The organism is Luteimonas yanweni, from assembly GCF_039548475.1.
In the GTDB taxonomy this organism is placed as follows: Bacteria; Pseudomonadota; Gammaproteobacteria; order Xanthomonadales; family Xanthomonadaceae; genus Luteimonas.
Genome location: NZ_JBCLVC010000004.1, coordinates 1 through 55,862, shown reverse-complemented (window position 1 = coordinate 55,862; position 55,862 = coordinate 1). Strand labels below are relative to the sequence as shown.

The 55,862-nt window shown below is 69.4% G+C and carries 54 protein-coding genes and 1 pseudogene (1 of these 55 running past the window's edge); 35 read left to right on the top strand and 20 right to left on the bottom strand.

The genetic code is table 11. The features are described from left to right. The 12 genes and pseudogenes from ftsH to WCE39_RS01310 all read left to right on the top strand — a co-directional run. A protein-coding gene (gene ftsH / locus WCE39_RS01365; RefSeq protein WP_343274920.1) for an ATP-dependent zinc metalloprotease FtsH crosses the window boundary here: on the top strand, nt 1-1,046 show its 3' portion. Its footprint begins 868 nt before the window's first position; only the last 1,046 of its 1,914 coding nucleotides appear in the window; its start codon lies beyond the left edge, outside the window; it ends in the stop codon at nt 1,044-1,046. 122 nt (nt 1,047-1,168) lie between these two features. Then, entirely contained in the window at nt 1,169-2,068 is a 900-nt protein-coding gene (gene folP, locus WCE39_RS01360; protein WP_343274919.1) for a dihydropteroate synthase, read from the top strand. A 145-nt stretch (nt 2,069-2,213) separates the two neighbouring features. After that, nucleotides 2,214-3,719, top strand: a complete 1,506-nt coding sequence (gene putP / locus WCE39_RS01355; RefSeq protein ID WP_343274918.1) for a sodium/proline symporter PutP — start codon at nt 2,214-2,216, stop codon at nt 3,717-3,719. 69 nt (nt 3,720-3,788) lie between these two features. Continuing rightward, nucleotides 3,789-4,736, top strand: a complete 948-nt coding sequence (gene miaA / locus WCE39_RS01350; protein ID WP_343274917.1) for a tRNA (adenosine(37)-N6)-dimethylallyltransferase MiaA — start codon at nt 3,789-3,791, stop codon at nt 4,734-4,736. 191 nt (nt 4,737-4,927) lie between these two features. Beyond that, nucleotides 4,928-5,212, top strand: coding sequence for an RNA chaperone Hfq (hfq, locus tag WCE39_RS01345; RefSeq protein WP_343274916.1), 285 nt, complete (start codon nt 4,928-4,930; stop codon nt 5,210-5,212). Nucleotides 5,213-5,272: 60 nt separating this feature from the next. Further along, on the top strand, nt 5,273-6,592 hold the full coding sequence (gene hflX / locus WCE39_RS01340; protein ID WP_343274915.1) for a ribosome rescue GTPase HflX: 1,320 nt from the start codon (nt 5,273-5,275) through the stop codon (nt 6,590-6,592). Nucleotides 6,593-6,691: 99 nt separating this feature from the next. Further along, nucleotides 6,692-7,846 (top strand): FtsH protease activity modulator HflK, encoded by a 1,155-nt coding sequence (hflK, locus tag WCE39_RS01335; RefSeq protein ID WP_343274914.1) that lies wholly within the window; start codon nt 6,692-6,694, stop codon nt 7,844-7,846. After that, complete coding sequence (gene hflC / locus WCE39_RS01330; RefSeq protein ID WP_343274913.1) at nt 7,843-8,706, top strand: protease modulator HflC; 864 nt, start codon at nt 7,843-7,845, stop codon at nt 8,704-8,706. The genes hflK and hflC overlap by 4 nt, the downstream gene beginning before the upstream one ends. 16 nt (nt 8,707-8,722) lie before the next feature. Next, nucleotides 8,723-8,911, top strand: a complete 189-nt coding sequence (locus WCE39_RS01325; protein ID WP_343274912.1) for a DUF2065 domain-containing protein — start codon at nt 8,723-8,725, stop codon at nt 8,909-8,911. A gap of 22 nt (nt 8,912-8,933) precedes the next feature. After that, nucleotides 8,934-10,226 (top strand): adenylosuccinate synthase, encoded by a 1,293-nt coding sequence (locus WCE39_RS01320; protein WP_343274911.1) that lies wholly within the window; start codon nt 8,934-8,936, stop codon nt 10,224-10,226. Between the two features lie 52 nt (nt 10,227-10,278). Beyond that, the gene (locus WCE39_RS01315) at nt 10,279-10,803 is read left to right on the top strand and encodes a M48 family metallopeptidase (protein ID WP_343274910.1); all 525 of its coding nucleotides are present in this window, start codon (nt 10,279-10,281) and stop codon (nt 10,801-10,803) included. A gap of 25 nt (nt 10,804-10,828) precedes the next feature. Next, a pseudogene (locus tag WCE39_RS01310) lies at nt 10,829-10,984 on the top strand (type I restriction enzyme subunit R domain-containing protein); the annotation flags it as partial. Nucleotides 10,985-10,987: 3 nt separating this feature from the next. Here the strand turns inward: WCE39_RS01310 and WCE39_RS01305 are convergent. The 3 genes from WCE39_RS01305 to WCE39_RS01295 are packed head-to-tail and all read right to left on the bottom strand — an operon-like array spanning nt 10,988 to nt 12,728. Then, nucleotides 10,988-11,437 (bottom strand): YeeE/YedE family protein, encoded by a 450-nt coding sequence (locus WCE39_RS01305; RefSeq protein ID WP_343274909.1) that lies wholly within the window; start codon nt 11,435-11,437, stop codon nt 10,988-10,990. Continuing rightward, entirely contained in the window at nt 11,434-11,859 is a 426-nt protein-coding gene (locus WCE39_RS01300) for a YeeE/YedE family protein (RefSeq protein WP_343274908.1), read from the bottom strand. The genes WCE39_RS01305 and WCE39_RS01300 overlap by 4 nt, the downstream gene beginning before the upstream one ends. Beyond that, the gene (locus tag WCE39_RS01295) at nt 11,856-12,728 is read right to left on the bottom strand and encodes an MBL fold metallo-hydrolase (RefSeq protein WP_449283955.1); all 873 of its coding nucleotides are present in this window, start codon (nt 12,726-12,728) and stop codon (nt 11,856-11,858) included. The genes WCE39_RS01300 and WCE39_RS01295 overlap by 4 nt, the downstream gene beginning before the upstream one ends. Nucleotides 12,729-12,802: 74 nt before the next feature. Between WCE39_RS01295 and WCE39_RS01290 the strand changes: the two genes are divergently transcribed. The 4 genes from WCE39_RS01290 (at nt 12,803) to WCE39_RS01275 (ending at nt 16,596) form a co-directional block, all read left to right on the top strand. Then, nucleotides 12,803-13,165, top strand: a complete 363-nt coding sequence (locus tag WCE39_RS01290; protein WP_343274907.1) for an ArsR/SmtB family transcription factor — start codon at nt 12,803-12,805, stop codon at nt 13,163-13,165. Continuing rightward, nucleotides 13,162-13,773, top strand: a complete 612-nt coding sequence (locus tag WCE39_RS01285) for a beta-lactamase hydrolase domain-containing protein (RefSeq protein WP_343274906.1) — start codon at nt 13,162-13,164, stop codon at nt 13,771-13,773. The genes WCE39_RS01290 and WCE39_RS01285 overlap by 4 nt, the downstream gene beginning before the upstream one ends. Nucleotides 13,774-14,149: 376 nt before the next feature. After that, the gene (gene proB / locus WCE39_RS01280; protein ID WP_343274905.1) at nt 14,150-15,310 is read left to right on the top strand and encodes a glutamate 5-kinase; all 1,161 of its coding nucleotides are present in this window, start codon (nt 14,150-14,152) and stop codon (nt 15,308-15,310) included. Between the two features lie 17 nt (nt 15,311-15,327). Next, nucleotides 15,328-16,596 (top strand): glutamate-5-semialdehyde dehydrogenase, encoded by a 1,269-nt coding sequence (locus WCE39_RS01275; protein ID WP_343274904.1) that lies wholly within the window; start codon nt 15,328-15,330, stop codon nt 16,594-16,596. 341 nt (nt 16,597-16,937) lie between these two features. Here WCE39_RS01275 and WCE39_RS01270 read toward each other — a convergent pair whose 3' ends face one another. Both WCE39_RS01270 and WCE39_RS01265 read right to left on the bottom strand, forming a co-directional pair. Continuing rightward, on the bottom strand, nt 16,938-17,615 hold the full coding sequence (locus tag WCE39_RS01270) for a hypothetical protein (RefSeq protein ID WP_449283956.1): 678 nt from the start codon (nt 17,613-17,615) through the stop codon (nt 16,938-16,940). 158 nt (nt 17,616-17,773) lie between these two features. Continuing rightward, nucleotides 17,774-18,043, bottom strand: a complete 270-nt coding sequence (locus tag WCE39_RS01265) for a hypothetical protein (protein WP_343274903.1) — start codon at nt 18,041-18,043, stop codon at nt 17,774-17,776. A 406-nt stretch (nt 18,044-18,449) separates the two neighbouring features. Here WCE39_RS01265 and WCE39_RS01260 point away from each other — a divergent pair, with 406 nt between their 5' ends. From WCE39_RS01260 to WCE39_RS01210, 11 genes are all read left to right on the top strand, one after another. Then, entirely contained in the window at nt 18,450-18,647 is a 198-nt protein-coding gene (locus WCE39_RS01260; RefSeq protein WP_343274902.1) for a hypothetical protein, read from the top strand. Nucleotides 18,648-19,275: 628 nt separating this feature from the next. Continuing rightward, nucleotides 19,276-21,417 carry a TonB-dependent siderophore receptor gene (locus WCE39_RS01255; RefSeq protein WP_343274946.1) on the top strand — a complete coding sequence of 714 codons (2,142 nt, stop codon included), beginning with the start codon at nt 19,276-19,278 and terminating at the stop codon, nt 21,415-21,417. Beyond that, the gene (locus tag WCE39_RS01250) at nt 21,417-21,758 is read left to right on the top strand and encodes an iron uptake protein (protein ID WP_343274901.1); all 342 of its coding nucleotides are present in this window, start codon (nt 21,417-21,419) and stop codon (nt 21,756-21,758) included. The genes WCE39_RS01255 and WCE39_RS01250 overlap by 1 nt, the downstream gene beginning before the upstream one ends. 14 nt (nt 21,759-21,772) lie before the next feature. After that, nucleotides 21,773-23,494, top strand: coding sequence for a PepSY-associated TM helix domain-containing protein (locus WCE39_RS01245; protein ID WP_343274900.1), 1,722 nt, complete (start codon nt 21,773-21,775; stop codon nt 23,492-23,494). Then, nucleotides 23,487-23,888: a DUF3325 domain-containing protein gene (locus WCE39_RS01240; RefSeq protein WP_343274899.1), complete on the top strand. Its 402-nt coding sequence runs from the start codon at nt 23,487-23,489 to the stop codon at nt 23,886-23,888. Before WCE39_RS01245 ends, WCE39_RS01240 begins: the two co-directional genes overlap by 8 nt. A 175-nt stretch (nt 23,889-24,063) precedes the next feature. After that, entirely contained in the window at nt 24,064-24,258 is a 195-nt protein-coding gene (locus WCE39_RS01235; protein WP_343274898.1) for a hypothetical protein, read from the top strand. A 37-nt stretch (nt 24,259-24,295) separates the two neighbouring features. Next, on the top strand, nt 24,296-25,159 hold the full coding sequence (ygiD, locus tag WCE39_RS01230; RefSeq protein WP_343274897.1) for a 4,5-DOPA-extradiol-dioxygenase: 864 nt from the start codon (nt 24,296-24,298) through the stop codon (nt 25,157-25,159). Between the two features lie 44 nt (nt 25,160-25,203). Continuing rightward, entirely contained in the window at nt 25,204-26,511 is a 1,308-nt protein-coding gene (locus tag WCE39_RS01225) for an MATE family efflux transporter (RefSeq protein ID WP_343274896.1), read from the top strand. Between the two features lie 80 nt (nt 26,512-26,591). Further along, nucleotides 26,592-27,710 carry an efflux RND transporter periplasmic adaptor subunit gene (locus WCE39_RS01220; RefSeq protein WP_343274895.1) on the top strand — a complete coding sequence of 373 codons (1,119 nt, stop codon included), beginning with the start codon at nt 26,592-26,594 and terminating at the stop codon, nt 27,708-27,710. Further along, nucleotides 27,707-30,772 (top strand): efflux RND transporter permease subunit, encoded by a 3,066-nt coding sequence (locus WCE39_RS01215; protein WP_343274894.1) that lies wholly within the window; start codon nt 27,707-27,709, stop codon nt 30,770-30,772. The genes WCE39_RS01220 and WCE39_RS01215 overlap by 4 nt, the downstream gene beginning before the upstream one ends. A 73-nt stretch (nt 30,773-30,845) precedes the next feature. Further along, a complete protein-coding gene (locus tag WCE39_RS01210; protein WP_343274893.1) occupies nt 30,846-31,154 on the top strand; it encodes a hypothetical protein in 309 nt (102 codons plus the stop codon). A 12-nt stretch (nt 31,155-31,166) separates the two neighbouring features. Here the strand turns inward: WCE39_RS01210 and WCE39_RS01205 are convergent, their stop codons facing one another. From WCE39_RS01205 to WCE39_RS01180, 6 genes are all read right to left on the bottom strand, one after another. Beyond that, nucleotides 31,167-31,556, bottom strand: a complete 390-nt coding sequence (locus WCE39_RS01205; protein ID WP_343274892.1) for a hypothetical protein — start codon at nt 31,554-31,556, stop codon at nt 31,167-31,169. Between the two features lie 59 nt (nt 31,557-31,615). Next, nucleotides 31,616-32,389: a LytR/AlgR family response regulator transcription factor gene (locus WCE39_RS01200; protein ID WP_343274891.1), complete on the bottom strand. Its 774-nt coding sequence runs from the start codon at nt 32,387-32,389 to the stop codon at nt 31,616-31,618. After that, nucleotides 32,382-33,635 (bottom strand): histidine kinase, encoded by a 1,254-nt coding sequence (locus tag WCE39_RS01195; RefSeq protein ID WP_343274890.1) that lies wholly within the window; start codon nt 33,633-33,635, stop codon nt 32,382-32,384. The genes WCE39_RS01200 and WCE39_RS01195 overlap by 8 nt, the downstream gene beginning before the upstream one ends. A 193-nt stretch (nt 33,636-33,828) precedes the next feature. After that, the gene (locus WCE39_RS01190; RefSeq protein WP_343274889.1) at nt 33,829-35,622 is read right to left on the bottom strand and encodes a diguanylate cyclase domain-containing protein; all 1,794 of its coding nucleotides are present in this window, start codon (nt 35,620-35,622) and stop codon (nt 33,829-33,831) included. A gap of 52 nt (nt 35,623-35,674) precedes the next feature. After that, on the bottom strand, nt 35,675-36,793 hold the full coding sequence (locus WCE39_RS01185; RefSeq protein ID WP_343274888.1) for a sensor histidine kinase: 1,119 nt from the start codon (nt 36,791-36,793) through the stop codon (nt 35,675-35,677). A 78-nt stretch (nt 36,794-36,871) separates the two neighbouring features. After that, entirely contained in the window at nt 36,872-37,996 is a 1,125-nt protein-coding gene (locus tag WCE39_RS01180; protein WP_343274887.1) for a zinc-binding dehydrogenase, read from the bottom strand. Between the two features lie 279 nt (nt 37,997-38,275). Between WCE39_RS01180 and WCE39_RS01175 the strand changes: the two genes are divergently transcribed. Continuing rightward, the gene (locus WCE39_RS01175; RefSeq protein ID WP_343274886.1) at nt 38,276-38,458 is read left to right on the top strand and encodes a hypothetical protein; all 183 of its coding nucleotides are present in this window, start codon (nt 38,276-38,278) and stop codon (nt 38,456-38,458) included. Between the two features lie 68 nt (nt 38,459-38,526). Here WCE39_RS01175 and WCE39_RS01170 read toward each other — a convergent pair whose 3' ends face one another. Beyond that, entirely contained in the window at nt 38,527-38,877 is a 351-nt protein-coding gene (locus tag WCE39_RS01170; RefSeq protein ID WP_343274885.1) for a response regulator, read from the bottom strand. Further along, entirely contained in the window at nt 38,877-40,028 is a 1,152-nt protein-coding gene (locus WCE39_RS01165) for a PAS domain-containing sensor histidine kinase (RefSeq protein ID WP_343274884.1), read from the bottom strand. Before WCE39_RS01165 ends, WCE39_RS01170 begins: the two co-directional genes overlap by 1 nt. Before the next feature lie 136 nt (nt 40,029-40,164). Between WCE39_RS01165 and WCE39_RS01160 the strand changes: the two genes are divergently transcribed. After that, a complete protein-coding gene (locus tag WCE39_RS01160) occupies nt 40,165-40,569 on the top strand; it encodes a host attachment family protein (RefSeq protein WP_343274883.1) in 405 nt (134 codons plus the stop codon). Then, nucleotides 40,566-40,895 carry a thioredoxin family protein gene (locus WCE39_RS01155; protein WP_343274882.1) on the top strand — a complete coding sequence of 110 codons (330 nt, stop codon included), beginning with the start codon at nt 40,566-40,568 and terminating at the stop codon, nt 40,893-40,895. The genes WCE39_RS01160 and WCE39_RS01155 overlap by 4 nt, the downstream gene beginning before the upstream one ends. 50 nt (nt 40,896-40,945) lie before the next feature. On the opposite strand, the gene WCE39_RS01150 is transcribed toward WCE39_RS01155, so the two are convergent. Both WCE39_RS01150 and nirK read right to left on the bottom strand, forming a co-directional pair. After that, on the bottom strand, nt 40,946-41,581 hold the full coding sequence (locus WCE39_RS01150; RefSeq protein ID WP_343274881.1) for a hypothetical protein: 636 nt from the start codon (nt 41,579-41,581) through the stop codon (nt 40,946-40,948). 145 nt (nt 41,582-41,726) lie between these two features. Beyond that, nucleotides 41,727-43,103 (bottom strand): copper-containing nitrite reductase, encoded by a 1,377-nt coding sequence (nirK, locus tag WCE39_RS01145; protein ID WP_343274880.1) that lies wholly within the window; start codon nt 43,101-43,103, stop codon nt 41,727-41,729. 202 nt (nt 43,104-43,305) lie between these two features. Here nirK and WCE39_RS01140 point away from each other — a divergent pair, with 202 nt between their 5' ends. Together WCE39_RS01140 and WCE39_RS01135 are read left to right on the top strand one after the other, a co-directional pair. Beyond that, nucleotides 43,306-43,686, top strand: a complete 381-nt coding sequence (locus WCE39_RS01140) for a DUF2946 family protein (RefSeq protein ID WP_343274879.1) — start codon at nt 43,306-43,308, stop codon at nt 43,684-43,686. 66 nt (nt 43,687-43,752) lie between these two features. Beyond that, nucleotides 43,753-45,849, top strand: coding sequence for a TonB-dependent copper receptor (locus tag WCE39_RS01135; protein WP_343274878.1), 2,097 nt, complete (start codon nt 43,753-43,755; stop codon nt 45,847-45,849). Nucleotides 45,850-45,882: 33 nt separating this feature from the next. Here the strand turns inward: WCE39_RS01135 and arsC are convergent, their stop codons facing one another. Continuing rightward, nucleotides 45,883-46,284: an arsenate reductase (glutaredoxin) gene (gene arsC, locus WCE39_RS01130; protein ID WP_343274877.1), complete on the bottom strand. Its 402-nt coding sequence runs from the start codon at nt 46,282-46,284 to the stop codon at nt 45,883-45,885. A gap of 55 nt (nt 46,285-46,339) precedes the next feature. Between arsC and WCE39_RS01125 the strand changes: the two genes are divergently transcribed. Further along, on the top strand, nt 46,340-48,235 hold the full coding sequence (locus WCE39_RS01125; protein WP_343274876.1) for an FUSC family protein: 1,896 nt from the start codon (nt 46,340-46,342) through the stop codon (nt 48,233-48,235). Between the two features lie 34 nt (nt 48,236-48,269). On the opposite strand, the gene WCE39_RS01120 is transcribed toward WCE39_RS01125, so the two are convergent. Next, a complete protein-coding gene (locus tag WCE39_RS01120; protein WP_343274875.1) occupies nt 48,270-49,751 on the bottom strand; it encodes a SulP family inorganic anion transporter in 1,482 nt (493 codons plus the stop codon). A 217-nt stretch (nt 49,752-49,968) separates the two neighbouring features. On the opposite strand from WCE39_RS01120, the gene WCE39_RS01115 reads away from it, so the two are divergent. Next, nucleotides 49,969-50,499, top strand: a complete 531-nt coding sequence (locus tag WCE39_RS01115) for a hypothetical protein (RefSeq protein ID WP_343274874.1) — start codon at nt 49,969-49,971, stop codon at nt 50,497-50,499. Between the two features lie 98 nt (nt 50,500-50,597). Next, on the top strand, nt 50,598-51,212 hold the full coding sequence (locus WCE39_RS01110) for a hypothetical protein (RefSeq protein WP_343274873.1): 615 nt from the start codon (nt 50,598-50,600) through the stop codon (nt 51,210-51,212). Between the two features lie 92 nt (nt 51,213-51,304). On the opposite strand, the gene egtD is transcribed toward WCE39_RS01110, so the two are convergent. The 3 genes from egtD to WCE39_RS01095 are packed head-to-tail and all read right to left on the bottom strand — an operon-like array spanning nt 51,305 to nt 55,719. Next, complete coding sequence (egtD, locus tag WCE39_RS01105) at nt 51,305-52,267, bottom strand: L-histidine N(alpha)-methyltransferase (RefSeq protein WP_343274872.1); 963 nt, start codon at nt 52,265-52,267, stop codon at nt 51,305-51,307. Continuing rightward, entirely contained in the window at nt 52,264-53,487 is a 1,224-nt protein-coding gene (egtB, locus tag WCE39_RS01100; protein ID WP_343274871.1) for an ergothioneine biosynthesis protein EgtB, read from the bottom strand. The genes egtD and egtB overlap by 4 nt, the downstream gene beginning before the upstream one ends. A 60-nt stretch (nt 53,488-53,547) precedes the next feature. Next, the gene (locus tag WCE39_RS01095) at nt 53,548-55,719 is read right to left on the bottom strand and encodes a catalase (protein WP_343274870.1); all 2,172 of its coding nucleotides are present in this window, start codon (nt 55,717-55,719) and stop codon (nt 53,548-53,550) included. Nucleotides 55,720-55,862: the final 143 nt, after the last annotated feature.

Below are 55,862 nucleotides of genomic sequence, written 5' to 3'. Positions count from 1 at the left end.
TCGAGGGTGGCGAGGGCGTGATCGTGGTCGCCGCGACCAACCGCCCCGACGTGCTCGACCCTGCGCTGCTGCGCCCTGGCCGCTTCGACCGCCAGGTCGTGGTGGGCCTGCCCGACGTCAAGGGCCGCGAGCAGATCCTCAAGGTACACATGCGCAAGGTGCCGCTGGCCGACGACGTCGAGCCGATGGTGGTCGCGCGCGGTACCCCCGGCTTCTCCGGCGCCGATCTCGCCAACCTCGTCAACGAGGCGGCGCTGTTCGCCGCGCGCGAGAACGCGAAGGACGTCCGCATGGACCACTTCGACAAGGCGCGCGACAAGATCCTGATGGGCGCCGAGCGCCGCTCGATGGCCATGAGCGAGGAGGAGAAGACCAACACCGCCTACCACGAGGCCGGCCACGCCATCATCGGCCGCCTGGTGCCGGATCATGACCCGGTCTACAAGGTCACGATCATCCCGCGCGGCCGCGCGCTGGGCGTGACCCAGTTCCTGCCCGAGGGCGACCGCTACAGCTCCACCCGCGAGAGCCTGCACAGCCGCCTGGCCACGCTGTATGGCGGCCGCGTGGCGGAAGAGCTGATCTTCGGCACGGACAAGGTCACCACCGGCGCCTCGAACGACATCGAGCGCGCCACCAAGATGGCCCGCAGCATGGTCACCAAGTGGGGCCTGTCGACCGAACTCGGCCCGATCGCCTACGGCGAGGAAGAGGATGAAGTGTTCCTGGGTCGCTCGGTCACGCAGCACAAGAGCGTCTCCGACGAGACCGCGCGCAGGATCGACGAAGAGGTGCGCGATATCCTCGACAAGGCCTACAACCGCGCCAGGACCATCCTCACCGAGAACCTGGACAAGCTGCACACGATGGCCAAGCTGCTCCTGGAGTATGAGACCATCGACGTGCCGCAGATCGACGCGATCATGGAAGGCCGCGACCCGCCGGCGCCAATCGGCTGGAACAAGCCGGAGCCCAAGGGCGACGACGACGATTCCGACGGCAAGCGCCCGCTGCCGCCGATCACGGATCCCGCCCCACAGGCGTGAGCAAAAGGGGGCGGGCAACCGCCCCCTTTCCTTTCGGTGCGAGCTGTAGCCGTTCCCACACATGGGGCGGCTTCATTGTTTGCGGCGGGTGATAATCGGGCTCTGCCCGCCGGAGCCCGCCCATGTTCGACACCGTCCCCACCCTCGATTGCGCCGGACGCCTCCTGCGCCTTGACCGCCCGCGGGTCATGGGCATCGTCAACGTCACGCCGGATTCGTTCTCCGACGGCGGCGAGCATTTCGACCTCGACGCCGCCGTCGCGCACGGCCTCCGGCTGGCAGCCGAGGGCGCCGACATCCTCGATGTCGGCGGCGAATCCACCCGCCCCGGATCCGACAGCGTCGGCGCGCAGGAAGAAATCCGCCGCGTGGTGCCGGTGATCGAACGCCTTTCGCGTGAGACATCGCTTCCGATCAGCATCGATACCTGGCGCCCTGAGGTGATGCGCGCCGCGGTCGACGCAGGCGCCGGGATGATCAACGACATCCGCGCGCTGCGGGCCGAGGGCGCGCTGGACACGGCCGCCGCGCTCGGCGTGCCGGTGGTGCTGATGCACATGCTGGGCGAGCCGCACTCGATGCAGGATGCGCCGGAGTACGACGACGTGGTCGGCGAGGTCCACCGCTTCCTGGCCGAGCGCATCTTCGCCGCAGAAATGGCCGGCATCCCCCGCAAGCACATCGTCGCCGATCCGGGCTTCGGCTTCGGCAAGACCACCGCCCACAACATCACGTTGCTTGCGCGCTTCGAACGCTTCATCGAACTCGGCGTGCCGGTGCTCGCGGGGCTGTCGCGCAAGCGCAGCATTGGCGAGCTCACAGGGCGCGAGGATGCGAAAGCACGCGTGCACGGTTCGGTGGCCGCGCACCTCATCGCCGCCCAGCGCGGCGCGATGCTGCTGCGCGTGCACGACGTCGCCGCCACCCTCGATGCGCTGAAGGTGTGGGCGGCGGTGGATGCCGTGCCTGCGCCGCGAGCGGCGACGCCCGCGCCCGCGATTTCCTGGCCCGACGACGCCTGATCCCGGGCCGCCTGGCCGCTGACGCCACGCGTCCGGCCCGGCAATGCCACCGGCCACTGCGGTGTGCATCGCAGAGTGCCTGCGTTAGGCTGTGCCACCGCTGGCGCCGGAGGGGCGGCGGCATCGACCGGGGATTCCTGCGCCCATGCTCCAGACCAGCACGCCGCTCATCATCACGTTTCTCGTCTATCTCGCCGGCATGGTGCTGATCGGCTTCTACGCCTGGCGCCGGACCAAGAACTTCGACGACTACATCCTGGGCGGCCGCAAGCTCGGCCCGATCGTGACCGCGCTGTCGGCCGGTGCCTCGGACATGAGCGGCTGGCTGATGATGGGCCTGCCAGGCGCGCTGTATGCCAGCGGCCTGGCCGAAGCCTGGATCGCGATCGGCCTGACCCTGGGCGCCTGGCTCAACTGGCGCTTCGTCGCCGGGCCGCTGCGCGTGTACACCGAGCGCACGGGCAACGCGCTGACCCTGCCCGACTACCTCACCAACCGCTTCCACGACCGCAACCGCTCGCTGCGGGTGCTGGCGGCGGTGATCATCCTGGTGTTCTTCGCGGTGTACTGCGCCTCGGGCGTGGTCGCCGGTGCGCGGCTGTTCGAAAGCGTGTTCGCGCTGCCGTATGCGCAGGCGATCTGGTGGGGCGCGGCGGTGACCATCCTCTACACCCTGGTGGGCGGCTTCCTGGCGGTGAGCTGGACCGACGTCGCACAGGGCTGGCTGATGCTGTTCGCGCTGGTGCTCACCCCGGTGCTGGTGCTGGTGGCCAATGGCGGCCTGGACGGCAGCATGGATCTGATCCGCGAGGTCGATCCCGCGCGCCTGGAGTGGGTCGGCGCGGGAGGAGTCCTGGCGATCGTATCGGCGATCGCATGGGGCCTGGGCTATTTCGGCCAGCCGCACATCCTGGCGCGCTTCATGGCCGCCGAAAGCGTGCAGTCGATCCCGAAGGCGCGGAAGATCGGCATGGCGTGGATGATCCTGTGCATGATCGGGTCGCTGATGGTCGGCTTCTTCGGCATCGCCTTCTTCTCGCTCAATCCCGAGGCGGCCGGCCCCGTGGACGCCAATCCCGAGCGCGTGTTCATCGCCGCCGTGGAGCTGCTGTTCAATCCCTGGATCGCCGGCATCATCCTGTCGGCGATCCTGGCCGCGGTCATGAGCACGCTGTCGAGCCAGCTGCTGGTGTGCTCCAGCGTGCTGTCGGAGGATTTCTACCGCGGCTTCCTGCGCAAGCAGGCCAGCCAGCGCGAGCTGGTGTGGGTCGGGCGCGCGAGCGTGTTGCTGGTCGCGCTGGTGGCGCTGTGGCTGGCGCGCGATCCGGAAAGCCGGGTGCTGGGCCTCGTGTCCTATGCCTGGGCGGGCTTCGGTGCCGCGTTCGGGCCGGTGCTGGTGCTGTCGCTGTTCTGGGGCAGGATGACGCGCGACGGCGCGCTGGCCGGCATGGTGAGCGGCGCGATCGTGGTGATCGCCTGGAAGCAGGTGGCAGTGGAGCGGATGGGCTTTGAGCTGTACGAGATCGTGCCCGGTTTCCTGGTGGCGACCGTCGCGATCATCGCGGTCAGCCTGCTCGGGCGCGAGCCGGCGCAGGACATCCGCAGTACGCACGACGAGGTGCGCGCCTCGCTGCGCGAAACCGGGTACTGAGCAGGCGGGCGGCTTGACCGTGGCCAGGGGCGCCCGGTCCCGTGCCACGCCGTGCGGGATAATCCGCGCATGATCGACACCCGCCCGCCTGTCATCGCCCTGATGGGCCCGACCGCATCGGGCAAGACCGCGTTCGCGATCGACTGCGCGCAGCGCCTGGGCGGCGAGATCGTCAGTGTCGATTCGGCGCTGGTGTACCGCGGCCTGGACATCGGTGCAGCCAAGCCCACGCTGCAGGAGCGGGCAGGCGCGCCGCACCACCTGCTCGACATCCGCGACCCGTGGCAACCGTATTCCGCGGCTGCGTTCGCCGCCGACGCCCGCGTCGCGATCGATGCCATCGCCGCGCGCGGCCGACTGCCGATCCTGGCTGGCGGCACCGGACTGTATTTCCGCGCCCTGTTGCAGGGGCTGTCGGCCATGCCTCCGGCCGATGCGGCGCTGCGTTCGCGGCTGGCGGATGAGGCGGGCGAGCGTGGCTGGGCGGCGCTGCACGCGGAGCTGGCGCAGGTCGATCCGCTGGCCGCGCGGCGCATCCACGCCACCGACGCGCAGCGGATCCAGCGCGCGCTCGAGATCCATCGCCTGACCGGCCGCGGGATCAGCGAATGGAACGCGGATCCGCCGCCGCCCAGGCTGCCGTACCGGGTACTCAAGCTGGTGCTGGCGCCGCGAGATCGCGCGGCGCTGCACGGGCGCATCGCGGGTCGCTTCGATGCCATGCTCCGGGCCGGCTTCCTGGCCGAGGTCGCCGCCCTGCGCGCGCTGCCGCAGCTGCGCGACCATCCCGCGCCGCTGGACCTGCCCGCGCTGCGCGCAGTGGGCTATCGGCAGGCATGGGAGCACCTGGAAGGCGCGACCGGTGCCGATGCGTTCCGGGAACGGGCGATCGCCGCCACCCGGCAGCTCGGCAAGCGGCAGATGACCTGGCTGCGCGGCGAGCTCGACGCCCGCTGGTTCGATCCCGCCACCGACACGGACCGGCTGGCGCGCGCGCTCGCTGGATTCCTCGGCTGAACGCGTTTCCCCGCGGCGCGCCTCGCGGGCTTCCGCGCGCCCGGGCCGTGCCGGCGGTCACGCGACCGCGCCATCCGCCGGCCACGGGGGCCCGGGTCGTATAAGATCGGCGCGTCGCCGCCGGGGAGTGGTCGGGCGGCGCGGCATCTCCGCCATTCCATAACAACAATAAATCAGCTGGGGAACACCGAATGTCCAAGGGACAGTCCTTGCAGGATCCTTTCCTGAACGCCCTGCGCCGTGAGCGGGTGCCGGTTTCCGTGTATCTCGTCAACGGCATCAAACTGCAGGGAACGATCGAATCGTTCGATCAGTTCGTGGTGCTGCTGCGCAATACCGTCAGCCAGATGGTGTACAAGCACGCGATTTCCACCGTGGTGCCGGCGCGCAACGTACGCGTGGGTCCGGGCGGCGGGGTGGTGCAGGCCGCCGACGAGGGCGACGCGCCGGACGCGGGCGCCGACGAGGCCGAATGATGCTTGCGTCGGCGGCATCAGGCCCCATGTCTGGGAGCATGACAGCCAGCCGACGACCGAATGCCCACTGAGCTCTTCGAGCGCTCCCGCGGGGGCGAAAACGCCCTCCTGGTCCAGCCGCACTCCGGCGGGCCGCCCGACGAGGGCGTGCTCGAGGAGTTCGCCGAGCTTGCGCGCTCGGCCGGCGCCAAGGTGGTTCACGTCATGCCCGCGCGCATGGCGCGTCCGAATCCCGCGACCCTGCTGGGCAGCGGCAAGCTCGACGAGATCAAGGCCGCGGCCGAAGCCACCGGCGCCGACCTGGTGCTGGTGAACCATCCGCTGAGCCCGGGCCAGGAGCGCAACCTCGAGAAACTCCTGGAGCGGCGCGTGGTCGACCGCACCGGGCTGATCCTCGACATCTTCGCGCAGCGCGCGCGCAGCCATGAAGGAAAGCTGCAGGTGGAGCTGGCCCAGCTCCGGCACATGGCCACGCGCCTGGTGCGCGGCTGGAGCCACCTGGACAGCCTGCGCGGCGGCTCCATCGGCCTGCGCGGCCCGGGCGAGACCCAGCTCGAGACCGACCGCCGGCTGCTGCAGAAGCGCGTCGAACAGCTGCAGGCGCGGCTGGACAAGGTGGACGTCCAGCGCACCCAGATGCGCCGCTCGCGCGTGCGCAGCGAGCTGCCGCGCGTGGCCCTGGTCGGCTATACCAACGCCGGCAAGTCGACCCTGTTCAACGCCCTGACCGGCGCCGATGCGTATGCCGCCGACCAGCTGTTCGCGACCCTGGACCCGACGGTGCGCAAGATCACCCTGCCGGGCGGCCACGTGGTGCTGGCCGACACCGTGGGCTTCGTCCGCGACCTGCCGCACGAGCTGGTGGCGGCCTTCCGCTCCACCCTGAGCGAGGCCCGCGAAGCCGACCTGCTGCTGCACCTGATCGACGCATCCGACCCGCTGCGCGACGAACGCGTGGCCCAGGTGGACGCGGTCCTGGCCGACATCGGTGCCGGCGACATCCCGCAGCTGCTGGTCTACAACAAGATCGACCGGCTGGGCGTGCCGCCGCGCCACGACCAGCCGCACGCCGGCGACCATGCCGACGAAGCCGCGGTCCGCGAGCGCGTCTGGATCTCGGCCCGCGACCGCGACGGCATGGACCTGCTGCGCGCCGCGCTGGGCCGCCGCCTGGGCCTGCGCCGGCTGCACGGCGAGGTGCGCCTGCCGCCCGGTGCCGGCCGCCTGCGCGCGCACCTGCACGAGATCGACGCCATCCGCGCCGAGGCCCACGACGAGCACGGCTGGACGCTCGACATCGACCTGCCGCTGAGCGACGCGCGGCGGCTGGCGGCGCAGGCCGACGGCGCGCCCCTGCGGCCGCTGCTGCCCGCGGCCTGAGGGCGAAAACACGCGCGTGGCGGACCTGCCGCGCGCGCACCTTGTAGAATGTCCCTTCGCTGCCGGTCCCGGTGGCGGGATCCCCAGACTGGAGCCAGCATGGCCTGGAACATCCCCGGCAAGAACAACGACGACCGCGGTTCGGGCCGCAACGACGACAACGGTCGCCGCCAGAATCCCTGGCCGCCGCGCCGCAGCAGCGGCGGTGGCCGCGGCCGTGGTCCCTTCGACGGCATCCTCGACCAGCTTCGCGGCGTGTTCGGCGGCAGCGGCGGCGGCAATCCGCTGCGCTGGATCGGCATCGCGCTGGCGCTGTGGCTCGCGTTCAACTGTTTCGTGCTGGTGGGCGAGCAGGACCGCGGCGTGGTGCTGCGCTTCGGCAAGTTCGCCCGCGTCATGCAGCCGGGCCCCAACTTCAAGCTGCCGTGGCCGATCGAAAGCGTCACCAAGCTCAACACCACCGGCGTGCGCACCTTCAGCAACAGCCTGCCGGTGCTGACCCGCGACGAGAACATCGTCACCGTGTCGTTCAACGTGCAGTACCGCATCAGCGACCCGCAGATGTACCTGTTCGGCTCGCGCGATGCCGACAACGTGCTCGAGCAGGTCTCGCAGAGCGCGGTGCGCGAGCAGATCGGTCGCGCCAACCTGGACTCCGCGCTCAACGCGCGTGGCCCGCTGTCGGCCGCCGCGGCGACGTCCCTGCAGGCGTCCCTGGACACCTACCGCACCGGCCTGATCGTGACCGAGCTCAGCCTGCAGGACGCGCGCCCGCCGGAGGCGGTCAAGCCGGCCTTCGACGAGGTCAACAGCGCCCAGCAGATGAACGAGCGCCTGGTGAACGAGGCCCGCGCCTACGCCGCGCGCATCGTGCCCGAGGCCCGCGGCCAGGCGCAGCGCGTGCGCACCACGGCCGAGGGTTACAAGACCGCCGAGGTTGCCCGCGCCACCGGTGACGCCCAGCGCTTCACGCTGCTGGTGGACGAGTACGCCAAGGCGCCCGAAGTCACCCGCAAGCGCCTGTGGCTGGAGACGGTCGAAGACGTGCTGGCCGACAACCGCAAGGTGGTCGGTGGCGACGGCCAACAGCTGATCTACGTGCCCATGGGCGGGCAGGGCGGCACGCCGCAGCAGCCGTTGCTGACGCCCGACATGGTCTCGCCGACCGTCAACGCCGCGCCTGAACTGGATCCGAGGCCCGCGGCCGCGCCTGCCAACCTGCCGCGCCCGCCGCGCGAGGGAGCCACCCGATGAAGCCGCAATTCCTCGTCCCCGTCGTCCTGGTCGTGATCCTCGGCCTGCTCGGCTCGATGTTCATCGTCCGCGAAGGCCAGGTCGGCCTGGTGCTGAACCTCGGCCGCGTCGCGCGCACCGACCTCGGGCCCGGCCTGCACTTCAAGATCCCGATGGTGGAAAGCGCGCGCGTGTTCGACCGCCGCTTCACCGCCAACGAGTTCCCGCCCGAGCGCTCGCTGACCTCGGAGCGCAAGGACGTCAGCGTCGATTTCGTCGCCATCGGCTTCATCGTCGACGTCGCCGACTTCTACCGCGCCACCGGCGGCAACGAAGAGCTGGTGACCGACCGCCTGGCGCCGATCATCAAGGACTCGCTGCGTAACGAGATCAACTCGCAGACCCTGACCCAGCTGGTGTCGGGTGATCGCTCCGAGCTGATCGACCGCCAGCTGCCGGGCATCAACGAGGGTGCCCGCACACTCGGCATGCAGGTGGTCGACATCCGCTTCAAGCAGATCGACCTGCCCACCGACAGCGAAGTGATCGGCCAGGTCTACGACCGCATGCGCGCCGAACGCCGCCAGGTGGCCAGCGCACTGCGCGCCGAGGGCGAGGAGCAGGCGCGCATCGTCCGCGCCGAGGCCGACCGCGAACAGACCGTGCTGCTGGCCGAGGCCGAGCGTGACGCGCAGGTGCTGCGAGGCGAGGGCGACGCCGAGGCCGCGAGCATCTACGCGCAGGCTGCGAACCGCGATCCCTCGTTCTTTGCATTCCAGCGCAGCCTGGACGCCTACCGGCGTGCCTTCTCGTCCGGCGAGGCGGTGATGGTGCTGGAGCGCGACGACCCGTTCCTGCAGTACATGCGCAGCGACCGCTGACGCGTGGGCGCCGGGCGTGAGTGACCTGTGGGCCGCCCTGTGCCTGGTGGCCGTGTTCGAGGGGCTGCTGCTGTTTGCAGCCCCGGGGGCCTGGAAGCGGGCGATGGCGCAGATGCTGGCCGCTCCCGAGCGCCAGCTGCGGATGATTGGCGGCATGGTGCTTGCGGCCGGTCTGGCGGCGCTGTGGTGGATCCGCCAGGGCTGAATTTCAATCTAGGAGCAGTGTCATGGGTCAGTCGGTGGTGGTGCTTGGCGCCCAGTGGGGCGACGAGGGCAAGGGCAAGATCGTCGACCTGCTGACGCAGGACATCGGCGCGGTGGTGCGCTTCCAGGGCGGCCACAACGCCGGTCATACGCTGGTGATCGGCGGCAAGAAGACCGTGCTGCACCTGATCCCGTCGGGCGTGCTGCGCGATGACGCGCTGTGCCTGATCGGCAACGGCGTGGTGCTCTCGCCGGCGGCGCTGATGAAGGAAATCGGCGAGCTTGAAGAGGCCGGCGTCGAAGTGCGCTCGCGGCTGAAGATCAGCCCCGCCACGCCCCTGATCATGCCGTACCACATCGCCCTCGACCAGGCGCGCGAGAAGGCCGCCGGCGGCAAGGCCATCGGCACCACCGGCCGCGGCATCGGCCCGGCCTACGAGGACAAGGTGGCCCGCCGCGGCATCCGCGTGGCCGACCTGCATTACCCCGCTCAGCTGGAGGAACTGCTGCGCACGGCGCTGGATTACCACAACTTCGTGCTCACCCGGTACCTGGGCGTGGACGCGGTGGACTTCCAGCAGACCTATGACGAGGCGCTGGCCTTCGGCGAGTACGTCGAGCCTATGAAGTCCGACGTTGCCGGCATCCTCCACGACCTGCGCAGACAGGGGAAGAAAGTGCTGTACGAAGGCGCGCAGGGCTCGTTGCTCGACATCGACCACGGCACCTATCCCTACGTCACCAGCTCCAACACCACCGTTGGCGGCGCGCTCGCCGGCACCGGCGTGGGTGCGGACTCGATCGACTACGTGCTGGGCATCTGCAAGGCCTACGCCACCCGCGTCGGCGGCGGCCCGTTTCCGACCGAGCTCGACGACGAAGACGGCCAGCGCCTTCGCGACCGCGGCCAGGAATACGGCGCCACCACCGGCCGCCCGCGCCGCTGCGGCTGGATCGACATCGTCGCGCTGAAGCGCGCGGTGGCGATCAACGGCATCAGCGGCCTGTGCATCACCAAGCTCGACGTGCTGGACGGCCTGGACAAGCTGAAGATGTGCATCGCCTACCGCTACCGCGGCAAGGAAACCGAGTACGCCCCGCTGGACGCCCAGGGCTGGGCCGAGTGCGAGCCGGTGTACCTGGAGTTCCCCGGCTGGACCGAGGACACCCACGGCATCACCGAGTGGGACAAGCTGCCGCCGGCCGCGCGTGCCTACCTGCGCGCGCTGGAGGAGCTGGCTGGCTGCCCGCTGTCGATCGTGAGCACCGGCCCCGACCGCGAGCACACGATGGTGCTGCAGGATCCGTTTGCTTGATCGAGCGGTTCGCCCGATATGAAAAAACCCCGCTGATGCGGGGTTTTCTCTGATGGATGCGCTGAAATACCTCGGCGGTTATCCGCTAGAGGTGCAGGCGAAGGTGCGCGCGCTGATCGCACAGGACCGGCTGGGCGCGCTGCTGGCCGCGAAGTACGGTGACAGCCACGCGGTGCGCAACGACAGCCAGCTCTATGCCTACGTCCAGGACCTGAAGGACCGTCACCTGCGCAAGTCCGCGCCGCTGGGCAAGGTGATCTACGACGGCAAATTGCAGGTGGTGAAGCATGCGCTGGGCACCCACACCACCATCTCCCGTGTGCAGGGTGGGAAGCTCAAGGCGAGCCGCGAGATCCGCATTGCCAGCGTGTTCCGCGATGCGCCCGCGGAGTTCCTCAAGATGATCGCCGTGCATGAGTTGGCGCACATGAAGGAAGCCGAACACGACAAGGCGTTCTACCGGCTGTGCATGCATATGGAGCCGGACTACCACCAGCTGGAATTCGATACGCGGCTGTACCTGACGCAGCTGGATCTGCTGCGACGGGCCGGGGGCGGATGCCCGTCGGCGGCTTGAGTCCGGCAGGCCGGCCTCGGCCTCAGTGGCCAACAAGTTCCAGACCGGCTTCGACCACCCGCTGCTGTGCGGCATGTACGTCGACAAGAAGCTGGGCGGCATCCCGGCGGTGCAGACGCTTTCGCGCCTCGGTCGCGCGCATGCGGGCAAGGACACCACCTACGTGCTCGACTTCGTCAACGCTTCACGCTGGCGGAGGGTGTGACGCGGCGCGCCACCGCATCTTTTCCTGGAGCCGCTGCAGCACGATCCCGGCGACCATCGCGGGCACGAACCAGGCCGCCTCGCTCGAACCCACGCCGAGCGCCGCCAGCGCCGGACCCGGGCAGTAGCCGGCCAGGCCCCAGCCGATCCCGAACAGCGCAGCCCCTGCCAGCAGCCGCGAATCCACATGCCGCAGCTGCGACAGGCGGAAGTCGTCGGCGAACAGCGGACGACCGCGCCGCAGCACCGGGCGGAACAGCAGCAGGGTGGTGGCCACCGCGCCACCGAGGACGAAGGCGAGGGTGGGATCGAAGTCGCCGGCGACATCGAGGAAGCCGAGGATGCGTCGCGCATCGGTCATGCCCGACAGCGCGAGGCCGACCCCGAACAGCGCGCCGGAGGCGAACGCCGCGGCGATGAAACGCTTCATGCCCAGCCACCCGCGTGGCGCACGATCCACGTGGTCGCCACCGCCGTGGCCATGAAGGTCGGCACCGCCACCATCGAGCGCAGCGACAGCCGGCCCAGTCCGCACACCCCGTGCCCGCTGGTGCATCCATTGCCGAGGCTGGTGCCGAAGCCCACCAGCAGGCCCGCCGCTACCAGCAGCAGCGGCGGGAAACCTTCGCGCGGGGTCGCGATGCCCGGGAGCAGCGCGATCGACGCGCCGCCCGCCAGCACCAGCCCTGCAAGGAACGCCACCCGCCAGGCCAGTTCGCCGCGGCGCGGATACACGACCCCGGCGAGGATGCCGCTGACGCCGGCGATGCGTCCGTTGAGCCACAGCAGCAGCGTGGCCGCGAGCCCGATCAGCACGCCGCCGGCGAGCGCCATCAGCCAGGTCGTACTCATGCGCCGATGCCAACGCTGTTGAGCGGCAGCCGCAGGTAGCGCACGCCGTCGCTCTCCGGCGGCGGCAGGTCGCCGCCGCGGATGTTGATCTGCAGCGACGGCAGGATGAGCTTGGGCGCCGCCAGTCCCGCGTCGCGCTCGTTGCGCAGGCGCACGAACGCCGCCTCGCCGACGTCGCCGGCCAGGTGCACGTTGCGCTCGCGCTGCGCGCCGATCGATGTTTCCGCGCACGCGTCGCGGCCATCCGGCGGATAGTCGTGGCAGAGGAACACGCGGGTGTCGTCCGGCAGCTCGAACAGGCGGCGGATCGAGCTGTACAGCATGGCCGCATCGCCACCGGGGAAGTCGGCGCGCGCCGTGCCGGTGTCGGGCGCGAAGACGGTGTCGCCGACGAAGGCCGCATCGCCGATGACGTAGGTCACGCTGTCGTCCGTGTGGCCGGGGGTGGCGATCACGCGGCCGGCGAGTTCGCCGATGGCAAAGCTGTCGCCGTCGGCGAACAAGCGGTCGAACTGGCGACCGTCGACCGCGAACCCCTCTTCCAGGCCGAACACCGTCTTGAAGCGCGCCTGGATGCCGGTGATGCCGCGCCCGATGGCCACCCGGGCGCCGGTCTGCGCGCGCAGCCAGGCGGCGGCGGAGAGGTGGTCGGCATGCGCGTGGGTCTCGAGGATCCACTCCACGCGCAGGTGGTGCCCGCGCGCGAAGTCGAGCAGGCGTTGCGCGGAGTCGAATGCCGTGCGGGCGGTGGCGGCCTCGTAATCCATCACCGGATCGACGATGGCGGCGTGGCCGCCGGCGCGGTCGTAGACCACGTGGGAGAAGGTGGACGTGGACGGGTCGTAGAAGCTCTCTACCTGTGGATTCATGATGGGCTTCCATATTATTCAGTAAATGCTAAAGTATGATTCGTCCCGTGTCCTGTCAAGCGAGTCCTGCGACGATGCCGAGCAACGCCCCCAGACCGTCCAGCCCCGAGCCGCTGGCCTCCGACATGGCCGTCCACGCCGGCGAGGCGGCGGCCCTGCTGAAAGCGCTGGCCCATCCCGCCCGCCTTCTGGTGCTGTGCCAGTTGGTGGAGGGCGAGCGGACCGTGGGCGAGCTGCAGCCCGCGACGGGACTCGGTGCCTCGGCGCTGTCCCAGCACCTCGCCGTGCTGCGTGACATGGCCCTGGTGCACACCCGGCGCCAAGCGCAGTGCATCCACTATTCGCTGGCGGACGGACCGGCGATGAGCGTGCTCGAGGCGCTGCACGCCGCCTTCTGTGCCGCGCCGCGACCCCACAACATGAGCAGCCTGCCATGACCCCACGACGCACCCTGCCGGCGATCACGGTCGCGGCTGCACTTTCCACCGCACTCACCGCCTGCACCACGCCCGGCGACGTGCCGCGCGCCCAGGCTGACCAGGAGTTGACCATGCCATCACCCGTGCTCGAACGCTTCGCCAACCCTGTCGCCGGCGTCCATTCCGGCGGCCGCATTACGGCGGATGATCTTTCCGCGCTGCGCGCCGCCGGCATCCGCCACGTCATCAACCTCGCACCGGCATCCGAGACGCCCGGGTTCGACGAGGCCGACGCGGTGCGGGCGGCGGGGATTCGCTACGACCCCTTGCCGATCGTCGGCGCCAGCGACCTCGACCGAGAAGCGGTGGTGGCCTTCGACCGCCTGCTGCAGGCCGCCGACGCGCCCGCGCTGGTGCACTGCGGCAGCGGCAATCGCGTGGGTGCGCTGGTGGCGCTGCGCGCGGCCTGGCTGCAGGGTGCGGATGAGGAGTCCGCGGTGGAGAAGGGGCGCCGCTGGGGGCTCGCGGGCCTGGAGGGCGAGGTCCGCCAGCGCATCGCGCGCGAGCGCTGCGTGGCCGACGCGGGCCGGGCCGAACGGGGCACGGACTGCGACGACGCGGGCTGAGCTCGGCTCAGTCCCGGGTGACCGGGCCCGTTGCGGTGCCGGCATCCTGCTGGACGGCGGGTCCTTCGCCGGGCCGGCCGGTTCGCCGGCCACCGCTTCCGGCATCCCTCCGGCTTGGGTCGAGCACCGCCTTCTGTTAACCTGAACAGGTTCGGCCCAGGCCTGCCCACGTTTTTCTCCACCCACCGCGGCAGGTGCGGCCACCACAACCAGGCGCGCGATCGAGTGTTCTCTCGCGCCGCGCTGCGCTTGTGATCTTTACCGATCGTTTGCGTATCCAGACCGTTCCCGGTCCGCGCTTCCGCGCGCCTTTGGCGTGCCCGGGCGTCGGGATGGTGCGCAGCACAATCGATTCATGTCGTCCAATGGAGCATCCATGCCAGATCCAGACCACCAACCACATCCGTTTCCCGAACAGTCGCTGCCTGCCTGGCAGCGTGCGGTGATCAAGGTCGGCAGCAGCCTGCTGACCGACGGCCGCGGCAAGCTCGAGAGGCGCAACGCCTCCGCGCTGGCCTCTCTGATCGCCGGCTTCCGCGCCCAGGGCCGCGAGGTGGTGTTGGTGTCTTCCGGCGCGGTGGCCGCCGGCCGCGGGTTGATGGCGCGGCAGCGCGGCAGCCTGGTGCAGCGCCAGGCGCTTGCCTCGCTGGGGCAGACGCCGATGCTGGCGCTGTGGCAGGGGCTGATCGAGTATCCGGTGGCGCAGGTGCTGCTCAGCCACGACGACATGCGCAACCGGCGCCGCTACCTCAATGCACGGGCGACGATGCAGGAGCTCCTGCGGATCGGCGCGGTGCCGATCATCAACGAGAACGACACCGTGTCGGTGGACGAGCTCAAATTGGGCGACAACGACAACCTGGCTGCCGCGGTGGCCACCCTGGTCGATGCCGACATGCTGTTCATCGCCACCGATACCCACGGACTCTACAGCGGCCATCCCACGCGTGATCCCGACGCGCGGCCCTTGCCGCGGGTGGAGGCGATCACGCCGGAAGTGATGGCGATGACCGCAGGCGGCGCCGGCGCGCTGGGCACCGGTGGCATGGCCACCAAGCTGGAAGCGGCCAGCAAGGCCGCCGCGGCGGGGATCGACACCGCGCTGCTGTGCGGCCACGACCGCCGCGCGCTGGCCGCGCTTGCCAACGACCGCCTGCACGGCACCCTGATCCCGGCGCACGGGCCACGCCTGTTGGCGCGCAAGCTGTGGCTGCGCCACCAGCCCGCATGCGGCGGGCAGCTGCGGATCGACGATGGTGCCTGCAAGGCGCTGGCCGAGCGCGGCGCCTCGCTGCTGCCTGGCGGCGTCATCGGCGTGGAAGGCGACTTCAGCAACCATGCCCTGGTCAATCTGGTCGACAGGCAGGGCCGCCGCATCGGCCGCGGGCTGGTCGAGTACCACGCCAGCGACCTGCAGCGTATCGCCGGCCGCCACAGCCAGGAGATCGAGGGGCTGCTCGGTTTCGACAACGGCAGCGCCGTCGTACGCCGCGACAACCTGGTCCTGTTCGACCAGCCCGCCGCGACCACGCATTGAACAAGGAGACGCTTCCCATGACCAGTTACATCCGCTCCCTTGCCGAGCGCGCCCGTGCGGCTTCGCATGCGATTGCCGCGCTCGACCCTTCCCGCCGCGCGGCGCTGCTGTCGAAGATGGCCGACGCGGTCGACGCCGGCCGCGCCGACGTCCTCGCCGCCAACGCGCGCGACATGCAGCGCGCCAACGAAGCCGGCACCACCGGCGCCATGCTGGACCGGCTGAAGCTCGACGATGAGCGCATCAACAGCATCGTGCAGGCGATCCGCGAGATCGCCACGCTGCCCGATCCCGTCGGCCAGGTCACCCGCAGCGAAACGCATGCCAACGGCATGACCGTGGAAAAGGTGCGCATTCCGCTTGGACTGATCGCGATGATCTACGAGGCCCGGCCCAACGTGACCGCTGACGCCGCCGCGCTGTGCCTGCGCGCAGGCAATGCGGTGCTGTTGCGGGGCGGCTCGGAGGCGCGTGACAGCAACATCGCGATCGCCCGCTGCCTGCATTCCGCGCTGCGCGAATTCGACCTGCCGGTCGAGGCGGTGGCGCTGGTCGAGGACACCGCGCGCGAGCACGTGCTCGAGCTGCTGCAGCTGACCGACCTGGTGGACCTGGCGATCCCGCGCGGCGGCGAGCGCCTGATCCGCTTCGTGGCAGAGAACGCGCGGGTACCGGTGATCAAGCACTACAAGGGCGTGTGCCATCTGTACGTGGACGCCGCCGCCGACCCGGCCGCCGCGACCCGCCTGGCCGTGGACGGCAAACTGTCGCGCCCCGGCGTGTGCAACGCGCTGGAAACGCTGCTGGTGCATGCCGACATCGCCGGCACCTGGATCCCGGACGCGCTGGCCACGATGGCCCGTGGCGGCGCCGAGATCCGCGGCTGCGAGCGGACCCGCGCGCTGTTCGCGGATGCGAAGCCGGCCACCGAAGAGGACTACGACACCGAATACCTGGCGCCGATCATCTCGGTGCGGGTGGTGGATTCCATCGACGACGCCATCGACCACATCCAGCGCCACACGTCCGACCACACGGAGGTGATTTCCACCACCGACCAGGCCGCGGCCGACCGCTTCGTGCGTGCGATCCGCAGCTCGGCGGTGATGGTCAATGCCTCGTCGCGCTTCAATGATGGCGGCCAGCTCGGCCTGGGTGCGGAAATCGGCATCTCCACCACCCGCCTGCACGCCTATGGGCCGATGGGGCTCGAGTCGCTGACCATCGAGCGCTGGGTGGTTCGTGGTGAGGGGCAGGTGCGGCATGCGGAGTCGGCTCAGGCCTGAGTTGGCGACACGTTCGTCCAGGCAAGCCGCGCTCGAGCCTGTTGAAGTGCCGCAACCCCATGCGGGACTGCACACCCATGCGGGACTGCACATGCGGCGGACGATGTGCATGCTGCATGTCGCGGCGAGGGGAATCGCCGGGGTTCGAATCAGGGGGAAGGTATGCAAACGCAGCAGGATCACCGCAAGATCTGCGGCGAATCGCTCGCCCAATCACTGCATGATTCCCCTCGCCATCGCAGGCTGGAATGCGAGCCGTGGCGTCATTGCATCAGCATATGCAACTCGCGAGGCGGGCGGGTGAGGCGGACAGTCGTGCCACTACAGCCGGGGTGTGAAGTTTACCGGGCGCGCTTCGACGTCCTGGAAGTCTTCGTCGACCGGGCCTGCTCGAACCCGGGAAACGTCTTGTCCAGCGAATCCTCGTCCGGCAGGACATAAAACACCCCGCCCCGCTCGAACGTCGGACGCACGACCTGCTCATAAAAATCCGGCGAGACGTTGATGCAGCCGTGCGTGACGCGGTTGTCGTCCGGCGTTGGCGACGCCAGCCGCTCGGGGCGCTTTTCCGCCGGAACGCCGGTCGCGGTCGGATGGATCGAGACCGCGGATTCGTAGTCCACCCACAGCACGCGGCCGGCGTCGATCGACGGACCGTAGCCGCCCACGAAACGGCCCGCGGGCGTAGTGCGATCCCGGCCCGGGATTTCGCGCAGCGCAAGACCGGCGACGCCGGGGGCCGTGTGGTCGCCGACCGCCGATCCGAACAGGCCGGGTGCGGCGCCGCGAAGGCGGCCGTCGCCGCCGAACACCAGGATCTGCGCGGCGGCCTTGTCGATGATCGCAAACGGATAGCCCTGGCTGTCCTTGGACGCGACCACCCAGCCGGCGAGGTCGATCACGGTGCTGGAAACATCCTGTCCCGGCGGAAGCTGGTCGGCGGCGGCGACCGCCGTGTCCGCGGCAGGATCATCTTGGCCCGAGGCCACGCCGCTGAAGCTTGCAGATGCCAGCGCCAGCGCCAGGACGAGCTGGGCGGTCTGGATCGGAGAGTGATTACGGTTACGGATGGGGTCGGACCTCGGAACGAAGACGGGTCAAGTCAACAGGACCGATCGCCAGTAGAGGCCACCGGTCGGGAGCCAGGCCGCTCGACGCGGCCTGTCCCGGCGCACACTCAGCCGCGCGGCACGCGGCGCGGTGACGCTTCCAGCTGCTGGACGCGGCCTTCGATCTGATCCAGCCGCTGATTGGCCCGCTGCGCGCCCTGGTTGGCGGATTCGGCGCTCTGGGCCGCACCCTGCACCTGCGTGTCGAGGCGGTCGAGGCGCGAATTGATGCCCGCGAATTCGTCGTCATAGGTGGCACATGCGGACAAGCCGACGGTGGCGACAATCGCCACGCCGAGCGTCCGCGCCATCACAAGATGTTGCCTGGTCAGGAACATGGCAATACTCCTTTCGTGTGGGGGCTCGAATATAGCCCCGTTTATTCCGGCGCCCGGAGCTGCCTTCAGCTGGCGTTGGCGTAGGTCGAGCACGCGTGAAGGCGACGCGAACCTTAATAGGCAGGCGCTTGGCTGCGGCTGAGCGCCCTGGTCGACGCCACGCTCCGGGACGGCGAGCTTGATGCGGACGGCGCCTCGCTGCGGCGTTACGGGGTGGGGCGACGTGGCGCAGCGGGCAGTCAGGCACGGCACTTGCATGGTCAGGTGATCCGTGTCCCGAGCAGTCCGCATGTCACACACCGCACAATCCACTGTCATCCCCGGGCCCTGGGCAACCCGGCCCCCTGCGCCGGCACGCCGCACGCCCGAACGCCGCCGGTCCGTGCCACCGGCCGACTCCCCGCGCTTGTGCGAGGGCCTCACGCCCGCCCAGCTCGTCACGCGGGAGGCGCTGCAGATCTTTGGCTGGCGCCTGGCGTTCGTGCGCCGGCCGCTGTTCCAGGCGCCCATTCCGGTGTTTTTCGACCAGGCGGGCACGCGCCACGTGGTGATCCTCGAGGACGGCACGCTGGACGAACACCCCACGCTGAAACTGCGGAACTGATCCGGGCTGGCAGGCGCTCAAGGCAAGGCGGTGGCGCGAATCCGCCCACGCGTACCGGCAATCCAGCGGCGTCGTGCATCGCCCAGCCGGTGAGCGGCAGCGCATACGGTTGGCCAGGCGCAGGAGCACCAGCACCAGCGCCAGCACGCCGAAGGCCAAGCGCTGCTGGAACTCGCGGCTGAGCGCGTCATCGGTATGAGGGCCTCGCCCAGCGGTGCGAAGGGCGCTTCGGGCACCATCGCCCAGCGCACGGGCTGGCGCTGGCCCTGCGCATCGAGCAGTAGGAAGGCGTTGATGCCGTGGTACTGCATGTTCGCCCAGCTCTCGCTGGGCCGGGGGCGCGCAGGAGCACATGCGCACCGGCGTCGTCCCGTGGTGGGCACGTCCCGGATTGATTGCAAAATGGGAATCGTTCGCATTAGGCTGTGCGAATTCGCCCCGGCTTCGGCCGCCGCGAACCGCCAACCCGATCAGTCCCGCCAGCCGAGCGTCGCCAGCGGACACAGGGCTCCATCCCTACGTCCGACATCCAGCGACCCTCATGCCACCCATTTTCCCGATCCCTCCGCGGCCTGCCCGCGATCGCCACCCCGATCCCGCGTTTCGCGCCAGTCCGCTCTTGACCGCCATGGTCCTGGCGCTGCCGCTGATGTCTGCCGCGGCGCCCGCGTTGGCCAGTGGCCAATCCGGCGAAGCGGAAGCGCCGTACGACGCCACCACTGCCACCACTGCGACCACCGGGACCCTTGCCGCCACCGACCTCGACACCATCCGCGTCGTCGGCCAGCGCGCCAGTCGCGTCAGCAACGGCGCCACCAACCTCGACCTCTCGATCCGCGAGACCCCGCAGTCCATCTCCGTGGTCACTGCCGGGCAGATGCGCCAGTTCGGCGCCGACAGCGTCAACGATGCATTGCGCCTGGCCACGGGCGTGCGCGTGGACGAGTGGGAGACGAATCGCAGCAGCTACAGCGCGCGCGGCTTCGACATCCTCAACACGCAGGTCGACGGCGTGGGCCTGCCCAACGGCTGGGGCGTCACCACCGGCGCGGTCGATGCCGCCGGCTACGAGAAGGTGGAGGTGATCCGCGGCGCCAATGGGCTCCTCACCGGCGTGGGTAACGCGGCGGGCACGATCAACTACGTGCGCAAGCGGCCGACCAACGCGCGCGAGGGCAGGGTGGGGCTGTCGTACGGCTCCTGGAACACGCTGCGCGCGGAGGTCGACTACTCCACGCCGCTCACCGCAGACGGCAGCTCGGCCGGCCGCGTGGTGCTCGCGCACGAGCACGGCGATTCCTGGCTGCGCGCCAACCAGAACGCGCGCGACTTCGCCTACGGCGTGGTCGATGGCCAGGTCGGCGAGCGCGGCACGCTGACGCTGGGCTACTCGTACCAGCGTGCGGAGTCCGACGGGATCATGTGGGGCGCGCTGCCCTTCACCAACAGCGACGGCACGCAGCGCGAATGGTCGCGCGATGCCAGCACCACCCAGGACTGGACGTACTGGGACACCACAGCGCACACGGCCTTCGCCGAATACACCCACGACGTGGCCGACGACTGGGCGCTGAAGCTCTCGTACAACTACCGCCGCAACAGCGGCGACGAGCGCATGTTCTACGCCTTCGACGGATCGGGCACGGGACTGGATCCGGAGACCGGCCTGGGCCTGTCCGGCTACCCGTGGGGCGGCGACGACGAGGCCACGGCACACCTCGGCACCGCCACGCTCAACGGCGGCTTCCGCGCGTTCGGGCGCGAGCACCAGGCGATGGTCGGCGTGTCACGCGCGCGCAGTACCACCGACAACCGGGAGCGCAGCGCGGACTTCACGTCGCCGGCCTGGGGCCCGCTGCCGCCGTTCCCGTACCCGGCCGACGCAATCCCGGAGCCTGCCTGGAGCGAGCCGACGCTCTACTCCGAACTCGACCAGGAGCTGACGCGCGCCTATGCCGCCACGCGCATCGCGCTCACCGAGCGCTTCAAGGCCATCGTCGGTGCCAATCACGCGCGCTACCGCCGCAGCGGCCACTCCTACGACCTCGGCTTCGACCAGACCACGAAGCACACCAGTCCCTACGCCGGCCTGACCTTCGACTTTACTGACCGCGTGCTCGGCTACGTCAGCTACTCCGACATCCATCAGCCGCAGGACCAGGTGGACGCCAACGACCGTTACCTCGATGCCAGCCAGGGCGTGAACTACGAGGCCGGCATCAAGGCCGACTGGCTGGACGGCCGGCTGCTGACCACGGTGGCGGTGTTCAAGGCCGACCAGGAAGGCCTGGCCACGCCCACGGGGCAGTACAACGAGTTCGGCATGGCGATCTACGCGCCGGTGGACGTGCGCTCGAAGGGCGTGGAACTGGAGGCGGTGGGGCGACTCAACGATCACCTCGAGATCGTCGCCGGCTATACGGCGCTGCGCCTGGATGGCCTCAATGGCGGCGACACCTATCCCTGGGTGCCGCGCCGCACGGCCAACCTGCTGCTTAGCGGGCGTTTCCCGGCGCATGAAGCTCTGTCCTGGGGCATTGGCGGGCGCTGGCAGGGCGGCATCTTCAACACCGGGGCCAGCGGCTTCCGGGTGCGTCAGGACAGCTATGCGGTTGTCAACGCGTTCGTCGCCTGGGACGTCGCGCCCGACGCCACGCTGCGCCTCAACGCCAACAACATCGCCGACGAGAAGTACATCAACACCCTGCGTTACAGCGGGTACTACGGCGCGCCGGCGAATTACACGCTCAGTGTCGACTGGAGGTTTTGATGGTTGGCACGCCCACCACTGCCCCGAGGACGCGTGGTACCTCGGTGACGCTTGCAACCACCTCCCGAACGGCGCTGTTGTCGCGCGTCGCCGCCGCGGTGCTCGGCGGTTATGCGTTCGCATGGGGGCTCATTGCCGCGGCCACCGGCTTCAGCGTCGCCGCTGGCATGGGCTTCCACGACGCGGAGTTCCTGTCGAGCCTTCTCGGGGTGTTGGCCTATCTCGCCGCGCTGCTGTGGACGATCGCGGCGCGGCGGCTGTGGCCGGTGTGGGCGGTGCTGGTGGGCGGCGGTGCGCTGCTGGCCGGCGTGGGTTCGGCCGTGCAGGCGGCTCTGGTCTGATGGGGATGAAGCCGATGTTCGCCACCTTCCGCCAGGCGATGGCCTGGCTGCATACCTGGTTCGGCCTGGTACTCGGCTTCGTGCTGATGGCCGCGTTCTTCTTCGGGGCGCTGTCGGTATTCGACCGCGAGTTCGACCGCTGGGCGATCCCCGCCACGCGCATCGCGCCGCAGCCGATGCCCTCATTCGAAGCGGTGCTGCGCCCGGCCTTCGAGCGCATGCAGCCGACGGCGCAGGCCGTCGATGCCATGCGTCCGCGCGCGAACGGCGCACTGCCGGAGCGCTTCGACACCATCGCCTACTGGAGCGCCTACACCACCCACCGCGATCCGCTGGTCGCGCTGTTCGCTGGTTTCGAGGTGCCGGACGCCAAGCACCCCGGTGAACAGATTTACGCCGAAGCCACCATCGACCCGCGCGATGGCCACGTGCTGCCCGACGACCGCCTCAAGATCGGAAGCGGCTTCTTCTATCCCATGCATTACGGCCTGACGCTGGACTGGAAGAACCTCGGCATCTTCATCGTTGGCTTCTCGGCGCTGGTGATGCTGGCGGCGCTGGTCAGCGGCGTGGTGATGCACCGGAAGGTCTTCCGCGAGTTCTTCACCTTCCGGCCCGGCAAGCAGCGCCTTCGCAGTGTGCTCGACCTGCACAACCTCACCGGCGTGGTCGCGCTGCCGTTCCACTTCTTTTTCGCGCTGACAGGCCTGCTGATCTTCGCAGCGACCTACTACTTCCCGCTCGGCCACACCCAGCTTCACGAGCTGCACGACCGTGCCGCCGCGCTGGACGCACAGCAGACCGGGCTGCCGCACGAGCGCGCCGGCGTGTCCGCGGAGCTGGCCAACGTCGATGCGATGGTGGCCGATGCCCGCGCCCGCTGGGAGCAGGCAGGCAAGGCCGGCGACGTCGGTTTCCTGGTGCTGATGCATCCTGGCGACGCCAACGGCTACGTGAGCGTGTACCGCGCCGGTACCGACCGCATCGCGCTGGTCGGCGACGGCGTCCACTTCAAGGCCACGACGGGCGAGTTGATCCGCGAGGATCCGGCACCGACCACCGTGGGCCGCATGGCCGAGTTCCTCACCGGCCTGCACCTGCAGCATTTCCGCCACTGGCTGCTGCGCTGGCTGTACGTCTTCGGCGGCCTGGCGGGCGCGGTCTGCATCGCCACCGGCTTCGTGTTCTTTGTCGAGAAGCGCAAGCGCCAGCACGGGGCGCGCGGCGTGCAGGGCGCGCGCGTGGTCGATGCGCTGGCGGTGGCCTCGGTGAGCGGCATGGTGCTGGCGGTGCTCGGCATCCTGGTCGCCAACCGGCTGCTGCCCGAGGACCTGCCCGCGCGCGGCGCCTGGGAGCAGCGCGCGTTCTGGGCGACCTGGGTGCTTGCGTTGCTGCACGCGGCATGGCGCAGCGCGCCGGTGGCACGCGGCCTGCCGAATCCTGCATGGCGAGAACAGGCGTGGGTGATCGCGGTGCTGGCAGCGGTGGCGGCGGTGCTCAACTGGGTGACGACCGATGACCACCTGTTGCGGACGCTCGCGAACGGCTACTGGCCGGTGGCGGGCGTCGACCTGGCGCTGCTGGCGGTGGCGATCATCGCGGGCGTGGCGGCACGCCGGCTCGGCGTGCGCGCTCGCAGCCTGCAACCGGTCCCCGCCGCGGAGCATGTATCCGCGATTGCAGGCAGAACCGCCATGCATCAGCCCAAGACTGCGCGGGCACCCCGACATGCATGAGCCGGCCGCCACGGTCTGGCTCATCGCCGCGGCCCTCTGCGCCTTCGCCGGCATGGCCTGGCTGGCGCTGGCCATGCCGGTGCACGCGCGTCAGGCCTGGGGGGGGCTGCCATCGTCCGTGCAGCTGGAGCGGCTGCGGCGGCTGGGCAGGGGCGCGGTGCTGCTCGCGCTGCCCTGCTGCCTGGGCAGCGACCACGCGAGCATGGCGGTGCTGGTGTGGCTGATGCTGCTGGCTGCCGCGGCGGTCGCAACGGCATTCATCCTCGCCACCCGACCGGTTCGCCTGCGGCTGCTCGCTCCGTGGGTCCGGTGCCACGGCTCCGCTGGCGCGCCAGGGCCTGCATCGCCGAAGGGCACGCGTCCGGCACCGACGACGACTTCACCGCCCGGCTGACCCCGTGGTGCTCCCGCACGATGCGCGAAGCTATTCCAGGAACCAGCCATGGCCAGGGAGTCGGGGCGCGGCGTGGACGGTGGCGTGCGCGACCGGGTCGTCGCGCAGGGCGGGCATCGTCCGGCTTTCACGGACGGGGACGTAGCCTCGGACCTCCCGCGAGCAGGAGTGCGCCATGAACCAGGACAAAGACAGCCGACAGCCGGAACACCGGGAACAGGACGACCAGCGGCAGCGTCCGCAGGACATGCCCTCCGAACCGGCCCCCAAGGCCGGCTTCGATCGTGAAGTGGGCGAACTCGAGGATCCCGAAGCCGAAGACGATGGTGCGCTGCCGGGACGTGCCGGCGGCGGCCTCGCCGGCGGCTGAGTCGCATACTGCCCCTCCCCGGATGATCGAGGCCGCCATGTCCATCCCGCCCCTGATGCCCGCCGCCTTCCTCGGCCACGGCAGCCCGATGAACGCGCTCGAGCGCAACCGCTACACCGAAGCCTGGCGCGCGTTCGGGGCCTCGGTACCGCGCCCGCGCGCGATCCTGGCGGTGTCGGCGCACTGGTACGTCAACACCACCGCGGTCACCACCATGCCGCGCCCGAAGACCATCCACGACTTCTTCGGGTTTCCGCAGGCGCTGTTCGACGTGCAGTACCCGGCGCCGGGCCTGCCCGAGCTGGCGGAAGAGGTGGCCGATGTCGCCAGGCCCGACTTCGTCGGTGCCGACACCGATGTCTGGGGCCTGGACCACGGCACCTGGTCGGTGCTGGTGCATGCCTTCCCGGACGCCGACATCCCGGTGGTGCAGCTGTCGATCAACGCGCAGAAGCCGCCGGAGTTCCACGTCGAACTTGGCGCACGCCTGGCTGCGCTGCGCGCGCGCGGAATCCTGGTGCTGGGCAGCGGCAACGTCGTGCACAACCTGCGCGCGATCGACTGGAAGCAGCCGGATTCCGCGTTCGACTGGAACGAGCGCTTTGACGCCGCCGCGAAGCAGGTGCTTGCCGAGCGCCCCGGAGAGGCGGCCGCGCTGATGGGCCATGCGGACTTTGCCGCGGCGGCACCGACCGACGAGCACTTCCTCCCTCTGCTGTATCTCGCCGGGATCGCCGCGGCCAGCGGCAAGGGCGCCGACGTGCTGGTGGAAGGCCCGGCATACGGGTCGCTGTCGATGACTTCCTACACCGTCGGCGCGCAGTGTCCGCCCGACAGCGACGTCACCGCGGGTGCGGCGTCGCTGCCTGCCGACGTGCCCGCCGAAGACAGCAACCTGTAGCGCCCGCCTTGGCGCAATCCCCTGAGCCACGCTCCCGCGCCGCCGTGGCGCGCCAGGCTTGGCCGATCATCCTGGCCAATGCCGCAGTGCCGGCCCTCGGCCTGGTCGATACCGCGGTGATCGGGCACTACGGCACGGCCACCAGCCTGGGCGCACTTGCCTTGGGCGCGCTGCTGTTCAACTTCGTCTACTGGAGCTTCGGCTTCCTGCGCATGGGTACGACGGGCTTCGTCGCGCAGGCGGCGGGTGCGGACGACGAGGCCGAAGTCCGGGCCACGCTCGCGCGCGCCGTGTTGCTGGCGGTCGGCCTGGGCATCGCGCTGCTCCTGCTGCAGTGGCCGGTCGCGGCGCTGTATTTCGGGCTGATGGACGGCAGCGATGCGGTCGAGTCGGTTGCCGGCGAGTACTTCCGCGCGCGCATCTGGGGCGCCCCGGCGGCGCTGGCGATGTTCGCCTGCAGCGGCCTGCTCATCGGGCTGGGCCGCAGCCGCGAACTGCTGTTCGTGCAGCTGCTGCTCAACGGTCTCAACGCGGGCCTGGACATCTGGTTCGCCGGTGCCCTGGGCCTGGGCGCGCGCGGCATCGGCCTGGGCACGGCGATCGCGGAGTGGGCGACCTGCGCGGTGGCGCTGGCGGTGGTGTGGCGCGTGCTGCGCGCGCGGCACGCGGGGGATGAGCCGTTCCTGGCCTGGTGGCGCATCGCCGACCTTGCGCGCATCCGCCAGGCGCTGGCCGCCAACGGTGACATCCTGGTGCGCACACTGTGCCTGCTGTTCGCGTTCGGCTGGTTCGCCAACGCCGGCGCGCGCTTTGGCGACGCGACGTTGGCCGCCAACCACATCCTGCTGCAGCTGGTGTCGTTCAGCGCGTTTTTCCTGGACGGCTTCGCATTCGTGGCCGAGGCGCAGGTGGGCGCCGCATGGGGCGCGCGCGACGGCGGCAGGTTCCGCCGCGCCGTGCGCCTGACCAGCGAACTGGCCGCGGGCACCGCGCTGGTCCTGGCGGCGCTGGTCCTGCTGCTGGGCGGGGCCGCCGTGGCCGCGCTGACCAGCCTGCCGGACGTGCGCGGGATCGCCGGCACCTACGTGCCGTGGACGGCCCTGTACGTGCTGCTGTCGGTGGCCGCGTTCCAGCTCGACGGCATCTTCATCGGCACCACGCGGACGCGTGCGATGCGCAATGCCAGCATGGCGTCGCTCGCGGTGTTCCTGCTGTGCGCGTGGCCACTGGCCGCGCGCTATGGCAACCACGGGCTCTGGGCGGCATTCGTGGTGTTCGTGGTGGCGCGTGCGCTTGCGCTGCTGCCGTACTTGAGGGGGATGCAGGCGGATCTGGCCGGCGTCCGAAGGTGAGTCGGGAGCGCCGGCCGGCGTCACCCGTGGACCATCGATACGCTGATATCTTGCCCGCTGTTCAGCCACGAGCCCGCCAGATGCCGATCCGCTTTCCACTGCTGCTGCTTTCCAGTCTGCTTGCCCTGTCCGCCTGTGCCGACACGGCCGCGCCGGAAGCCGCCCCCAGCCTGACCGTGACCCTGGTCGCGCCGGAGCAGCGCGAGGTCGCGCGCGAGGTGGTGGCCTCGGGCGCGGTGGCCGCGTGGGAAGAGGTGTCGATCGGCGTCGAGCTGTCGGGGCTGCGCGTGGCCAGCGTGGCCGTCGAGGTCGGCAGCGTGGTGGCCGAAGGTGACGTCCTGCTGCGCGTGGACGACCGCACCCTGGCCTCGCAGCTGGCGCAGTCCGACGCACAGGTCCGCGAGGCGCAGACCAACCTCGAGACCGCCCGTCGCAAGGCCGCCCGCATCCGCGAACTCGCCGATTCGCAGATGGTGTCACTGCAGGATGCCGAGGAAGCCGAGGCTGCGCGCGCCAACGCGGAAGCACGCCTCAATACCGCGATTGCCAGCCGCGATGCCGCGCGCGTGCAGCGAGACTTCACCGTGGTGCGCGCGCCGGTGGCGGGCGTGGTGTCGGCACGCAGCGTGCAGCCGGGGCAGGTGGTAGGCGCGGGTGGCGAGCTGCTGCGCCTGATCCGCGATGGCCGCCTGGAATGGCGCGCGGAGCTCGCCGAGGCCGACCTGCTGCGCGTGGACGTGGGCACGCCGGTGCGCGTGGAGTCGCCGGCCGGCTTCATCGAAGGCACCGTGCGTACCGTGTCGCCGGGGCTGGATGCACAGAGCCGCACCGGCACCGTGTACGTGGACCTGCCGGAGCCCGGCGGCCTGCGCGCGGGCATGTTCGCGCAGGGGCGGCTGGTGCTGGGCCGGGCGCAGGCGATGCTGGTGCCGGGCGAGGCCGTGGTGCGACGCGATGGCCGCGCCTATGTCTTCACCGTGGATGGCGAGAACCGCGTGCACGAGCGCGGCGTGGCCGTGGGCGCGGCGCATGGCGACATGATCGAGGTGCACGACGGGCTGGCGCAGGGCGATCGCGTCGTGGCGCGGGGCGCCGGGTTCCTCGGCGATGGCGACCTGGTGCGCGTGGTCGAGAGCGTTGAGGCTGAAGCTGCCGCAAACGCGCAGGCTGCGCCAGCCGCCGGAGCCGTTGCCGAATGAATTTTTCCGCCTGGTCCATCCACCGGCCGCTGCCGGCGATCCTGGTCTTCATCCTGCTCACCGCCGCGGGCCTCGTGGCGTTCAACAAACTCGCCGTCTCGCAGTTTCCCGACCTCACGGTGCCGGTGGTCAACGTCACCGTGATGCTCCCGGGGGCAAGCCCCAGCACCCTGGAAACCCAGGTCACGCGCAAGGTCGAGGACGCCACCGCCAGCATCCCGGCGCTGCGCAACACGGCTTCGATCGTCAACGAGGGCGTGTCCACCACCATCCTCACCTTCGAGATCGAGAAGGACGGCACCATCGCCAAGGACGAGGTGCGCGACGCCATCGACCGCGTGCGCATCGACCTGCCGGCCGATGTCGAGCCCCCGATCGTCTCGCTGGTCAACGTGACCGGCGGCGACATGCTCACCTATGCCGTCACCGCCGATGGCTGGAGCGACGAAGAGCTCAGCTGGTACATCGACGACACCGTGTCCAAGCGCCTGTTCGCCGTGCCCGGCGTGGGCACCGTGCGGCGCATCGGCGGCGTGGACCGCGAGATCCGCGTCGACCTGCGTCCGGAAGCGGTGCAGGGCTTCGGCGCCAGCCCCGCGCTGATCAGCCAGCAACTCGCGCGTATCCAGCAGGAGCAGCCCGGTGGCCGCACCACGGTGGGCGGCAGCGAGCAGGCCGTGCGTACGCTGGGTACCGTCGAGACCGCCGCCGACCTCGCCGATTTCCCGATTTCCATGCCCGACGGCCGCAGCGTGCGTCTGTCGACGCTGGCGACCGTGAGTGATGGCAACGCCACCGTCAGCCAGCGCACCACGCTCGACGGCCGCCCGGTGATCGGGTTTGCCGTGCAGCGCACCACCAACACCAGCGAGGTCGATGTCGGCAACGCCGTGCGCGAGGCGGTCGCGACGCTGCAGGCCGGAGAGCCGCGCCTGCGCGTGGTGGAAGTGGCATCCACCACCCAGGTGGCCGAGAACTCGTTCGATTCCTCGATGCACATGCTCTACGAAGGTTCGGCACTCGCCGTGCTGGTGGTGTTCCTGTTCCTGCGCGACTTCCGCGCCACCTTCATCAGCGCCATCGCGCTGCCGTTGTCGATCATCCCGACCTTCGCGGTGATGTACTGGCTGGGTTTCAGCCTCAACATGATCACGCTGCTGGCGCTGGCCGTGGTGGTGGGCATCCTGGTGGACGATGCGATCGTGGAGGTCGAGAACATCGACCGCCACCTGCGCATGGGCAAGTCGCCCAAGCAGGCCGCACTGGAGGCCGCCGACGAGATCGGCCTGGCGGTGATCGCCACATCCTGCACCCTGGCCGCGGTCTTCATCCCCGTGGCCTTCATGCCCGGCATTCCCGGCAAGTTCTTCCGCGAGTTCGGCTGGACCGCCGCCGCCGCGGTGATGTTCTCGCTGCTGGTCGCGCGGCTCATCACTCCGATGATGTCGGCCTACCTGCTCAAGCCGCTGCCCGAGCACAAGGGCGATTCGAGGCTCATGCAGTGGTACCTGCGCTGGGTGGACCGCGCGCTGAAGCGCCGCAACCGGACGCTCACGATCGCGCTCGGCATCTTCATCGGCTCGCTGGCGCTGCTGCCGCTGCTGGACGTGACCTTCATCCCGCCGACCGACGGCATCCAGAGCAACGTCCTGATCGAACTGCCGCCGGGCACCGCGCTCGCGACCACCGCGGAGGTGGCCGAGACCGCGCGCCAGCGCATCGCCGACATTCCCGAGATCGAACATGTGTTCGTGACCGCCGGCAGCAACTCCGGCGCGAACGGCCCGGCCGGCGACCTCACCAGCGCCGAGCTGCGAAAGGCGACGCTCACCATCCGCTGGATCGATGACCGCGACCTCACCCAGTACGAACTGGAAGGGCAGGTGCGCGAGCGCCTGGCTGACCTTCCCGGCGTGCGCCTGAGTTTCCAGGGCGGCGAACCCGGCCGCGCGCTGCAGCTGGTGCTGGCCGGCGACGACCCGGTGAAGCTGGCCGCTGCCGCCCGCGACGTGGAGCGCGAGATCCGCCAGATGCCGGGCCTCGGCACCGTGGGCTCATCGGCCTCGCTGGTGCGCCCGGAGGTGATCGTGCGCCCCGATCCCGCGCGCGCCGCTGACCTGGGCGTATCGACTGCCGACATCGCCGCCGCCACGCGCGTGGCCACCCGCGGCGACTACGAACAGTTCCTCGCCAAGCTCAACCTGCCCGAGCGCCAGGTGCCGATCCGCGTGCAGCTGGACGAGCGCGCGCTGTCGGATCCTTCGCTGCTCGGGCAGCTGCGCGTGCCCACCGCCACCGGCGGCAGCGTGCCGCTGTCGTCTGTCGCCGAGATCACCACCGCCAGCGGCCCCTCGCAGATCGACCGCTTCGACCGTCGCCGCAACGTCACGATCACCGTGGACTTGAACGGCATGGCGATGGGTGAAGTGGAGAAGCAGATCGACGCGTTGCCGTCGATCAACAACCTGCCGGTTGGCGTGGACCGCCAGGCCGCCGGCGACAGCGAGATTTTCGCCGAGATGTTCGGCGGCTTCGCCATGGCTATGGTGGCCGGCATCTTCTGCGTCTACGGCGTGCTGCTGCTGCTGTTCAACCACGCCAGCCAGCCGCTCACGATCCTGGTGGCGGTGCCGCTGGCCGCGGGCGGCGCATTCGGCGCGCTGTTGATCACCGGCCTCGACATCTCGCTGTCGGTGCTGATCGGGCTGATCCTCCTGATCGGCATCGCGGTGAAGAACTCGATCCTGCTGGTGGACTACGCGGTCATGGCGGAAGGGCAGGGCATGAGCCGGCACGAGGCCCTGATGGATGCCTGCCACAAGCGCGCGCGCCCTGTGATCATGACCACGATGGCGATGGGCGCGGGCATGATGCCGATCGCGCTCGGCCTGACGGCGGATGCCAGCTTCCGCATGCCGATGGCGGTGGCCGTGATCGGCGGGCTGATCACCTCGACCGTGCTGAGCCTGATCGTGGTGCCGGCGGCGTTCACGCTGGTGGACGACCTGGAGCAGCGCGTAATCCGCAGGTTCAGGGGTGGTGCGCATGCCGAAGCGGCTTGATCGCGTGGCAAACACGCCCGGCATGGAATCGTGAGGCCTCGCATCTGATGACGCCTTGCCGGGGCACGCAGCGATGTACCTGATCCAGCTCTTCCTCCCGCTTTACGACAACGATGGCAGCCTCATTGCCAGGTCGCTCCACGACGCCGTGCGCAACGAACTCACCGACCGCTTCGGCGGCGTGACCGCCTTTGTGCGCTCACCGGCGGTTGGCGCGTGGGAAGACGACGACGGCAGCGTCCAGCGCGACGACGTGGTGCTGCTGGAAGTGATGGCCGGGCATGTCCACCATGCGTGGTGGGCGGACTACCGGGTGACCCTGGAACGGCGCTTTCGCCAGGACGAGGTGCTTATTCGCGCGACTGCGGTCGAGCGACTGTAGGCCACCTGTCGGTCAGCGCGCCGCAATCGGCTCTGCGGACTCGCAATCCGGCCCCTGCCTGCCGCGTTCCGCGCTCACGCACAGGCGGAAGTCCCGCAGGCCGGTGATCTGGCGGCTGTCGCCGCGGTTGACCGCAAACCGCTGGACCGGCGCAGTCGCGCACGCATCGCGTTCTCCCACAGCCGTTGCCGCAGCCGCGCACTCGCGCGGATACACGGTGTAATGGCATTGCCCGGACGCGCTGCCCAGGCATTCGAAGCGTGCCACGCCTGCCTCCACGTGGGCCTTGCTGAAGAGCACGTCGTTGCCGTCGATCGTGGCGCGGTGCACGAAGGTGCTGCCGCCGCCGTCACAGCCGAACAGCGAAAGGACGAAGTAACAAAGGGCGATGAGCTTGTTCACGGGTCACCTCACGGGGGTGCTGCGGTTGTTGCGATGCGCTGCGTCACGGCGCATGGGCGCTACATGTGACGGAACAGGGCCATGAAGGGCTGGCTGACCGCCAGTGTTTCCGGGCGTGATTTCAGGCGTACGGTGCCGCGCCCGCTGTCGTCGCGCGTGATCCCGGCGATGGCCTTGAGGTTGACGATGGTGGAGCGGTGGATCTGCTTGAACATCGTCGGGTCCAGCACCTCGAGCAGGTCGCGGATCGGCGTGCGCAGCAGCGCCTCGCCCTCGGCGGTGACCACGGTGGTGTACTTGTTGTCGGCGCGGAAATAGGCCACTTCGTCGACCAGCACCAGGCGCGTCTCGCGGCCCGCGCTGGCGGTGATCCAGGTCAGAGGCGGCGGTGCGTCCGCGCGCGGCGGCATCGGCCCGATGCGTTCGAGCAGGGCCGCCAGCGCGGTGGCGTCGCTGCCGCCGTGCGCCTGCAGGCGCTCCACGGTGGCGGCCAGGCGTTCGGCCGAGATCGGCTTCAGCAGGTAGTCGATCGCGCCGCGCTCGAACGCGTCGACGGCGTACTGGTCGTAGGCGGTGACGAAAACGATGCGCGTGCCCGGACTGGCTTCGGCAGCCGCGGCCGCGACCTCAAGTCCGCTCAGGCCCGGCATGCGGATGTCGAGGAAGGCGACCTCGGGCCGGTGCCCGGCGATCGCTTCCAACGCGCTGGCGCCGTCATCGCACTCCGCGACCACGCGCAGCGCGGGCCAGGCCGCGCGCAGCTGCTCCAGCAGCGAACGCCGCAGCAGCGCTTCGTCCTCGGCAACGACGCAGGTCCAGGATGGCTCAGACATGGTTGCGGCCTGCTTCGACGGCCGCGGGCACGGTGATCGTGGCCGCCACGCCCGCGGGAAAGTTGGCGACCACCGCCAGCGCGGCTTCGCCGCCGAACACCAGGCGCAGACGCTCGCGCACGTTCTTGAGGCCGATGCCGGTGCCGCTGGTCTTCGCGTTGAAGCCGTCGCCGTCGTCGGCCACGGTGACCGCGACCGTGCCATCGCTGCGGCGGGCGCGGATCCACACCGTGCCCGCGGCGGTACGCGGCTCGAGGCCGTGCTTGATCGCGTTCTCGACCAGGGTCTGGAGCATCATCGGCGGCAGTCCGGTCGCGCGCAGGTTCTCCGGCACGTCGACCTGCACCGACAGCCGCGGCCCCATGCGGATCTTCAGGATCTCGAGATAGGCCAGTGCACGCTCCAGCTCCGCGCCCAGGGTCGACAGCTCGTCCTCGGTGCGCGGCAGTGAATGGCGCAGGTACTGGATCAGGTGGCCCAGCATCTCGTCGGCGCGCGGCGGATCGCTGCGCGCAAGCAACTGGGCGCTGGCGAGCGTGTTGTAGAGGAAATGCGGTTCGACCTGGGCGTGCAGCAGGCTCAGGCGCGCGACGGCGAGTTCCTTCTCTGTCGCCGTCTGCACCGCAGCGGCCTTCTCGCCTCGGCGATGTTCGGCCACGCGGCGGCTGATGGCGCGGGTGATCGCTTCGGCGTTCTCGTAGTTGGTGCCGTCGTCGACCAGGAACCAGTCGCTCCATGCCGGCGACTCCGGTTCGCATATCAGCGTCACGCTGCCGCTGTCGTGGCCGGGCAGGACGGTCGCGAGGATCTGGTTGCGCGGGATGCCGAACCACAGCAGCGGGTTCCAGCGGCCCAGCGGGTGTTCGCCATAGGTCTGCGGGCGGCCGACCTTGGCTCGCACCTGCAGGCTGTCGCGAGCGGCCTCGACCTGTTCCACCCGCGGCAGCTCGCGGATCGCGGCCTCGAGCATGTCGAAGGCCTCGCCGGCCTCGAACGGGATCTCCACCTGACGGCGCTGGCGGTTCGACAGCACCGTCCGGTCGACATGGCCCGCGATCAGCCGCACCCGCCCCAGGTGCGAGAGCGCCCCGGCAACCACCAGCACCATCGTGATCATTCCCAGCAGCACGATCGGCCAGTCCACCCTTCCCAGGAGCGGCAGTTCGGACCACATGATGCCGACGACGAGCACCGCGAGGAGCCAGGCGATCGCGAGGCGCAGGACGAAGAAGAAGCTCTTGATCACGGGAAGGCCCCTGATTGTGTTCGATTGCGGCGGAGCATACCGAGCCGCTTCCCGCCCTTGGCCGGGAATGCGACGAAACGTGGAATATGGCGACGAAACCCCGGGTTGGGGCCGTAGGCGAATCGGGCAGCGACGATGGGCCGCCCGGGCGCGCAGGCGGCGGGCTCGCCGGGCCTGGGGCCGGGCGTCGGGGTCAGGGCAGGACGGCGAAATGGTAGCGGTTGCGACCGGCGCCTTTCGCCGCGTACAGCGCAGCGTCTCCCTCGGCCATGAGGCTTGCCGCACTGACCGGCTGGCGCGCGTAGGCGAGCCCGATGCTGGTGGTGACGGTGAGCGCCGTGCCGCCGATATCGATTGCCTCCGCCATGGCCGCGATCAGCTTGCACGCCACGGCTTCGGCGGCCTCGGGCGGTGCATCTTCGATCAGGATCACGAACTCGTCCCCGCCCAGGCGAGCGACCAGGTCGGTCTCGCGCACGCTGTCGCACAACCGCCTCGCGAATGTCTGCAGCACGATATCGCCGGCAGCGTGGCCATGGCCATCGTTGACGCTCTTGAAGCGGTCGATGTCCATGTACATGAGTGCGAGCGGGCTGCCGTGGCGCTGTTGCCGCTTGAGCGCCAGCGCCAGGCGTTCATCGAACTGGCGGCGGTTGGCCAGGCCGGTAAGGGGATCGACGCGCGACATCCGTTCCAGTTCGAGGCGGCTCTCCGCCAGCGCCTGTTCAGCGGCGACGCGTTCATCGATATCGCGACCGGCCACCATGATGTCGACCGCCTCGCTTCCGTCATCGGCGGGTATGCAGCGCAACACGCCTTCGATCCAGACGTAGCGGCCGTCGCTGCGCAGCATCCGGTAGATCTCGGTTCGCGGCTCCCCCGAAGCGAGGACACCAGCCAGCGCCTGTGTCATCTGCCGATGGTCGTCGGGATGCAGGAAATCCCAGCGCTTACCGATCATCTCGGCGGGCCTGAAGCCGAACATCTCCACGGCCGACGGCGAGACATAAAGGAGCGTGCCGTCGGACTTGATGCGGGTAATGACGTCGTGTGAATGATCGGCCAGCATGCGATAGCGGCGCTCGCTTTCGACCAGCCGCGTAGCCAGGCGGTTGCGCTCGGCCATCGCCAGGCAGACCGGAATCGTCATCAGGCAACCGCCCGCCAGATAGAGCTGCAGCAGGGCGAGCTGGCCGTCGTCCCCGAGGCTGGGGTGCGACAGGGGACCGTGGCCGAGGGTCGTGGCCGTGGCCACGGTCACCCCCAGGGTGATCACCCCGAGACCCACCCCGGCGAACCCGTGGCGCACGGCGACGAGTAACAGGGGTGGATAGGTCAGGAACAGCACCGGATACCTGGTGAAGGCGACGCCCACGGCCACTACGGCCAGCAGTCCCATGGTGGCCAGCAGGCTCCAGCCGCGGCCCGGTTTCACGAACAGCCCCAGGCCCTCGCGCTGCACGACCAGGGTCGTGGTCGCCAGCACCACCATGCCGACGACATGTGCGGTATACCAGCCACCGAACGCGCGCACGAAATCCTGGCCGTGCATCGAATGCGCGACGGCTGCGGCCAACAGTGCCGCCAATGCGCACGCGACCAGCGTGGCAGCGGTGGCGGTCCCGCCCAGGCTGAGCCAGTTCTTCGGATCGCGAATGTTGGGAACGCGGATGCGGACGAACCACGCCACTGCCAGCGTTTCAACGAAGTTGCATAACGCAATGGCCATCGCGTACGAGGGCTCGTCGCCGGCCAGCATGCGTGCCGGAAGCTCGGCCGCGAATGCGACCGCCAGGTAGCTTGGCCAGATGGAGGTGCGCCGGGACAGCAACCACCCGGTAAGGATGCCATTGCCGACCCAGATCGCGGCGAGTTCACCAGGTCCGCGCGCCAGCGTGAGCGAGAGCCAGGCCGTCCCCGCGATGAGGATCGCCAGGACGCTCCGGTCGGCCCAGTACGTTCGTGGAAATCTCAGGCGGTGGAGCATGGTTTCATGGCGTGGAAAGGCACTGCGCAGTGTACCTGCAGGCTCGGACGCGTCAGGTCTTTGGCAGCTGCACCGTGAAGCAGGTCTGTCCGTCTGCCGCCGCCGCGCGGATCGTACCGGCGTGGGCCTTCACGATCTGGCTGACGATGAACAGCCCGAGCCCCAGGCTTGCCCGCTCGCTCTCGCCGTGGCTGAGGCCGCCGCGGCGCAGCGGTTCGAACATCACGTCCAGCGTCGCCTGTGGAATGGGCTCGCCCGCGTTGTTGACCCTCAGTTCCGCGTCGGCGCCATGGTCGCGGAGTGCCACGAGGATCCCGCCGCCATCGGTTCCGTACTTGCGCGCGTTGATCACAAGGTTCGTCAGTATTTCGCGGATGCTCCCGGCGTCGAACATGCCACGCAGCGCAGGAGGAGCATCGAAGTCGATCACGACTCCGGGCATCGACGCCTGCAGCAGTTGGATCTCCTCCTGGCACGCCTGGACCAGGTCCACCTCCTGTCTCTGCACCTCGAATCCAAGCCCCATCTGCGACCGGTTGTAGGCCAGCAGCCTGTCCAGCAGCTGGCGCATGCTTTCGCCGCTGCTGATCAGGCGCTGCGCCGCCTTGGCGATGGGAACGTCCACGGCCAGGCGCGCGATGTGCTCGGAGGCCATCATGATCGCCGTGAGCGGGCTGCGCAGGTCGTGGCCCAGGACGCCCAGGAAGATGTTGCGCCAGCGTTCCACTTCATCCGCGTAGTACTTCACTGATTCGGCGATGGCCTCGTCGATCGCTTCATTGAAACGGGTGATCTCCCCCGGGACCGCTGGGACCTCTTCCGGTGCCTCGGCCCACGCGCGCAACACCGCCGCACGCATCGCCCGGTACTCGGCCACCAGCTCGGAAATGCTGAAGCCACTGTGCGCGCGATGCAGGGCATGGGTGGCCGCCGCCGACCTGGCCGCGCCGCGATCCGTCGGCGCGCGTCCCTGGGACTTGTCGATCTCCTCGGCCCGTGTCTGCCTCCTGCGCAGGTCGGCCGCGATGGCTGCGAGGACCTGCGGCAGGTGGTCGCGCAGTTCGTCAACGCCCAGCGAGGTGCCCGCGTCGACGGAGCGGGCAAAGGTGATGGCCTCATCGACAATGGCGTCGGCGCGATGCTCGATGAAGTCTGCAAGGCCGCTCTTCATGCCGTGTTTCCATTCAGGTTCCCCACCCGGATCTTAGCTTCCGTGCACGTCGGGTGCCTTCACAACGACGCCCGTACCTCAGGCCTGCAGCGAAGGGTCGATCAGGTATTTCTCGCCCGTGGACTTGCGCTCGAACGCGGCCAGGATGTCCGGATCCAGCGCGTCGGCCAGGCTGATCACGCGGGTATAGCGGCTGGCAAATGTCGTGGTGAGTTCGGCGACGACCCGCTTGCGCATGCGCGCCATCACCTCCGGCCCGGCCTTGCGCAGAAAAGGCGTGAGCAGCCAGCCACCCAGGCTCCAGCCGAAGCCGAAGCCGCGGTGGATCACGGTGGGTCCGGTATCCAGGCCGCCGTAGACGTAGACCTGCTTGAAGGTGTCGGTGCCGTAGATGTTGTAGTTCGCCGATGCGGCGCGGCTTGCAGCGTCTTCCATCGCCTGCAGGATCTGGCCGGCGAGCGGGCCGCCGCCGATGGCGTCGAAGCCGAGGGTGGCGCCGGTGTCGGCGACGGCGTCGGCCAGTTCTGCCGCAAAGCCGGGCGAGCTGCTGTCGACCACATGGGTGGCGCCGATGTCGCGGAGGATGGTCGCCTGCGCCTGGCTGCGCACGATGTTGACCAGGGGGATGCCGTCCTTGAGGCAGATCCTGTTGAGCATCCGGCCCAGGTTGGACGCGGCGGCGGTGTGGACGATGGCGGTGTGGCCCTCGGCCTTCATGGTTTCGGTGAAGCCGAGCGAGGTCAGCGGATTGACGAACATCGAGGCGCCGTCCGCGACGTCGGTGCCTTCGGGAAGCAGGATGCAGTCCCGTGCGGGCAACCTGCGCAGCTGCGTGTACATCCCGCCGCCGAGCATGCCCACGGTCCTGCCAAGGTAGTGCTGCACGTGTGCGCCCGCCTTGACGACAGTGCCCGCGCCCTCGTTGCCCACCGGCAGCGACCGGTCAATGCGTCCGCCGATCGCCTGCAGGCGCTGCCGCGGGATGTCGGCCACCGCCACGGCTCGTTCGGGGCCTTCTTCACGCCGGAATGTGGACACGTCGGCCGGTCCGAACAGCAACCCGACGTCCGACGGATTGACGGGCGTCGCCTCCACCCGCACCACCAGCTCGTCGGGCCCGGGCTCGTCCAGCGTCACGGTTTCCAGGCTCAGGCGGAGCCGGCCATCCGACGTGGCCAGCGAGCGCAGTTCCAATCCTTGCATTCGGTATCTCCTGCAGTTGCCGGTGATGGCGGGGTCGCCATTGCCGCCGTGTCGGGACGATCGTACCTGCAGGTGCCGGCCGCGCTGTGCTGACCACCGCGACAGCCGCTCATCAGCCCGCCATCATCGGGGTCTTCCTGTAACGCCAGGAAACGACGTGACGGCGAAACGCCAGCGCCTGATCGCCACAAGCCTGAATGCAAGGGCGCGAAGATCCATCGCGCCGTCTTGACGATGCGCGTAGAAACCTGTGATCCCCTTTCACGGAGGTGCATCGAGATGACCAAGCGCGAACTCATCACGCCGAACGAAGGCGACAGCCGTTACGTGCGTCGCGACGAAGCGGGCCAGTTCAAAGAGCAGGACGACGTCGGCCGCTCGCAGAAACAGGACAAGGCGAAGAAGGCGAAGGCCACCGTCACGTCGGGACAGGGGGACAAGGGTGACCAGAAGCGCAGCTGACCATCGACCAGGGAGCAACCTGGTGAGCTGGCGGTGGGAGAGGATGGCCTGGAGGACGCAAATCGCGCCTAGCGTTCCAGGACACCAAGCAGCTGATGCAGCCGGTAGGGCTTGGGCAGGAAGCGCGCGCCTTCCGGAATGGGCGGCAGTTGGGAACGCTGGTAGCCCGAAACGAGCACGACCCCGGCACCCGGTTGCAGCCTGGCGGCTTCTTCCGCCACCTCGAGGCCGGTCACGCCCTGCGGCATGCTGACATCGGTGATGACGTGGTCGAAGCCGACGTCGCCCTTCAGTTTTTCGATGGCCTCCCTGCCATTGCTGGCCATGGTGACGTCGTAACCGAGGTCTGAAAGCGCTTCGAAGATCAGGAACCGGAGGTCGTCTTCGTCTTCGACGAACAGGAGGCGGGTCTGGGGCATCAGGAGGCTTCGAATGCGGGAAGGTGGATGGATACGGAGGTGCCGTGTCCGGGCGTGCTGTGGAGTTCGGCAAAGCCGCCGGACTGCGCGGCAAACCCGAACACCTGGCTCAGCCCCAGCCCGCTGCCCCGTCCTACTTCCTTGGTGGTGAAGAACGGCTCGAATACCCGGCTCTGGTGTTCAAGCGGAATTCCCGGGCCGTTGTCGGTGACGGAGGCGCGGATAAACAGGCGGGCGTCATCGTGCGGCGCGCCCGGCAGACGCGTCCGCCGCATCGCGGTGGACACCGTCACGCGTCCGCCTTGCGGCATCGCATCCCTGCTGTTGATGACCAGATTGAGCAGCGCGGCCTCGAACTGGCCACGGTCGATCTCCGCCAGCGCCGGGCCCGGCACGAGCGCAAGGCTGAGGTCCACGAGGTCGGCTGCGGCCCGGCGCAGCAGCGGTTCGGATTCGCGGACGAGTGCGTTGACGTCCTCGCTCTCGGCGGCAAGCACCTGGCCGCGCCCGAAGCTCAGCAGCTGGCGCGTGAGCAGGACGCCGCGATCGGCGGCCCGCATCGCGGTCTCGAGCACCTTGGCGGTCCGTTCGTCCGTGCTCCGGTGGCCGATGATGTCAAGGCTGTTGACCACCACCGTCAGCAGGTTGTTGAAGTCGTGGGCCAGGCCGAGCGTCAGCAGGCCGATGGCCTCCATCTTCTGTGCCTGGAACAACGCCTGCTGTGTCTGCTGCAGGCGCCGGTCGGCCTCATGGCGCTCGGTGATGTCGCGCGTGATCTTGGCGAAGCCCAGCAAGGCGCCGTCTTCCGCCCAGATCGGGTCGATCACCACGCTGGCCAGGAACTGCGTGCCATCACGGCGCACGCGCCAGCCCTCGGCGGAGAAGCGGCCTTCGGTTTCCGCGGTTTTCAGGTTGCGCTGCGGTACGCCGTCGCGCACCTCGTCGGGCGTGTAGAAACGCGAAAAGTGGCTGCCGATAACCTCTTCCGCACTATAGCCCTTGATACGCACGCCGCCCGGATTCCAGGACCGCACGATCCCGCACGCGTCGAGCATGTAGATGGCGTAATCGGTGACCGAGTTGAGAAGCAGGGCGAGCTGGCGCGTTTCGTCCGCCAGATGGCCGGGCAACGATGTGTGGACAGGCTGCATTGATCCCCCTGAGCGGAGACCCTAGTAGGCCGCACGTTAAACCGTCGTCAACTGCGGCGCGGAGCCGGCTGCAGGTCACGCGCTGTTGATGGCGTGTCGTGGAATGTGCCCTTCAATCGCCCGACTGGAGATTCACATGACGCTTGTTCCTTCCGACGCCCTGGTTGTCGTCGCCGATGGTACCGGGGCCCGCGTGTTCCGGAACGCCGGCGAGGAGCGCGCGCCCTCGCTGCATCAGGTCGAGCTGCGCGAGCTGATGAACATGGATGACGATGGTCCGGCAGGCAGCATGCCGCACGAGTCCACCGGCGCGCAGATCGACGAGGCCACGTTCGCCAAGCAGCTGGCGCTGGCGCTCAACGAAGGCGCGCTCAAGCAGCAGTACCAGCACCTGGTACTCATGGCCGACCCCACCACGCTCGGGAGGATGCGGCCGCTGCTGCACAAGGAGGTCCTGCAGCGCCTGGTCGCGGAGCTGCCGAAGACACTCACCAACGCACCGCTGGGCGATATCGAACAGGCGCTGCGGGCACCGCTGTGAGTTACGAAGCGCGCTACTCGGCCGTGGAACCGGCGCGTGCGGAGCTCGATGCCATGGAAGGCACCCTGCTGCTGGAGTTCGGCACCGACTGGTGCGGCCATTGCCAGGCGGCGCAGGCGCCGATCCAGGTGCTGCTGGGGGAGCACGCAGGCATCAGGCACCTGAAGATCGAGGACGGTCGCGGCCGGCCGCTGGGCCGGACCTTCAAGGTGAAATTGTGGCCGACCCTGGTGCTGCTCCGTTCGGGCCAGGAGCTGGTGCGGGTGGTGCGGCCGGTGTCCAGCGCGGACCTGGAGCCGCTGCGCGACGCGCTGGCCCGGATCTAGACAGGCAGCGGTAGCAGGTCGCCCGGCCCGCGGGTCGCGGCGGGCACGCCTCAGGTCCGGAGCAGGTCCCAGGTGCCGAATTCGGCCAGCACGCACGCCGGCCGGCGCGTGGGCAACGCCGGTTGCGCGCGCCACGCCGGCAACGTGTGTCCACCGGACCCGGGACCCGGGTCAGCATCCCAGCGTGACAGGACGGAAAGGCCCGCGTCCGTGGTGGCATGGAGTGGCACGTCCGCCAGCCTCGCTTCGCCCCGTGCCAGGCCCACCAGCAGTTCGATGGAGCGGCCGTCCAGCGGGCGGTACGCCGCCATGCGCAGGCGACCGTCGCCGCGCTGCGTGACGGTGGCCAGCAGCGTGTCGTCGCGCTGCAGCGCCACGATGGCGCCGTCAATGTCGACCGGGCCGATTTCGATCCACCAGTCCTCGCCCTCGGCGGTGCACTCGCGGGCATCGTCGGGTGCCAGCAGTTCGGCCAGTCGTGCCATGGCCGGCTCCATCGCCTGCCAGTCAGCGGTGTCACGGGCGGCGCGCAGCTGCAGGCCGTGCAGCATGTCGGCCAGCGGCAGCGCGCCATCGTTGGCGACGGCGGCCTGGAAGGCGGGGAGGGCAACGGGATAGGGAATGGCGGGCAGGCCGAGGCCGGTCAGCGCATCGGCCGTGGGGTGGAGTTCGATCATCTGGTGCATGGCGCATATTGTCCCCGGGTTTGTCTCACCAGGCGTGACTGCGGCATGACCCCTACGTGCAATTGCGGCGCCGGCTGCACTTGACTTCACAAACGCAAACGGCCCCGGAGCGGGGCCGTTTGCCTGTCGCCTTTCGGCGCCGGCGTCAGTGGCCGGACGCTGCGTCGATCGCTTCTGCGCTGTTGAAGATCGCCGGATCGGCTTCACCGTTGACGGTGAGGATGCCGGTCAGGCCCTTCTCGGCGCGGGACAGCGCGTGGTCGACCAGGATGTACTTGCCCGGGTAGTCGACCTTGAACTCGACCATGGTCGCGCCGCCCGGCGGCACCAGCGTGGTCTGCACGTCCGTCAGCGGCGGGCTGGTGAACGAGGCCAGGTCATAGACCCGGTCGAATACCTCGCCGATCAGGTGGAAGCTCGAGATCAGGTTCGGGCCGCCGACGCCGAAGAAGATCCGGACCTCTTCGCCCACGTTCGCGTTCATGTCGTAGGTCTTGGTGAGCGCGTCCATGGAACCGTTGAACATCAGGTGCTCGGGCTTCTCGTCAAGCAGCTTGTCGACCGAGAACTCCTGCAGGCCGCTGGAGCCGTGCTTCTGGGCGGTGTAGAGCTCGCCCTGCATCACGTAGTACTCCTTGTCGACCTTCGGCAGGCCGCCTTCCGGCTCCACCAGGATCATCCCGTACATGCCGTTGGAGATGTGGTGGGCGATCATCGGCGTCGCGCAGTGGTAGACGAACAGGCCGGGGTGCAGCGCCTTGAACGTGAAGCTCTTGGTTTCGCCGGGGCGCACCTGGGTCACCGCCGCGCCGCCACCGGGACCGGTCACGGAGTGGAAGTCGACCGAGTGGATGTTGACGCTGTCCTCGGCGTTCTTGAGGTTGATCGTGACCGTGTCGCCCTGGCGGATGCGCAGGAGCGGACCCGGAACCGTGTTGTCGAACGTCCAGTAGCGGTACGTGCTGCCATCGGACAGGCGGCCTTCGACTTCGGTGGTCAGCAGGTCATAGGTGACGTGCTGCGGGGCGCGGTCGCCGACGGGCGTGCCGACCTCGGCCGGGTCCTTGGACACGTCGAGCGCCGTGCTCACGACGTCCTTCACGTCGCCGACGATCAGCTTGCCGGCCATGCCCGCGAGCTTGTGCCCGGGGATGGTGCAGATGTACTCGAAGGTGCCGCCCCTGGTGGCGCGGAAGACGATGGTGGTTGAAGAGCCGACGCCGACCAGCTGGTCGGACTGCGCGTTGAACTCGGGCACCGCGATGTCATGCATGGCGCCGTCGTTGTTGGTGACCGTGATCGCGACCACCGAGCCCTCGGGCACGCGCAGGTCGGGGTTGACCACGTCCTTGATCGCGCCGGAGTTGCCGATGAAGACCATCTGGCCGCCGGTAATCTCGGTGCGCAGGCTGAAGTTGACGTCGGCGATCATGTCGACCGATGCCGTTCCCTGCGCGGCGACCTCGGCCGGGACGAATCCGCCAGCGGCGGCGAGTGCGAACAGCAGTACCAGGTTTCTCATGGTGATGACCTCAGTGGTTAAGGGCTTGAAGAAAATCGGGGGCCGATGCGTCCTGGTGCCTGGCCGTTGGAGCGCACGTTACCGGTGTACGGGGGGCAGCCAAATGACCTGGATCAAGCGCGTACGTTCGCGTATGGAAAGTGACCGGTCTTGACCTGCGTCAGATCCATTCCAGCCGCCGGCGCCGACAATCCGCCTCGAGATGAACGCGAAGGCATTCCAGTACTGGATGGGACGGATCGGACTCGCAGCGGCACTGTTGCTGCTGCTGGTTCCCACCACCACGCGGCTGGTTGACGCAGCAGGCGGCGCGGGAAGCGCGCAGGGTCTGGCCGCGCATGGCGGACACGCACCGCATGGCCTGCACGACGGAACAGGGCGGGGCGATACCCGTCCCGCGATCGGTGATCCGGACTGCGACTACTGCCCCCTGTTGGCGGCGCTTGCCGCACCCGCGCCGATGGTGGTCAAGATCGTCGCGCTGCCCGCGGCGGCCGTGCCGGCGCTGGCACCGGCCACCCCCCGGGTGGCCTGGCTGCATCCGAACGGACTGGGATCGCGCGGACCGCCGCGCGCCGGCTGAGCCACGCCACGCCGCCGGCGCCCGCCGCGCGGCACCCCACCGCAATCCGTTTCGTGGAGCCATGCCATGTCGATCCCCTGTTGTCCGGCGATCCGTTCGTCCTGCCTGTTCGTGGCCATCGCCGCCGCGCTGGCCAGTCCCTTCGCCCTTGCCCTGGAAGCAGCACCCGCCGATGCCACGCCCGATGCGACGCGCACGGTCGACTTCGACGCGCTGGTCGTCACCGCCGCCGCGCCGGTGTCCGCGCTGACCTGGGAAACCAGCCCCAAGCTCCCGCGCCAGCCGGTGCCGGCAAGCGACGGTGCCGACTATCTCAAGACCATCCCCGGCTTCACCGCCGTCCGCAACGGCGGCAGCAACGGCGATCCTGTGCTGCGTGGCATGTTCGGCTCGCGCCTGAACCTGCTCACCAACGACGGCGCCATGCCGGGCGCCTGCCCTTCGCGCATGGATAACGCGATGTCCTACATCGCGCCCGAAACCTATGATGCGCTGGTGGTGACCAAGGGCCCGCAGACGGTGCTCTGGGGCCCGGGTGCGTCCGCCGGAACGGTGCGCTTCGAGCGTGACCGCGAGTACTACGCCGAGCCGACCTGGAAACTCGCTGGAAGCGCGCTCACCGGCAGCTGGGGCCGGAACGACCAGGTGGTCGACGCGACGTACGGCGCGCCGCTGGGCTATGCGCGCATCAGCGCCAACCGCTCCGAATCCGGCGACTACGACGACGGCAACGGCGATCGCGTCGGCTCGGCCTGGAAGAAGTGGAACGCCGACCTGGCGCTGGGCTGGACGCCCGACGAGGACACGCTGCTCGAACTCGGCATCGGCATCGGCGACGGCCAGGCGCGCTACGCCACGCGCGGCATGGACGGCAGCCGCTTCGACCGCAGCAACTACAGCCTGCGCTTCGAGAAGGACAACATGCAGGGCGCGATGCAGGCCTTCGAAGCCAGCGTCTTCCACAACGTGGCCGATCACGTGATGGACAACTACAGCCTGCGCGACCCGAACCCGAACGGTGCGATGCCCATGCCGATGGCGTCCAACGTCGAGCGCAGCACCAGCGGCGGGCGCGCCGCGGCCACCTGGCGCGGCGCCGCGTTCGAGCTCGTCACCGGCATCGATGCCCAGGACAGCCGCCACCGCCGCCGCGCCGGCATGGGCCGCAACGCCTATCTCGCCATGCCATGGGTCGTCGACGCGCGCTTCGAAAACCTCGGCCTGTTCGCCGAAGGCACCTGGTTCCAGGGCGAGGACAGCCGCTGGATCGCGGGCGCGCGCGCGGACCGCGCAGGTGCCGAGGACGGCCGGATGACGGTGGCCGGCAGCCACGGCAATCCGGCAATGCCCAATCCGACAGCGGGCCAGTCGCGCGAGGAAACGCTCAAGGCGGGCTTCGTCCGCTTCGAACGCGACGTCGACAAGTCGCTCAGCTGGTACGCAGGCATCGGCCACACGGAGCGCATGCCCGACTACTGGGAGCTGTTCTCCGCGAACATGGGCCCGATGGGTTTCGCCAACGCCTTCGCCGGCCTCGACACCGAGAAGACCACCCAGCTCGACGTCGGCCTGCAGTACCGGGGCGAGCGCTTCGATGGCTGGATCTCGGCCTACGCCGGCCGCGTCGACGACTTCATCCAGTTCCGCTACATGGACACGATGATGGGCGCGACTTCAATGGTGTCGAACATCCATGCGCAGACCAGCGGCGCCGAGCTTGGCGGCGAGTACCGCGCGAGCGAGGACTGGAAACTCGGCGGCAGCCTGGCCTATGCCCGCGGCAAGGATCGCGACAGCGGCCGCCCGCTGCCGCAGATGCCGCCGCTGGAAGGCCGCCTCACGGCCGACTGGAACAACGGCAGCTGGTCGGCCGGTGCGCTGGTGCGCATCGTCGACGGACAGGACCGGGTGGCGGACGGCTATGGCAACGTGGTCGGCCAGGACATCGGCCCCAGCGCGGGTTTCGCTACGCTGGCGCTCAACGGCGGATACAGCTTCGCCAGCGGCGTGCAGCTGACCGCGGGCGTCGACAACCTGTTCGACCGCGCCTACAGCGAGCACCTCAACCTCGCTGGCAACGCCGACTTCGGCTATCCGGCCGATGCGGTCCGGATCAACGAGCCGGGCCGGACGTTCTGGTTGCGGGTGGGCTACACGTTCTGAGTGCAGTCGCAGCCGCGGGGCAGGGTGGTGCCGCTACTGCGGCGGCACCACGCCGCCGTCTTCCCTGGTGAACGGCGCGCTGATCGGCGGCAGGATCTCCAGTACCGTTTCCGATGGACGCGCCAGCCGCACGCCCAGGCCGGTGCGCACGAAGGGCCGGTTGATCAGCACCGGCTCGGCGAGCATGGCGTCGAGCAGCGCGTCCTCGGGCAGGGACGGGTCGTCCAGGCCGAGCTCGGTGTACTTCGCTTCCTTCGCGCGGATGGCATCGCGAACGCCGATACCGGCGTCGCGGATCAGCGCGACCAGCTCGTCGCGCGTCGGCGTGTCCTGCAGGTACTCGATGACCACGGGCTCGATGCCGGCGTGGCGGATCAGTGCCAGCGTGTTGCGCGACGTTCCGCAGCGCGGGTTGTGGTAGATCGTGGCGCGCATGACGGTCCTCGTGCGGGGCGCTCCACTGTACCGTGGAGGGGAAAGCGAAACATCCGTGCACGCATACAATCAGGGCGTGTACTCCGCACCTTCCAGTCCGCCGCCCGGTCTGCGCCAGCAGATGCGCGGCATGTTCGACGTGCGCCGCGGGCCACCCGGACGTTGGCGCTTTGCGTTGCGGGCAGCGTTCTGCATGGGGGTGCCGATCCTGGCCGGCTGGCTATCAGGCGACGTCGCTGCGGGAATGCTGGCCGCCACCGGCGGCTTCACCGCGCTCTACGGCAATGATCGTCCCTATCTGAACCGTGCGCGCGAGCTGGCGCTGATCGCGCTGGCGTTCGCGGCGGCGGTGGGTATCGGCATGGCCGTCGCGCCGCTTGGCTGGGTCGTGGTGGTGCCGGTCGTGGCGGTGATGGCCATGGTCGCCACCTGGATGGGCAATGCCTTCCAGATCGGCCCGCCGGGGGCGTACATGTTCCTGTTGGCCTGCGCCGCGGCCAGTGGCCTGCAGGCGCCAGCCGGCGGGCCGCTGTCGGCGGCGCTGCTGGTGCTCGGCAGCGGCGCGTTCGCCTGGTGCGTGCACATGCTGGGCGCGCTGTCCGACCCGCGCGGCCCTGAAAAATCCGCGGTGCTGCGCGCCGGCGATGCGGTGGCCGCCTTCGTCGCGGCCGTGGGCACGCCGGGGCAGGATCGCGCACGCCACGCCGCAGCGCGCACCCTGCACGCGACATGGAACACGCTGGTCGCCTACCAGCCCGCGCGCACGGCGCCCGGCCGCCTGACCGCCCTGCGTGCGATCAATCGCCGCATGCACCTGCTGTTTGCCGACGCCATGGCCGCCGCCGCCCGCAGCGAACCGCCACCGGCCGCGATCACGGAAGAAGTGCGCGGACTGCAGGCCCATGTCCGGGCAGCTTCGAGCACGGATGCATTGCCTCCGGGCGTGGTGCCGGGCGTGGTGCCACTCGGCCATCCCGGCGCCACCAGCATCCTGCGCGAAGCACTGGCACCGGGCTCCATGTCTCGCCTGGTGGTGCTGCGCGTGGGCCTGGCGGCGCTGGTGTCGGGCTGGATCGGTGCCCGGTTCGGGCTGGAGCGTTCGTACTGGGCGGTAGCGGCGGCGGTGCTCATGTTGCACCAGGGTTTCGACTGGAGCCGCACGCTGGTGCGCTCGGTCGAACGCCTGCTCGGCACCTGGGTGGGCCTGCTGCTGGGAGGGGCCATCATCCTGCTGTACCCGCAGGGCCTGTGGCTGGTGGCAACGGTGATGGCGCTGCAGTTCATGGTCGAGATGCTGGTCGTGCGCAACTACGCGCTGGCCGTGGTGTTCATCACCGGCGCGGCCCTGCTGCTGGCGTCGGGCGGCCAGCTGATCGAATCACCCGGGTCCTTCGTGCTGGCACGCGGGGTGGATACCGCGATCGGCTGCACTGTCGCCCTGCTGGTATTCCGCCTGCTGCCGGCGCGTCCGGCAGCCGTGCTGCCAGCCCAGCTGGCGCGCACGGTGCGCGGCGTGGACGCGGTGGTGGCGCAGCTTGCCCGCGGCACGGTGGTCACGCCGGTTGGGCGCGCGGCGCGTCGCGACCTGCAGCGGAAGAGTTTCGCGCTCCAGGATGCCTACGAGGCCGCGATCGCGGCTGCGCCGGAACAGCGGCGTGAAGCCGAGCGCCAATGGCCCACCGTGGCCGCGGCCCAGCAGCTGGCCTATCGCACCCTTTCGGCGTGCTGGACGCTGGAGCAGCTGGATTCCGGCGCCGCGGCCACGCGTGCGCGGGAACTGTTCGGCGACGACGGTGCAGCGCAGGTGCGCGCCGCCCTGCGCATGCTGGCGGACACTGCCGCGGCGCGCGCCACAAGCGGCCCGCTGGGCCTGCTGCCGCCACTGTTGGAACGCGAACTGCACAACCTGCAGGAGTGCCTGGCGCGGGAACCGCTTTCGATGCGGGATTGAGCCACATCAGCCGGCCTGGACATGTCCGGTGTCGCTACTGGTTCATCGACGACGCCGGCGCCTCGCCTCCGTGCGTGCCTAGGCGGTCGACCAGGGACTGGCTCGCGCGGTTCAGGCCAACCACGTCCACCGTGGCGCCGTGCTTGCGCAGCTTCTGCACCACGCGATCCAGTGCACCAACCGCGCTGGTATCCCAGAAGTGCGCATCGCGCAGGTCGATCAGCACGTTGCCCGGCGTGTGCAGGTAGTCGAAGCTGTTGGCGAACTGGACGGCCGATGCGAAGAACACCTGGCCGGTGACGCGATAGCTGCGACGGCCGTCGTCGCCGTCGTGGTGCTCGACCCGCAGCATCGAGCTGACGCGGCGCGTGAAAGACAACGCGGTCAGCAGCACGCCGGCCAGCACGCCCTTGGCAAGGTCATGGGTCGCGACAGTGACCACCACGGTGCCGGACATGATCAGGTTGGCGCTCTTCGGGTGGGTCTTCAGTTCGCGGAAGCTCTTCCAGTGGAAGGTGCCGATGCTGACCATGATCATCACCGCCACCAGCGCCGCCATCGGGATCATCGATACCCAGTCCGAGGCGTAGACCACGAGCAGCAGCAGGACCACGCCTGCGACCATGCACGACAGCCGGCCGCGGCCGCCCGAGCTGACGTTGATCACCGACTGGCCGATCATCGCGCAGCCGGCCATGCCGCCGAACAGGCCGGCGACGATGTTCGCCGAACCCTGGCCGGCACATTCGCGGCGGCGGTTGGTGGGCGTGTCGGTCATGTCCTCGACGATCTGCGCGGTCATCAGCGACTCCAGCAGGCCGACCACGGCCAGCGTGGCCGACACCGGCAGCAGGATCCACAGCGTGTCCAGCGTCCACGGGATGTCGGGGAGCAGGAACGTCGGCAGCGCGTCCGGCAGTTCGCCCATGTCGCCCACGGTGCGGATGTCCAGGCCAAGCCAGAGGCTGAGCGCGGTGAGCAGGATGATCGCCACCAGCGGCGAGGGCACCGCCCTGGTGAGCAGCGGCAGCAGGTAGATGATCGCCAATCCCGCCGCGCACACGGCATACACCGCCAGCGGCATGCCGACCAGCTCCGGCAGCTGTGCCATGAAGATCAGGATCGCCAGCGCATTGACGAAGCCGATCACCACCGAACGCGAGACGAAGCGCATCAGCGTGTTCAGGCGCAGGGCCGCGGCGAGCAACTGCAGCACGCCGGCGAGGATCGTGGCCGCCAGCAGGTACTGCAGCCCGTGGTCACGCACCAGGTCGACCATCACCAGCGCCATCGCCCCGGTGGCCGCGGAGATCATGCCGGGCCGGCCACCGGCAACTGCCGTGACCACCGCGATGCAGAACGAGGCGTACAGGCCGACCCTGGGATCGACGCCGGCGATGATCGAGAACGCGATGGCTTCGGGGATCAGCGCAAGCGCGACCAGGACCCCGGACAGGACATCGCCGCGGATGTTGCCGAACCACTGCTCTCGCAGCGGCGGATAGATGACGGACATGGAACGGCTCCGCGGGCGTCTGCGACGACGCGCACTGCATGGGTGGAAGGACAGGGAATGTAGCGGATCGCCCCATTGTCCGGGTCTTGCCGTCAAGGGACTGCCGCAGCCACGCGAAGGGCGCGTTGCGCGGCCGCCACCGCTTGCGCCATGATCGGATGATACCGGCGAGGAGAGGATCGATGATGGATTGCACGCAGCGCAGCAGGGTGGGCAGGTGAGCATGGAGATCGTGCCGGTCTGGAAAAACGTGACGCCCGAACTGTCATCGGAGCTCATCGCCATGTGGGCGCGCAACGGTGCGCTGCCGGATCCGACCAAGGCCGCCGAGCGGGCGCAGCAGGCTGTGGCAGTGGGTCGCGACGGTGAGGGCCAGATCTGGGGCGTCGGCACCGCGGTGCTGGGCATCGTGCCGTCCTTCGGCCAGCCAACCTATCTCTACCGGCAGTTCTTCGACGTCGGCGCGCGCGGGTTGAAGCAGACCATGCCCTTCCTCAATGCCATCCGCGACACGCTGGAGGCCTACAACGCCTCGCTTCCGAAGCCGGAGTCGGTGGGGGTGATGATCGAACTGCAGAACGACGACATGGCCGTGCGCTACCAGGACATGTACGAGGCCGGGGCCAAGGCGCACTTCATCGGCTGGTCGCCGCGCGGGCGACAGCTGCGGATGATGTATTTCAAGGACGCCAGGATCATGCTTCCGTTCGATGCCATGCCGCGGAAACGGCCGGTCGCGGCGTCCTGATCCCGGGCCCCGGCGTCTTCGCCGTGGGCGTGCCGCTTCACCGCGCCGCGACGCCCGCGGCCGGAAGGTAGGCCTTCCCACCTGACGAGGAAGGCGACATGGCACGCGGAAGCTACGACCAGGCCCAACTGCACGAACTGCTGTACCAGGGCATCGAGACCGAGCTCGGCGGCGAGCAGGTCTACCTGAAGGCGATCGAATGCGCGGTCAACGATGACCTGCGCAAGGAGTGGAACGAATACCTCGAGGAGACCAGGCACCACCAGGAAGTGCTGCTGGGCGTCTTCGAAAAGCTGGGGCTCGACCCCGAGGTCCGCACGCCCGGTCGCGAGGTCGTGGCCCACCACGGCAAGTCGCTGGTGAAGGCGATGGAGATGGCGCAGGCGGCGGGCGACCCGGCGGCCGCGGAGCTCGTCGCGGCCGAATGCGTGGTGCTGGCCGAGACCAAGGACCACCTGAACTGGGAGCTGGTGGGCTACGTCTCCAGGAAGGCCACCGGCGACGTCGGCAAGGTGCTCAAGGCTGCGTACGAAGAGGTCGAGCAGCAGGAAGACCATCATCTGTACCACACCAAGGGCTGGGGTCGGGAACTCTGGCTGCAGTCGCTCGGCCTGCCGGCGGTGCTGCCGCCGCCGGAAGAGGTCAAGAAGGTCGAGACAGCGATCGGCGCGGCGCGCGCCGAGAACGCCCGCGACGGAATGCGCAAGCAGTAGTCCTGTGATCGTGCGCGGCCGGCGAGGGGGTTTGGGGGTGGGTGGCTTTAGACACCCACGCGGCGGCCGCGCGCTTTCAGTGCGGAGCGGCTTCAGGCCCTGCGCAGGAGGCGCAACCCGAACCAGTCCTTGGCATCGTTCCAGCCATCGACCACGCGCAGGCCGGCCTCCGAGGCAAGCGAGCCGATGCGCGCGTTGGTGTATTTCTGGCTCTGTTCGACCTGCATCGACTCTCCGCGCGCGAAGGCGAATCGCCGCCGGTCCACGGTCACGACCTGGTCGCGGAGGCTCTCCAGGGTCGTGACGATGCGGCCTTCGGATTGCACGTAGCGCGCGCGGTGGGCGAAACCCGCGAGGTCGAAGTCGCTGCCGAGGTCGCGGTTGAGGCGGCGCAGCAGGTTGAGCGTGAACTCCGCGGTGATCCCGGCGGCGTCGTTGTACGCGGCCTCGATGACCGCCGGATCCTTCTCCAGGTCCAGGCCGAGCAGGGCCGCACCGTTGTCGCCCATGGTGTCGCGCATGGCGGCGAGCAGGCGCACCGATTCTTCGCGGCTGAAGTTGCCGAGCGTCGAGCCCGGGAAGAACACCAGTGCCGACGCGGCCCTGCGCGAGGGCGCCGGGAGGGGTACGGCCTGGGTGAAATCGGCCAGCACCGGCAACACTTCCACGTCGCCGAATTCACGGTCCAGGCGCCCGGCGCTGGCCGTGAGTGCCGAGCGCGAGATCTCGATCGGCGTATACGCCACCGGATCCTCCAGCGCGTCCAGCAGCAGCCGCGTCTTGCGGCCGCTGCCGCTGCCGTACTCGACCACGTGCGCGCGCGGCCCGACGGCGGCGGCGATCCGCGGCCCGCAGTCGGCAAGCATGGCCAGCTCCACGCGCGTCGGGTAGTACTCGGGCTGGCGGGTGATGGCCTCGAAGAGTTCCGAGCCGCGCCGGTCGTAGAAGTACTTCGACGGCAGGCGCTTGGGCTTGGCCGACAGGCCGTGTAGTACGTCGCCGGCGATGTCGTCGACGCTGGGGTGGAGATCGGTGATCGTCAGCTCGTTGCTCAAGCAGGGTCCTTTGCCAGGCGCAGGCCGGAGAACTGCCAGCGCGCGCGCGGCGCGAAGAAGTTGCGGTAGGTCGGGCGGGCGTGTCCGGGCGGGGTGGCGCAGCTGCCGCCCCGCAGCACCAGCTGGCCGCTCATGAACTTGCCGTTGTATTCGCCAAGCGTGCCCGGAAGCGGGCGGAAGCCGGGGTAGGGCGCGTAGGCGCTGGACGTCCACTCCCAGGCCCGGCCGGTGCCGGCAAGTCCGGATGCCGCGCTTTCCCACTCGGCCTCGGTGGGCAGGCGCGCGTCGGCCCAGCGGGCGTAGGCATCGGCCTCGTAATGGCTGAGGTGGCGCACCACCGAATCGGGATCGCGCTCGCGCCATCCCGCCAGGGTGAATTCACGCGCGCCGTCCGGGTGCCAGTACATCGGTCCTCGCCAGCCTTCCCGCAGCGCGAGGTCCCACCCGTCGCTCAGCCACAGGGTCGGGGTGCCGTACCCACCGTCGGCGACGAAGGCGGCGTAGTCGGCGTTGCTCACCGGATGCCTGGCGATGGCGTGCGCCGGGACCAGCACGCGGTGCCGCGGCGTCTCGTTGTCGTAGGCGAAGCCGGCGCCGTCACCCGGCCAGCGCGCGGCGCCGGTTTCGACGATGCGCTCGTCGCATTCGATCCAGGCATCACGAGGGGAAGGACGCAACGGCGCGGCGGCGCCCGCGGTTGCAGCGCGGGCGGTCCCTGACGCGCTTGCGTGTTCGATCGTGCAACCCGACTGATAGGCCGGCTGCAGCGGGTTGCACCACAACGCGTGCTTGATGTCGGCGAGCATCAGCTCCTGGTGCTGCTGCTCGTGGTGGGTGCCGAGCAGCAGGATGTCGCGCGTACCGGCCGTGAAACTCCCCGCCGCCAGCTGCTCCAGCACGCGGGCGTCGATGGCCTCGCGCCAGGCCAGCACCTCCGCCAGGGCCGGGCGCGAGACCAGGCCGCGCTGCGCGCGTGCGTGGCGCTCGCCGGCGCCGACGTAATAGCTGTTGAACAGATAGTCCCAACCGTCCGGCATCGCCTCGGGCAAGTCTCCCAGAACGAAGCGCGAGAAGAACCAGGTGGTGTGCGCGAGGTGCCACTTGGCCGGGCTGGCCTCGGGCATCGATTGCAGCTGCGCGTCCTCGGGCGACAGCGGCGCGGCGAGCGCCACGGTGTGGGCGCGCACCTCCGCATAGCGGGCGGCGAGGTCGAAAGCCATGCCCGAAGCATAACCGCTGGGGCGGGCGGTCTCCGGGCAGGTTGCCTGCAAGACCGTCACTCAGGCGAGCGTCCGAAGCTTCGGTTCGCGGGCCCACTGCCGGCCCTTGGCCGCGGCGATGAAGGCCTTCGCCTCGGCGGCATCGACAATGCCCGCGTCATGGCCGACGCCACCGGCTTTCAGCAGCGGGGCCGCGCCGGCATCCGATGCGATCGCCTTCAGGTGTGCCCAGGCGTTGGAGACGAAATCCACCGCCGCAGACTCCTCCGCCAGCCTCCTGCCGGCCGCATCGGACAGCAGCACAGCGACCGCGTCAAACAGCTGCGAGGGCGTGCCCGCGAGCTGGCCGTCGGCCGCCTGCTTCTTTCCGTCGGACAGCGTCGCGCCGCCCAGCTTGGGCGCCACCAGCTTCACCGTGGCGCCGGCGGACTCCGCGGCTTCGCGCAATGACTCCAGCGCCGCCGCATCGCTGCCCTCATCGAAGAGGATGCCGATGCAGCGGCCCTCCAGCGTGTCCTTCATGCGCCCGATGATGCGCACTTCGGGTGCCGGTGGCAGGTCCTGCGCCGGCACCGCCGCCGGCGGGGCAGGTGGCAGCGTGTCCATGCCCAGGCCGTTCGCCACCCGGTTGGCCAGTTCCTCGTCGACGTTGCGCAGCTGGCCGACCATGCGTTCGCGCACCTTGGGGGTCTCGACCTTGGAGAGCTCGAACACCAGCGCCGATGCCAGGTGCGCCTGTTCCGGCACCTCCAGGCTGCGGAAGAACATGCGCGCCTGGCTGAAGTGGTCTGCGAAGCTCTCCGGACGGATGCGCCCCTTCACCCCGTCATCGGCCGAGGCATGGCTGCGGAAGCCGGCGGCCGCATCCGCGCGCGGGCTGTCGTCCTGCAGCGAACTCGGCTCGTAGTTGACGCGGCCACGCGGCACCTGCATCTGCATGTGACCGTCGCGTTGGTGGTTGGCGAACGGGCACTTCGGCTGGTTGATCGGGATCTGGTGGAAGTTCGGGCCGCCCAGCCGGATCAGCTGCGTGTCCAGGTAGGAGAACAGCCGCCCCTGCAGCAGCGGATCGTTGCTGAAGTCGATGCCCGGCACGAGGTTGGCCGGGCAGAAGGCCACCTGCTCGGTTTCGGCGAAGAAGTTGTCCGGCCAGCGGTCGAGCACCATGCGTCCGATCACCTGCAGCGGCACCAGCGCCTCGGGGATGATCTTGGTCGGATCAAGGTGGTCGAAGGGGAAGGCTTCTGCGTCTTCTTCGGTAAACAGCTGGACGGCCAGCTCCCACTCCGGGAAGTCGCCTGCCTGGATCGATTCGAACAGGTCGCGGCGATGGTAGTCGTTGTCGGCGGCCTGCAGCTTTGCGGCCTCGTCCCAGACCGTGGACTGGATGCCCAGCCTGGGCCGCCAGTGGAACTTGACGAAGGTGCTGCGCCCTTCGTCGTCAAGGAAGCGGAAGCTGTGCACCCCGAAGCCTTCCATCATCCGCAGCGAGCGCGGGATGGTGCGGTCGCTCATCGCCCACATGATCATGTGCATCGATTCCGGCGTGAGCGAGATGAAGTCCCAGAGCGTGTCGTGGGCATTGGTCGCCTGCGGGAAGCCGCGGTCCGGTTCGGGCTTGAACGAGTGCACCAGGTCAGGGAACTTCATCGCGTCCTGGATGAAGAACACCGGGATGTTGTTGCCGACCAGGTCGTAGTTGCCTTCCTTCGTATAGAACTTGACAGCGAAGCCGCGCGCGTCGCGCGGGGTGTCGATCGAACCCTTGCTGCCGGCCACCGTGGAGAAGCGGGTGAACACCGGCGTACGTTCGCCGACTTCGGTGAAGATCTTCGCCCGCGTGTACTTCGCCAATGATTGCGTCAGCTCGAAGTAGCCGTGCGCGGCCGAGCCGCGGGCATGCACGATGCGCTCGGGGATGCGCTCGTGATCGAAGTGCATGATCTTCTCGCGGAGGATGAAGTCCTCCAGCAGCGTCGGGCCGCGCGGGCCCTGCGTGAACGAGTTCTGGTTGTCGGCGATGACCACGCCCTGGTTGGTGGTCAGCCGCGGGCGTTGGCCGCCGGCCTGCTGCTGGTACTCGCCGCCGCTGCCGCGGGGTGCGTCGAATTCAGGGTCGGGACCATCGGCGGGGCGGCCCACGCTTCCCGTGGGCTTCGGCGTCGCCGGCTCGCGCTCCGTGGGGGGCTGCGCCCCGGGCGGGGTGGTGGTCGGGGTCCGGGGCCTGGCCATGCGCTGCTCCTTCGCGGGGGAAGGCACATGGTGTGGGCTGCCGCGTAAAGCGGATGTGGCGGGAGAGACGGAGGCCAGCCGCGTGGCGCGCCACGCAGCGGCTTCCGCCAGGCCGGACCAAGAGCGGCGTGCCCCGCAGCTGG

Bases quoted from the DNA above. Each gene is read 5' to 3' on its own strand.
- putP (WP_343274918.1), top strand. From the start codon at position 2,214: ATGCTCCAGACCAGCACGCCGCTCATCATCACGTTTCTCGTCTATCTC.
- folP (WP_343274919.1), top strand. From the start codon at position 1,169: ATGTTCGACACCGTCCCCACCCTCGATTGCGCCGGACGCCTCCTGCGC.
- WCE39_RS01240 (WP_343274899.1), top strand. From the start codon at position 23,487: ATGCATGAGCCGGCCGCCACGGTCTGGCTCATCGCCGCGGCCCTCTGC.
- WCE39_RS01250 (WP_343274901.1), top strand. From the start codon at position 21,417: ATGGTTGGCACGCCCACCACTGCCCCGAGGACGCGTGGTACCTCGGTG.
- WCE39_RS01120 (WP_343274875.1), bottom strand. From the start codon at position 49,751: ATGTCCGTCATCTATCCGCCGCTGCGAGAGCAGTGGTTCGGCAACATC.
- WCE39_RS01215 (WP_343274894.1), top strand. From the start codon at position 27,707: ATGAATTTTTCCGCCTGGTCCATCCACCGGCCGCTGCCGGCGATCCTG.
- WCE39_RS01165 (WP_343274884.1), bottom strand. From the start codon at position 40,028: ATGCAGCCTGTCCACACATCGTTGCCCGGCCATCTGGCGGACGAAACG.
- nirK (WP_343274880.1), bottom strand. From the start codon at position 43,103: ATGAGAAACCTGGTACTGCTGTTCGCACTCGCCGCCGCTGGCGGATTC.
- WCE39_RS01295 (WP_449283955.1), bottom strand. From the start codon at position 12,728: ATGAATCCACAGGTAGAGAGCTTCTACGACCCGTCCACGTCCACCTTC.
- WCE39_RS01175 (WP_343274886.1), top strand. From the start codon at position 38,276: ATGACCAAGCGCGAACTCATCACGCCGAACGAAGGCGACAGCCGTTAC.
- WCE39_RS01180 (WP_343274887.1), bottom strand. From the start codon at position 37,996: ATGCAAGGATTGGAACTGCGCTCGCTGGCCACGTCGGATGGCCGGCTC.
- WCE39_RS01305 (WP_343274909.1), bottom strand. From the start codon at position 11,437: ATGAAGCGTTTCATCGCCGCGGCGTTCGCCTCCGGCGCGCTGTTCGGG.
- miaA (WP_343274917.1), top strand. From the start codon at position 3,789: ATGATCGACACCCGCCCGCCTGTCATCGCCCTGATGGGCCCGACCGCA.
- WCE39_RS01235 (WP_343274898.1), top strand. From the start codon at position 24,064: ATGAACCAGGACAAAGACAGCCGACAGCCGGAACACCGGGAACAGGAC.
- proB (WP_343274905.1), top strand. From the start codon at position 14,150: ATGCCAGATCCAGACCACCAACCACATCCGTTTCCCGAACAGTCGCTG.
- WCE39_RS01275 (WP_343274904.1), top strand. From the start codon at position 15,328: ATGACCAGTTACATCCGCTCCCTTGCCGAGCGCGCCCGTGCGGCTTCG.
- WCE39_RS01150 (WP_343274881.1), bottom strand. From the start codon at position 41,581: ATGCACCAGATGATCGAACTCCACCCCACGGCCGATGCGCTGACCGGC.
- WCE39_RS01160 (WP_343274883.1), top strand. From the start codon at position 40,165: ATGACGCTTGTTCCTTCCGACGCCCTGGTTGTCGTCGCCGATGGTACC.
- WCE39_RS01210 (WP_343274893.1), top strand. From the start codon at position 30,846: ATGTACCTGATCCAGCTCTTCCTCCCGCTTTACGACAACGATGGCAGC.
- WCE39_RS01170 (WP_343274885.1), bottom strand. From the start codon at position 38,877: ATGCCCCAGACCCGCCTCCTGTTCGTCGAAGACGAAGACGACCTCCGG.
- WCE39_RS01135 (WP_343274878.1), top strand. From the start codon at position 43,753: ATGTCGATCCCCTGTTGTCCGGCGATCCGTTCGTCCTGCCTGTTCGTG.
- WCE39_RS01290 (WP_343274907.1), top strand. From the start codon at position 12,803: ATGCCGAGCAACGCCCCCAGACCGTCCAGCCCCGAGCCGCTGGCCTCC.
- WCE39_RS01140 (WP_343274879.1), top strand. From the start codon at position 43,306: ATGAACGCGAAGGCATTCCAGTACTGGATGGGACGGATCGGACTCGCA.
- WCE39_RS01190 (WP_343274889.1), bottom strand. From the start codon at position 35,622: ATGCTCCACCGCCTGAGATTTCCACGAACGTACTGGGCCGACCGGAGC.
- WCE39_RS01220 (WP_343274895.1), top strand. From the start codon at position 26,592: ATGCCGATCCGCTTTCCACTGCTGCTGCTTTCCAGTCTGCTTGCCCTG.
- hfq (WP_343274916.1), top strand. From the start codon at position 4,928: ATGTCCAAGGGACAGTCCTTGCAGGATCCTTTCCTGAACGCCCTGCGC.
- arsC (WP_343274877.1), bottom strand. From the start codon at position 46,284: ATGCGCGCCACGATCTACCACAACCCGCGCTGCGGAACGTCGCGCAAC.
- WCE39_RS01315 (WP_343274910.1), top strand. From the start codon at position 10,279: ATGGATGCGCTGAAATACCTCGGCGGTTATCCGCTAGAGGTGCAGGCG.
- hflX (WP_343274915.1), top strand. From the start codon at position 5,273: ATGCCCACTGAGCTCTTCGAGCGCTCCCGCGGGGGCGAAAACGCCCTC.
- WCE39_RS01285 (WP_343274906.1), top strand. From the start codon at position 13,162: ATGACCCCACGACGCACCCTGCCGGCGATCACGGTCGCGGCTGCACTT.
- WCE39_RS01110 (WP_343274873.1), top strand. From the start codon at position 50,598: ATGGCACGCGGAAGCTACGACCAGGCCCAACTGCACGAACTGCTGTAC.
- hflK (WP_343274914.1), top strand. From the start codon at position 6,692: ATGGCCTGGAACATCCCCGGCAAGAACAACGACGACCGCGGTTCGGGC.
- WCE39_RS01245 (WP_343274900.1), top strand. From the start codon at position 21,773: ATGTTCGCCACCTTCCGCCAGGCGATGGCCTGGCTGCATACCTGGTTC.
- WCE39_RS01265 (WP_343274903.1), bottom strand. From the start codon at position 18,043: ATGTTCCTGACCAGGCAACATCTTGTGATGGCGCGGACGCTCGGCGTG.
- WCE39_RS01320 (WP_343274911.1), top strand. From the start codon at position 8,934: ATGGGTCAGTCGGTGGTGGTGCTTGGCGCCCAGTGGGGCGACGAGGGC.
- WCE39_RS01200 (WP_343274891.1), bottom strand. From the start codon at position 32,389: ATGTCTGAGCCATCCTGGACCTGCGTCGTTGCCGAGGACGAAGCGCTG.
- egtB (WP_343274871.1), bottom strand. From the start codon at position 53,487: ATGGCTTTCGACCTCGCCGCCCGCTATGCGGAGGTGCGCGCCCACACC.
- hflC (WP_343274913.1), top strand. From the start codon at position 7,843: ATGAAGCCGCAATTCCTCGTCCCCGTCGTCCTGGTCGTGATCCTCGGC.
- WCE39_RS01300 (WP_343274908.1), bottom strand. From the start codon at position 11,859: ATGAGTACGACCTGGCTGATGGCGCTCGCCGGCGGCGTGCTGATCGGG.
- ygiD (WP_343274897.1), top strand. From the start codon at position 24,296: ATGTCCATCCCGCCCCTGATGCCCGCCGCCTTCCTCGGCCACGGCAGC.
- WCE39_RS01095 (WP_343274870.1), bottom strand. From the start codon at position 55,719: ATGGCCAGGCCCCGGACCCCGACCACCACCCCGCCCGGGGCGCAGCCC.
- WCE39_RS01185 (WP_343274888.1), bottom strand. From the start codon at position 36,793: ATGAAGAGCGGCCTTGCAGACTTCATCGAGCATCGCGCCGACGCCATT.
- WCE39_RS01255 (WP_343274946.1), top strand. From the start codon at position 19,276: ATGGTCCTGGCGCTGCCGCTGATGTCTGCCGCGGCGCCCGCGTTGGCC.